Source organism: Candidatus Avelusimicrobium sp., from assembly GCF_051874775.1.
GTDB lineage: Bacteria > Elusimicrobiota > Elusimicrobia > Elusimicrobiales > Elusimicrobiaceae > Avelusimicrobium.
In genome coordinates this window covers 57,672-114,017 of sequence record NZ_JBJEGE010000027.1, presented here as the reverse complement: position 1 = coordinate 114,017, position 56,346 = coordinate 57,672, and the positions used below count along the sequence as shown (strand labels likewise).

Sequence of the window (56,346 nt, the reverse complement as noted above, 5' to 3'; positions counted from 1 at the left end):
TCGTTTGTCGGAACCGAACGACAAGCTGAATGCTATTTTGACCATTCACGCCGGAGCCGGCGGAACGGAATCGTGCGACTGGGCACAAATGTTGGTGCGTATGTATACGCGCTGGGCCGAACAGCACGGGTTTAAATTTTCAGTGTTAGACGCGCAAGCCGGCGATGAAGCGGGTATTAAAACTCTTTCGGCTATGATAGAGGGGCCGTTTGCATATGGGTATTTGAAAGGGGAAAACGGAGTCCACCGGTTAGTGCGCGTTTCTCCTTTTGATGCCAATGCCCGCCGTCATACCTCTTTTGCATCGTGCGATGTGCTGCCTGATATAGATGAGGATGTTAATATTGAAATTCCGGAAAAAGATATTCAGCTGGAAACTTCCCGCGCCGGCGGACACGGCGGCCAGAACGTCAACAAAGTGGAATCGGCCGTACGGCTTTTGCACATTCCCACGGGCATTGTGGTTTCCTGCCGCATTGAACGCAGCCAGCTGCAAAACCGCCAGACGGCGATGAAAATGCTCAAAGCCAAACTGTACGAAATGGAAATGGACAAGAAGCGCGGCGAAGCCGAAAAACGTTACGGGCAGAAAGGGGAAATCGCTTGGGGACACCAAATTCGTTCGTACGTATTTATGCCTTATCAACTGGTAAAGGATTTGCGCAGCGGATACGAAACCTCGCAAATCAACGCCGTGATGGATGGCGATTTGGATCCGTTTATTTTCGCATTTTTAAATCACGAAGCCGAACATAAAAAATAATGAAAACCGGTTTGTATCTTCATCTCCCGTTCTGCAAACAGAAGTGTAATTATTGTGATTTTGCTTCATTTGCGGGGCGGGAGTTTTTAATTGACGGTTATGTGGACGCTCTTTCTAAAGAAGCTGCCCTGTCGCCCGTGCGTGTATTTGAGACCCTGTATGTCGGCGGCGGGACACCGAGTATTCTGTCTGCCGTACAGCTTCAAAAATTGGCGCAAATTATTGAAAATCATTTTGGTCCCATATCCCGTTTTGAGGAAAGTACGTGCGAAGCCAATCCGGAAAGTTTGACAGCGGAAAAAGCTGTCGTGCTGAAAAAGACGGGATTCAACCGCCTGAGCTTGGGGCTGCAAAGTTTTAACGATGCGGAACTCAAAATGCTGGGGCGCGTTCACAGCACGATGGATTTTTTGCGTGCGTATGAAACGGCCCGTGCGTGCGGTTTTGAAAATATTAACGTAGACTTGATTGCCGGCCTGCCGGATCAGACTCTGGAAAGTTTTTTATGCAGTTTAGAGCGCGTAGTGTCCTTGCGTCCGGAGCATCTTTCAGTATACGGCCTGCAGATTGAAGAAGGTACTCCGTTTTTTGAGCGCGCAGTGGTGTGCGACCAACTTTTAATGCGCCGTATGTTAGAGGAAACACACGTACGTTTGAAACGTGCGGGGTATCATCATTACGAAATTTCCAATTTCGCTTTGTCTGGTTGGGAAGCCAAACACAATACGCATTATTGGAACGACGGTGACTATATTGGGCTGGGGAGTTCGGCCGCTTCGTTTTTTCGCGGGGTTCGGTATCAAAATACACCGGATGTATGGGAATATATCCGCCGCATAAATGCGGGGGAATCTCCGGTGGAGTTTATGGAAAAATTAGAAGGAAAAGCACGCGCGGGAGAACGGTTGATGCTGGCGCTGCGCCAACTGGACGGTGTGGAATTATCTGAACGGGACGAAGAAATGTTCGGGCGGGAAATGGAAAAACATATTAAAAGAGGGCTTCTCCTGCGGATGGGAAAAAAAGTAAAATTAAGTTTTGAGGGGCTTTTTTTGGCTAATGAAGTATTTTGCAGCTTTGTGGCTCCGTTTGAGGAAAAATGAAATTAACCGCTGTCCATACTGATATTTTTCACCCGCGCGAAAATTTGCCTGCGTTTATTGTGCGTCATCTTCCGTCCGTGCCGGAGAAAAGTATACTTGCGGTGGCTTCTAAGCTGCTTGCTCTTTGGAAAGGGGAGATTGTGCCGTATGAAAGCCCCGCGCAAAAGGAAGAGCTGATTCTGCGCGAAAGTACTGCCGCTTTAAAAACGCCGCTTGCGTGGCTGACCGTTAAAGACGGTATGGTAATGACCAATGCCGGCATTGACGAATCCAACGCGGACGGCAAACTTTTGCTTTTGCCGAAAAATGGTTATGTCGTTGCGGACGAGTTGCGCCAAACCTTGCGTGCGCGGTGGAACGTAACAAATTTGGGCGTGCTGATTACAGATAGTATGATTTTGCCGCTTCGTGCCGGAGTGACGGCGTCCGCCGTAGCGTATGCGGGGTTTCGGGGCGTAAAGGATTTACGCGGCACGCCGGACATTTTTGGCAAGAAGTTAGAGGTTACGCTCGTTAATGCGGCCGATTCTCTTGCATCGGCTGCGGCGCTGTGTATGGGAGAAGGAAACGAACAATCCCCGCTGTGTGTAATTGAAAATGCACCGGTCAAATTTTCAGATGTCATCAATGCGGCGGAAATTAAATATCCTGTAGAAAACGATTTGTATACCCCGCTTTTTAAAGCATCGGGTCTTATTAAAAAAGGAGAGTATAATGATTAAAAATATCGTTAACGAATTTAAAACATTCGTTATGCGCGGCAATGTAATTGATATGGCTGTCGGTATTATTATCGGCGGTGCGTTTACGAAAATCGTAAATTCTATGGTAGCCGATATTATGATGCCGCCTTTGGGCCTGTTGTTGGGAAAAGTGGATTTTTCCAACTGGTTTATCGTGCTGAAACAAGGCTCGCAAGAAGGACCATACGCCTCTTTGTCTGCGGCGCAGGCCGCCGGAGCGACGACGCTGAATGTCGGTACGTTTTTAAATGCCGTTATCAGCTTTATCATTGTGGCATTTTGTATTTTTTTATTGATTAAAGTAATCAATAAAGTAAATGCGCCCAAAAAGGAAGCAGCTCCTGCTACTCCTACGACGAAAAAGTGTCCGTTCTGCTGCAGCGAAATCGCACTGGAAGCTACGCGCTGTCCGCACTGCACATCTGAAATTAAATAAGTGTTTTTTGCTGTAATGAAAAGGACGCAATGATTTTTTTATTTGCGTCCTTTTTTGTAATAAACGGGGAGTATCAGAGATTCTTACAAATCCGCCGCAGATATTTGGCGGCGTTTTTTTGTGCATCTTTGGCATTCGCGGCAAAATCCGTCAAAACAGCGGTTTGCTGCGGTGCATATTTTTGTCCGCGCAAGGCTTGTTCGTCGCATTGTCCGCAAATAAATAATACGGGTTTTTTATATTTTTTCGCCAGTTTTAACACAGCCAACGGCGCTTTGCCGTAAAAGGTTTGTCGGTCCAGTTTCCCTTCGGTGGTAATGATCAAGTCCGCGTTCTGGAAATATTTTTCCAACCGTGCTTTTTGAAATAAAAAGCTGGACCCCAAAAGCAGTTCCGCACCAAAACAGCCTGTTAACCCCGCACCGATAGCTCCCGCTGCAGCGGTACACGGTGTATGGGCAATATCGCGCCCTGTCGCCTTTTTTATGGCACGTGCGAATGATGTCATTGCTTTGTCTAAAATTTTTACTTGTGCGGGGGAAGCGCCTTTTTGGGGGCCAAAAACTTTTGCGGAACTTTTAGGGCCTAAAAGCGGATTGGTTACGTCTGCCACGCCGAAAATTTTGATTCCTTTAAATGCTTTCCGGAGTACGGAAATATCGGCGTGATTTGCGTTTAATAACGCTTCTGCCCCCAACCCAAGGCGGTGCCCGCGTTTATCCAAAAATACAGCTCCGCACGCGGCCGCCATACCCGCACCGCCGTCGTTGCAGGCGACTCCTCCCAACCCTACATAAATGGTCTTGGCTCCGGCTTGTGCGGCGGCTGATAATATTTGTCCTACCCCGTAGGAAGAAGCTCCTAACGGATCTAATTCTTCTTTTTTTGCGCTGCCGAGGCCGCATACGCGTGCAGTTTCTATCACAGCGGTTTTCCCGTCGGAAAGCAATAAGAATTCCGTCCGTCTGTTTTTTAAAAAAGCGTTTTTAGCGTTAAGAGTTATTTTGCGTGCGGCGGGATCCAGTGTTTTAAAAAAATCAAGAAATCCGTCGCCGCCGTCAGACACGGGAATAGCGCAGACACGGTGCTTTTTTTCAAGCGCGCGCTTGAAAAGAAGCGCGGCTGTTGCCGCGCTTAAAGACCCTTTAAAAGCATTGGGTAAAACAAGAATGTTCATTAAAATTTCCAGCTTAGTTGTGCCTGAATGACAGTATTGGAGGAAGCGGAATCTTTTAAATCGTCCGCGCGCTTTGCAAATACCTGTCTTGCTTCAAGGCCGATCATTACGTCGTCCACCCACGTTTCCACTCCTAGCCCTGCGGATCCGGCAAAGCCGTTGGATTTAATGGACTGGCTGCTTACTTCTCCGCGGTAGTTAAGTGTCAGCATTTCGTATACGGCGGATCCTGTCAGATAAAAAGCGAATCGACTGTTTGGATTTAAATAGTAGTTGGCGGCGGCGCCGAAAGTTAACAACTGTCCGCTTGTTTTTACCGTGGGCGTTTCATCGGGATGTTGGCTTATCCATTCCGGGGTCTGTACAGCGGGGTCGCGGTCCTCAAACGAGTTGTTGGGAATGTTGCCTACTCCCACTATGGGACCGAGCCAAAAATTACTTTCTTTTATGCGCCATAAAAATTTGCCAGATACCTGGATACTTGTTCCTCCGACGTCGGCCGATCCTTCTTCGGTTTCATAACCCGGGCGTGCCGTATTGGCTAACTGTAAATCCAGTGCCATTGCGCCTGCTTGGACGGAGAAATATTTTGAAAAATCTTTTTCTTCCTGCTTCTTAGCGGGTTTCGGTTCGGATTTAGCGGTTTTTTGGGAATTCAGTTCCTGTTTGGCGGCGGAGGCGTATTCCTGCTGGGTAATGGCGCCGGATTTTACATTGCGTAGAAAAGCTTCTTCATCGGTCAGCGGTTTGGGTTGTACCGTCGGAGTATTTGCGGCGGGGGTAACCACGCTTCCGTTTACTACGGTGGCTTGTTTGGCTTCAAAAACTTGGTCAATGTCTGCATCAAACGTCAGTCCGCCCGCGGCCTCTACTTGACTCGTTTGTGCACGTTGGGCGGCCTGTGCTTGTGCGGCGGCTTGTTGTTCCTCGCGTCTAATTTGTTCTTCAACGATTTGTTGCTGGGCGGTGGCTCCGCGGTCATAATCGTATGTTTCAATATTGACGATTTGCGGTATATCGATATTAACGATGGTGCCGTCATCCGTTTGGAGTTTTAAATTAAATTCGTCCATATCCAGAATTACGCCAATGAGCTGTGTTCCTCCCTTTAAAATCAGGCGGTGTTTATCCGGTAAAATTTCTTCTATTTCGCGTTGGTTAAGCGTAATATTACCGTAAGAGGTAGCAAGGTTTAATGTATATTCGGTTTGGGATAAAATGGAGCCGGTAATTAAATTGCCGTTTTTCATTTTTAAAGTTTCGGCATTGACGGCGGCAGTACAGCAGAGAGCAGAAAGAAAAACGAAAAAATTTTTCATACGGACGGATGCTCCGGAATAGATTTGGGCAAAAAGCGGCGCGCACGGGGCGCGCCGCTTTTAAGTTATTTGGATTCGTGTTCTACGACGTTTTCAATATGGTTTTCGGCGTTTTCGTTCGTGCAGCAGCACGGGCTGACGGCTTTTTTAATTTTGCGCAGCACACCCAAAATTTTGGATATGGTCAAGAAGCCGATTGCGGCGCCCAAGTCGCTAATGACGTAGAACGCAAGCGTTGCCCACATCTCGGCCCCGCTAAGCGCTGGATGTCTTAAAATAGCGATAGCTTGGAATACGGCGTAAGCCAACGCCAAATAGAACATCGCGGTAAAAAATACGTATAACCCTTTCAGGCATAACCAGTTATGCGGCCACCATTTGCCGCATTTGCAACATTTAGACATAATTCACACTCCTTTGATATGGGGAAATTTTCCCTATATCTTAATTGTATCAAAAGAACCGACGCGTGGCGACAGTTCCTTTTCTTTTTCAGTTTATCCGCCAAAGCGTTTTACGGCAACCCCAAAAGAGAATTACTTTTCCGCCGTTTTTTGTTGGATCTTATGCAGGGTTCCCAATATATACCATATACACAATTCCGCTGCACCCGCCAATGCGGACGCTCCTGCGGCGTAGCCGTAAATTTGTTTGAGCGGCGCGGAACCAGCCTCCCATAGTTCGTTGGGAATTTGTAAGACCACAATCCAGTTATAAGCGGCATACAAGCCGAAAGCGAGCGTAGTGTAGAAAAATATAAGCCAAACCACGCGCAAGTCTTTTAAATCCAACCAGTTATGCGGAAAATAAGAATTAAACACGTTTGACCTCCTGCAAAAGTTCGCGGGCGTGGGTAAAGGCTGCAGAGTGTTTATCCGCATTTCCGCCCAGCATACGCGCGATTTCAGCGGTTAAGTTTTCTCCCGAAAGCGGTGTAATGGTTACGTTTGTATTGTTGTGGAAAGCCTTTTTTTCCACACGGAAATTTTGATCAGCTTGGGCAGCCACCTGCGCCAGATGCGTTACGCACAACACTTGGCGTCCGGCGGCGGCTTTATGAAGTTTTTCGCCTACCAGTCTACCTGTTTCTCCTCCGATACCTGCGTCTACTTCGTCAAACACCATTACGGGAACGGTGGGGGCCAAAACGGTTTTAAGCCCCAGCATTACGCGGGAAATTTCACCGCCGGACGCAATATTTTTTAATGGACGCAGCGATTGCCCCGGGTTGGGAGAAAATAAAAATTCCACTTTATCCGCCCCCGCCGGGCCGAGGTTTTCTTCATCCATTTCTACGGCGGCGGAAAAACGCACTTGGTTAAAGCCCAGCGGCCGGATTTGTTCCGTGATGAGCATAGAAAGTTTTTCGGCTGCGGTCATACGTTTTTCGTGCAGTTGGCGGGAAAGCTGCAAGAGTTTTTTGTGCGCTTTCTGTAATTCTTGTTCCAATTCCTGTTCGTGTTCTTCGGCGTGTTGTAAATGGCGGATTTTTGTTTTTAAATCTTCGGCGGTGGCCAGTACGTCTTGGATTTCGGGGCCGTATTTGGCTTTTAACCGTTTTAATTTTTCGTGGCGGCCAAGCATTTTATCCAAGGCATCCGGTTCCAAATTAATGTCGTCTTTATAAGCTGCCAGCGTGGAAGCCGTGTCTTCAAGCGTCAGTACTGCGGCGTTTAGTTCTTCCGCCAAGCGTGCTAAATTTTCATCTAGTTCCGCCATATTCTCCAAGGCGCGCGCGGCGCGCGAAGCGCGTGCGGCAGCGGAATCTTCCGCCCCGTAAAGCTCTTCGTAAGCGCCGGATGCTTCTTCCAACAGCCGTCCCGCGTGTTTCATTTTGGGAAGTGTTTGTTCAAGCTGTAAATCTTCGTCCGCCGACGGATTAACATCCTCAATTTCTTTTAGTTGATAATTGTACAAATCAAGCAGTCGTTCTTTTTCCTGTTCGTTAAGGCGCGCTGCGTTGAGTTTGGCACGTGCGTCTTGCATTGTTTCCCACGCGGTTTTGGTTTGGGCGAGCAGGTTTTCGTATTTAGCAAATTTGTCTAAGAGCGCCAGATGAACGGAAGAATGCATTAAACTTTGGTGTTCGTGCTGGCCGTGGAAATCGACCAAATGCCGTCCGATTTGCGCGAGCGCGGATACAGTAACGGCGCGCCCATCCACATACGCTTTTCCTTTGCCTTTTCGGTCCAGTTCACGGCGCAGGGTAAATGTATCGCCGGAAATTTGCTGTTCCCTGCAGATTCTTTCGGGCAGTACGGAGGAGCAAAACTCCGCCGATACGCGCATTTTATCCGCTCCGTCTTTGATGACGGATACGTCTCCCCGTGCACCGAGTACAAAGCCGAGGGCTTCAATAACGATAGATTTCCCTGCTCCCGTTTCACCGGAAAACACGTTAAGCCCGTTGGCAAAATCAAGCGTTAAATCCGAAATAATGGCGAAATTTTCCACGCGCATTTGTTTTAACATTAACGCGCCCCCCAGTTGAGTTTACGGTTTAAAACGGAGAAAAAATCCCGTTTTCCGGTAGCCAGCAGTTTTACTTTTAGCAGACTGCGCGTGAGTCTGACGCGTGCCCCGTCCGGCAGCGGCAGGTTGATTTGTCCGTCTACGCTGAGCATTGCTCCATCGTCTTTATTCTTAAAGGAAGGCGTCAGTTCCAATTCTCCGCTGGCGGGAAGAATAAGCGGTCGCTGGTGCAGCGAGTGCGGGCAGATGGGTGTAATAAGCAGTACGTCCACCTGAGGGTGTACAATCGGTCCGCCTGCGGCCAGCGAATAGGCTGTGGACCCCGTGGGCGTGGCGATAATGACTCCGTCGCCGAAATACGGCGGAATTTGTTTACCGTCAAAAGCAGCGTTTACGGTAAACGCGCGCGGCTGAAGTGCACGGAGTACGCAGTCGTTAAACGCCAAATATTCTTGCACAGAACCGTTTTGTGTTACTATTTGCGCGCACAGCATAAACCGTTCGTGTGCAGTGTATTTTCCATTAAGCAGTTGTTCCAAGCATTCTTTAAAATCGGAAATTTCACACGAGGCCAAAAAACCCAATGAGCCGCAATTTACGCCGAAAACTGCCGTTCCCAGCGGCGCGGCGGCGCGGGCACAGCGCAGCATTGCACCGTCTCCGCCCATACAAATTAACAAATCGAACGAGTGGTTCAGACCGTCCAATTCCGTAACGGTGCGTGCGCAAATGCCGCGATCCCCCAAAAAAGAACACGCTTCCTGTGCGAGCGTGCGGATATGCGGTTTATTTTCGTTAAAAAAGACGGCTGCATTCTTGAATATCATCTTTTCTATTTTAGCAAAAAAACACGGGCGGCCGGGGACTCCTGTGCGTCTAATCCTTTTTCGGGAAAGCGGGGAAAAATCAAAATGCTATAATTAAAATATAAAGAAGGGGGAAGTAACTATGTGGGATTATACCGATAAAGTAATGGACCATTTTAAAAATCCGCGTAATGTGGGAGTTATTCCCGATGCGGACGGTACGGGGCAGGTGGGCAGTTTGGTATGCGGGGATGCCTTAAAGCTGACAATTAAAGTAAATAAAGAAACTGAAGTGATTGAGGACGCCAAATTTGCCACTTTCGGCTGTGCCAGCGCGATTGCATCTTCTTCCATTTTAACGGAAATGATTAAAGGCAAAACGCTTGCCGAAGCGTCCACAATTACCAACCAAGACATTGCCGACGCGCTGGGGTCGCTGCCTTCTGAAAAAATGCACTGTTCCGTAATGGGAATGGAAGCGTTGGAAGCGGCCGTAAAAAGTTACCGACAAGGCGGTAAACCCGTGGTGTTTGAACAGGAAGAAGAAAAAATCGTCTGCCATTGCTTTAACGTGTCGGAAGAAGCCATTATCAAGGCCATTCGCACCAACCATTTGACTACAGTGGAGGACGTAACTCATTTTACCAAAGCCGGCGGTGCGTGCGGACGGTGCAAGGGAGATATTCAAAAAATTTTGGATAAAGTAAACGGCGCGTGTGAACTGCCGTCCCGTCCGGCGGAAAAAGTATTTTCGCAGATGACGCTGGTGGAAAAAATCAAAAAACTGGAAAGTGTTTTGGAAGAGGATGTCCGCCCGAAACTAAATATGGACGGAGGATCTGCCGAACTAGTGGATTTGGAAGGCACTGTCGTCAAAATTCGTTTGACGGGAATGTGCCACGGGTGTGCGGGGGCAGCCGGCACGCTTAAAAATTTTATAGAAAAAACACTAAAAGAGAAAGTAGATCCTTCCCTTAGCGTGGAGCAAGCGTAAGAATGAAAGTAATTTATTTGGACAATAATGCTACTACCCAGTGCGCGCCAGCAGTTGTGGAATCAATGCTGCCGTACTTTGCCGAAAAATACGGCAACGCTTCTAGTATGCACGCATTTGGCGGCACCAACCGCCACGCAATTGATTTGGCGCGTAAGCAGGTGGCTGCTCTTTTGAATGCACAGTATACGGATGAAATTATTTTTACATCCTGCGCTACGGAAAGCGATAATACGGCGATTTTCTCTGCAGTGCGCAGTTTTCCCAAGAAAAAACATATTATTACGTCAGCCGTGGAACATCCGGCCATTATGGCGCCGTACCAATATTTAGAAACGCAGGGTTACCGCGTGGATTTTATCGGCGTGGACGAATTCGGGCGTTTTGATTTGGCTCGTTTCAAAAACGTGATTGACGAAGATACCGCGCTGGTATCCGTGATGTGGGCCAACAGCGAAACGGGGACTATTTTCCCTGTTGCCGAAATCGCTCAAATCGCCCACGAACACGGGGCACTGTTTCACACGGATGCGGTGCAGGCTGTGGGAAAAATTCCGGTGGATGTGCAGAGAGCGGGAGTGGATATGCTGTCTCTTTCGGCGCATAAATTTCACGGCCCCAAAGGTGTCGGGGCGCTTTACGTTAAGCGCGGCACGCGTTTTATGCCGTTTATGATGGGCGGACATCAGGAAAAACACCGTCGTGCGGGCACCGAAAACGTGCCGCTTATCGTAGGCCTTGGCAAAGCCGCCGAACTGGCCCAAGCGCGTTTGGTTGACGGCGTTTCCACCCGCATTGCCGTGCTGCGCGATAAATTGGAACAAGGAATTTTGTCGGTTATTCCCGATGTGAAAGTGAATGGGGATCCTCAGCACCGCGTGCCCAACACCACCAATATCAGCTTCGGCTATATTGAAGGGGAATCTATTTTAATGTATTTGAACGATTTCGGTATTTGCGCGTCGTCGGGATCGGCGTGCACTTCCGGTTCGTTGGAGCCGTCTCACGTGCTGCGCGCAATGGGTGTGCCGTTCCAGTTTGCGCACGGGTCTATCCGGTTTTCGCTGTCCGACCAAACGACAGAAGCCGAAATTGACTTGGTTCTTAAAGAGCTACCGTTAATTGTTGATCGTCTTCGCAAGATTTCGCCGTTTTCGCGCTTGGCCGTTTAAACGGAAAAATTTAAAACGCCGCCCCCAAAGGAGGCGGCGTTTTTGTATGATAATAATATGCACAAAATTTTTTTAGGATTAGTTTTTGTTTTTTTTGCGTTTCCCGTTTTTGCTAAAACAGTAACACTTTATCACACGAGTGATACACACGGATTTTTTTATCCGCGTTCGGGACAAGGCGGCGCCGCGTCATTAGCAGCCGTGCTGGAAAGCGGGCCGAAAGAATATCTGTTGCTCGATTCGGGGGACTTTGCTGAAGGTACGCTGGAAACGCAGCGTTCCAAAGGGTTGAAAGCCGTGCGTCTGATGAATGCGCTTGGGTATCACGCGGCGACAGTGGGAAACCACGAATTTGCGTACGGGGACGAGGCTTTCTGCGCAATGCTTGCGACTGCCGAATTTTCTGTCTTAGCTGCCAATTTGACGTTGTCCGAAACGGGGAAGTATCCGTCCGGCATATTGCCGTATCAAATTTTTGAGGTGGACGGTGCAAAAATAGCGGTTATTGGATTGGCGAACCGCTATCCCAATAAAACGGTCCGCGCATATACGCTGGGACATCAGCTGGCGGCTTTAAAAGAAACGCTTCCTGCGGTGGAACAGCAAAACCCGTCTGCTGTGGTGGTGTTGGCACACGATTCGTTGAAAGATGACCGGAAAGGTTCCCCTAACTACATTGGTGATATCGCCCGCCAGCTGGGCGGACGCGTGCACGTGGTGTTGGGAGGGCACGCTCACGCCGTCTTCCAAAACGAGCGCCGCGGGGCCGTTTTGTTTGTGGAGAGCGGAAGTAACTTCCAAAACGTTAGCAAGATTACCGTTAAACTAGATGATAAGACGGGTAAATTTGTATCGGCGCGTTCTAAACTCATTCCCCTTGTGCTTAAAAAGACGGGAGAAGATGAAGCGGCGAAAACATTTGCAGATTCGCTGCGCGAAGCAGATGCGGACGTGGTGGTGGGGACCGCCTTATCCGCTTTGTCCAAACGTCCGTCCAAGCGGAAATCCGCTGACAGCGCCGTAGATGATTGGGTGGCCGATGCAATGTGCCGCTATGCTCCCGCAGATATATGTATTCACAATACGGGCGGGGGGCGCGTGGGGCTGCCCAAAGGAAATGTAACCCGCCGCGATTTGATTGAATTATATCCTTTTGATAATTCCGTTGTTTCCGCGCAGGTCAGCGGTGCGTTTTTGCGCAAACTGGTCCGTTCGGGGCTTACGCCGTGGAACCGTATGACGTACTCGGGATTGACGGTTTCTTTTAAAAAAACAAAAAACGGGGATGTCAAAAATTTAAAGATTTGGGTAAACGGCGAAACATTGCAGGACGATAAAGCGTATACTATTGTTACTAATTCTTACATCGGTTCCGGCCGCGGCGAAGGAAAACTTTTTAAAACGCTGCCACAAGGCACCGTCCGTCCGGCTGGCGATAAAACAATGCGCCGGATTCTGGAAGACGATTTTAAACGCGGTCCGCTTGCCCCGCCAAAAACAGGTCGTATCGTGCAGAAGTAAAATTTTACTCCGCCCGCCCTTGAGCGGGCGGGTCTTTTTTTGTTAGCATAAGAATATCTACAGAAGGAAAAGGGGCTGTTATGAAAAAAATATTCTTGTTGTTGTCCGCATTTTTGTTTCCTGCGTTCTTATTTGCCGGAACCGTTACGGTGTATCATACGAGCGACGTGCACGGTTTCTTTTATCCGCGTAACGGACGCGGCGGTTTTGGTGCGCTGGCTGCGGTGATTAATAAAGGACCGGACAATTATTTACTGCTTGATTCCGGTGATTTCGCCAACGGTACGGTAGAAACGCGTAACTCCAAAGGTTTAAAAGCTGTCCGTTTGATGAACAAGCTGGGCTATCACGCAGCTACTGTGGGTAATCACGAGTTTGATTTTAAAGACAAAGGTGTTGCTCCTATTTTAAACGAAGCGAAATTTCCTATTTTGGCTGCCAATTTTTATGATAAATCCACAGGGAAGTATCCGACGAATGTAGCTCCTTATAAAATTTTTGACGTAGACGGTGTAAAAGTGGCCGTAATCGGCCTTGCCAACCGCGAGCCCACCAATCCTGCCAAATCGTATTCGTACGGAAAGCCCTTAAAAGCGCTTGAAAAAGCCCTAAAAGAGGTGGAAACGCAAAAGGCGGATGTGGTGCTTGTTCTCGTGCACGATTCGTTAAAAGACGAAAAGCACGGAACGAAGTCTTACGTGGGTGATATCGGCCGCAAATTCGCGGGGCGCGTACACGTGGTAATGGGAGGACACGCACATCAGATTTTTCAGAACGAATACATTAACGGCGTACTGTTTGTAGAAAGCGGCTGCTATTTGGACAACGTCAGCAAAATTACCATTGAAACCGATGATGAAACGGGCAAGGCGGCAGCGGCTAAGTCAGAGTTGATTCCGCTTATTGTCGAAAAAACGGGCGAGGATGAAGAAATAAAGGCGTTTGCTGATTCGCTGCGCGAGCCAAATGTGGATGTTACTGTGGGAGAGGCCAAAGAAACTATTTCCAAAACGCCCGTCAAAACCGGCGTGCAGGACGCGCCGCTTAATGTATGGATTGCCGATTTGATTAAAAACTATTCCGGCGCGGCTATTGCCGTTCATAATAACGGCGGTACTCGCGTGGATATGCAAAAAGGCGCCGTAACCCGCCGCGATTTAATCGAAATTCACCCGTTTGACAATACCGTCACGCTGGTAATGGTAGACGGAAAGTTTTTGAAAAAATTTGTTAAAACCGGTTTTGCGCCGCGCAGTTTGTTTACCTATTCCGGCTTGGAAGTGACGTATAAGTTGAATAGAAAAGGAAAAGTTAAAAAAGTGGAAATTCTCGTAGACGGCGAGCCCGTGGAAAACCATAAACAATACCTTATTGCCACCAATACATATATTGCCGGCGGAGGAAGCGAGGGGTTTTTATTTAAAAAAATTCCGGCCGAAAACAAAAAACTCGCTGGAACGTCCACTATCCGCGACTTAATGGAAGAAGGACTTAAACAGGGTCCTTTATCTGCCCCTGAAACCGGCCGGATCCGCGAACGGTAATATGCGTTTGAAAGCTTTTGTTATTTGTTTGGCCGGTGTGTTGCTGTCCGGCGGATGTGTGCGGGAAGAGCTTAAGCACGTGGACGTGTTTTACACGGCTGACGCGGAAGGGTTCTACTGGTCCCGCCCCGAACCGCGCTTGGAAAACCGCGAAGCGGGGGGATACGCCGTACTCAAAAGTTTTTTGGACAAACAGCCACAAGGCTTTCTTTTGTTTGATGGGGGAAACTGGTTTGGTTCCGCGCCTGAAGGCTCTATGACTAAAGGCGCTTATGTAGCTGAGCTGGCGGGTACACTGCCGTATACGGCGGCGTCGGTCAGTGATAAGGATTTTGTTTATGGCTGGTCGTCTTTGCGCGCTGTCGTGCGGGAGCTGCCTTATCCGTTTGTCGTCTCTAACCTGACGCTTGAACATCAAATTCCGTGGCCGATGCACGATTACCAAATCCGCACGGTAGAAGGTGTAAAAATCGGCGTTTTTGGGCTCGTGTCCGCTGCTGCGATTAATAAGAATAAATCCCGTTTGGCTGGTTTTCAGGCACAGGATCCGGTGGAATGTGCGCAGAAAATGGTGACGCTCTTGAAAGAAAAGGGAGTGGACTATATTATTTTGTTAAGCTCGTTGGGGGATGCGGGAAAAACGGGCGACGCCGAATTGGCTGCGGAAGTGGACGGCATTGATTTAATTTTAAGCGCCAATAAAGATTTGGAAAACGCCGAAACAGACCAAGTGGGCAAAACCTTTATCGTTTACCCGGGTGCGCGGCTGGACAGCGTGGCGCACGTACGTCTTTTGTTTGACAAAAAAACAAACAGCCTGCGCAGCGTATCGTTTGAAGATATCCCGCTGTTAAAAGCATCGTTTGGAGAAGACGCGCAAATCGCTTCGCGCGCGCAGACACTTTTGGATGAAACGCGCAAGAAAATGAATGCGCGCGTGACGGAGCTGCCGCGTGCGGTAGAAACGTCGTTGTCGCGGGAATCGGAATTGGGAGCATTGTTAGCGCAATGTCTGCACCGTTGGGCCAAGTTGGACGGCGCCCTGTTAAATGCCGATTCCGTCCGCGCTGCTCTGCCCGCAGGGCGCGTCAGCGAGTACGATTTATATAAAACGTATCCATATGGGGATAACATCACTTTTTTGACGATGAAGGGAAAATCCTTTTTGCGTGCGTTGGAAGCGTCTGCTGCCGAAAAGGACAATTTTCCCCAAGTGGCCGGATTTACTGTAGAATATAATCCGCAAGCGCCCGCGGGAAACAAAATCAAACAGGTAACGCTTGAGAAAAACGGCCGCATTATCCGTCCGCACGAAACGTACCGCTTTGCGGTTACGGACCACGTTTTGGCCGGCGGATTTGGCCACGATAAATTTATTGATTCATTGGAATTTAAAAATACATTTGTGGAAGCGCGCCAGATTATGCGTTCGTGCTTGGCGCGGCAAAGAGAGCTGCCTGTTTTTAAACCACACTGGAAAGTTGCCAAATGACGTTTATCCATCCTTTAAAAATCGGATCCGTGACAATAAAAAATAATCTAATTCTCGCTCCTATGGCGGGCATTACCGATTCGCCGTTCCGTGTTCTTTGTCTGCGTGGCGGCGCAGGGTTGGTATGCGCGGAAATGGTGTCGGCGCACGCACTGCATTACGGTAACGCCAAAAGCGGGAAAATGCTTCAGGTAAATCCGAAAGAACATCCCGTGTCTATGCAGGTTTTCGGTTCGGATGAACAAACCATTGCCGAGGCCGTCAAAAACGCCGAATCCTGCGGCGCAGATATTGTGGATTTGAACGCCGGCTGTCCCGTAAAAAAAATCAATAAGGCGGGCGCGGGCTGTGTACTGATGAAGGACGAAGCCAAGTTAGCGCGGTTGTTGTCTGCCGCCGTCAAAAGCGTGGCAATTCCCGTTACGCTTAAAACACGTATTGCTCTTAATCATAAAGAATTTTTGGGGGCAAGATTAGCCAAACTAGCCGAGGATTGCGGAGCGGCGGCGGTTACCTTGCACGCGCGTGCGGCAGCGGACGTGCATAGCGGCGAACCCGATGTGGACGCCTTAGCCAAGGCGTGTGCGGCGGTAAAAATTCCCGTCATCGGCAATGGCGGAGTGCTTAATGCTTCGCGCGTGAAAGAATTTATGGAAGCAGGCTGCCAAGGCGTGATGATCGGCCGCGGCGCGGTAGGCAACCCGTTTATTTTTCAGGATATTTGCGACGAACTGGCGGGCAAAACGCCGACCTCGAAAGATCCCAAAAAACGCTTGGAAATTTATTTGAATTTAATTGAGGAAAATATTGCGTTCTACGGGGAGCGTATTGGTATCAACCGCAGCCGCAAAACGGCCGGATACTGGATAAAAGATTTTCCCAACGCTGCCCAGGTGCGCGGCGTATTTGTGCGCCTGGACGCGCTTTCTGATATTCGCAAGCTGTTTGCCCAAACGCTTGCCGGTTTGTAACAGCTGATATTTTCTGCAAAAAAATTCCGCATTTTGATATAATATATAGGAAACCACGAGTCATTAAGACAGCGGCCACCACTCCGCTGCGCATTAATTACAAAGGTAGAAACAAAAATATGACAAAAACTTTTTTGCCTTCCGTAAAGGAAGTTGAAACCACCCGCAAATGGCATCATATCGACGCCACGGGCCAAACCCTGGGCAGACTGGCTACCCAAATTGCCGTTCTTCTTATGGGCAAACACAAAAAAACCTATACGCCTAATATGGACTGCGGCGATTTCGTCGTTGTTACCAATGCCGGCAAGGTAAAACTTACCGGTAAAAAACTGGAACAGAAAGTTTATTTCTCCCACTCCGGTTACGCCAAAGGCGGTAAAGAAACGCCGGTTAAACGCGTGTTGGAAAACAACCCCACCAGAGTACTGGAACTGGCCGTTAAGAGAATGTTGGACGAAAACAAACTCCGCGCGTCCAGAATGAAACGCTTAAGACTGTTCGCCGGCGAAGAACATTCCTTCACCGAACGCTTTGGTAAATAAGAGGGATAGAAATTTATGAACAATACGAAAGAACTCAAAACCGGAAGAAGAAAAACCTCCGTCGCTACCGTGGCCTTGGCCAAAGGTAACGGGGTGATCACCGTCAACGCCAAATCTTTGGATGAATATTTCGGCAACCACGCCCGCTGCAAAGCCGCCGTTAAGGCTCCGCTCGTGGTTACCAACTTGGAAAAAGAATACGATGTCACCGCTAAAGTAGTGGGCGGCGGCGTGTCTTCCCAAGCCGGCGCTTTGCGCCACGCGATTGCGCGCTCTTTGGCCGTAATCAGCGAAGATATTAAAAAAGCCGTGAAAAAAGCCGGTTATCTTACCCGCGATCCCCGTATGGTGGAAAGAAAGAAACCCGGTCAGCCCGGCGCCCGCAAACGCTTCCAGTTCTCCAAACGTTAATCGTTGGTTGGAACTTTGCAGGAAATGTTTTACAAAACCCCGCTCTTTGGAGCGGGGTTTTTTGTTTTACTTTTTGGGTCGCCAAAAAGTCGTGCATGACTTTGGGGCATGTCTTAAACTGTGTGGCCCAGCTAATTAAAAGGGTGCGGATAAGGTGCCTGTCCCCGGCAAGGGGTTGACCCGTTTTTTTTTTTTGATAAATTGGTGATATGCACAAAATTTATCAAAAATCATTCTTCGGCAAGGAAAGAGCCGGATTTACGTTAATAGAGTTGTTAGTCGTCGTATTAATCATCGGTATTTTATCGGCTGTAGCCTTGCCGCAGTATACGCGCGCCGTCCAAAAAGCGCGCATAACGGAAGCTGTTACCCTGGTACGTTTTTTGCGCGATCAACAACGCTTATATTATTTGGCAAACGGCGTTTATGCGACGACTTTTGACGAATTGGGCGCGGAGGGTTTTGTTGGGACAGGTGATGTCGTAAAAAAAGATTTTGACTACGGTTTACGTGCCTACTACGGAAGTTCCGTGCAGGCTTTTTATAATAAAGGCCTCAATATATGGATTGAAGCCTATGCCAATGATGACCGTATTGTATGTACGGCAACCCGTACGGATGAAAAAGGTAACGCTTTTTGCCGGGCATATGGACCACAGGAAGAATGTTTGGACGGAGCGGCTTGGTGGTCGTATCGGATTCAATAATTATAAAAATCCCGGCCTTTTGAAAAGACCGGGATTTTTTCTTTCAGAAAAGTTTTATTTTGCTTCTTTCTGTTCTTCGTCAAACGCAGGTTTTACTTTGGGGCTTTCGGCCACCAGGTCTTTAATCGGTTTGATTACCTGCGCTTGTTTTTTCATGGTACACGGCCCGCCGATACAGCCGCCTTTGCAGCTCATTACTTCCAAGAGCTGGAAGTCGCCCGCGCCTTTGGCGTAAGCGTTGAGCATCAGCATGGCTTTTTTATCAAGGCCGTTAATCGCCAGTTTTTTGAAGGGCCGTTTGCCGTTGAGGGCGTTTTCTACCGCTTGGGCTACACCGCCCGTTACGCCGTAGTAGCGCGCTTCACCGGAGATGTTCGGGTCCAGCGGCATTTCTTCACATTCGGCGGGTTTAATGCCTTTGGCGTCCAGCATGGCGGCCAATTCTTCGTAGGTCATTACGTAGTCGATGTTCGGGTCTTCCATGCCTTCCACGCGTTTGGATACGCAGGGCCCGATGAACACGGTGGTAAAACCGTTTTTCTTTTCAATGTCGGCGGTGTACGAAGCCGGCGTTTTGGTGTGGGATACAAATTCTTTCAAAGCCGGCAGGTGTTTTTTGACGGCCTGAATCCACGCCGCGCAGCAGGAAGTGGTCATAAACCGCGCGCCGCCTTCCAAGCGTTCAATGAGTTCGCGCGCTTCGTTGGCGGTGGTGATGTCCGCGCCTTCGGCGACTTCGGTCACTTTGTCAAAGCCGGCTTTTTTGACGGCGGTCATCAGCTGCGGGAGCGTGCAGTCAAACTGGCCGACGATAGACGGCGCAATCATCGCGCACACTTTGCGGGTGCTTTTGATGGAGCTTAAAATGTCGATTAACTGGCTGCGTTCCATAATGGCGCCGAACGGGCAGGCTTCCATACAGTGGCCGCAGGAAATACATTTTTCGAAATCAATTTCCGCAAACCCGTTTTCGCCTTTGTGGATGGCGTTTACGGGGCAGGATTGTTCGCACGGAACGGGCACGTAGGTAATGGCGTTGTACGGGCAGGCTTCTTTGCACTGGCCGCAGTTTTTGCATTTGTCGGCGTCAATTTTGGAGCGTCCGTTTTCAAAAGAAATCGCACCGAATTTGCACGCCTGCTGGCACGGGCGGGCCAAACAGCCCTGGCACGCTTCGGTTACGATGTGGCGCGCTTTTACGCAGCCTTTGCAGGCGATGTCCATAACGGTCAGCGGCACTTCGGGCACGTCTTTGCGAAGTAACGCTTCCTTGGCGTAGTCGTTGAGCGAGGTGGCTTCGTCGTCTTTTTCCACGCTGCAGCCGAGTGCGGCCAGCGTGCGGGCGCGGAAGACCGCGCGTTCTTTGTAAATACAGCAGCGCACCGCGGATTTGGAATCCTGCGGAATTACGTCAAAAGGAATACGGTACGCTTTGGTTTCAAGCGTGCCTTCGTCAAAGGCTTTCACGACGCGTTTTAACGCTTCGCGTTTAAAGTATACGGCTTTGTTGTCTGATGTGTTCATAATTACTTATATTTTACCATATTTGGGGGTATTCTATTGGAGGATAAGGCGCGCCAAAAGGGGATTGTGGTCGGACGCGTCCGTACACCGCACCCCGGCAGCCAGGGTTTTTAGGCCGCGCGTGAATAAAAAGTCCACCGTGCGCCCCAAACAGCGGGTGCGCGTATCGGGCGAAAAAGGCACTTCCGTCAGGCGGGCGGAGCGGGCCAGGTCTTCCAGCAGGTTGCGGCGTTTTTGGTTCCAGGCGTTAAAGTCGCCGCCTAAAATGACGGGGCCGTCAAACCCCAGTAACAGTTCGGCCGCGCGCGAGAGGTTCTGTTCAAATAGTTTTAACCCCGTAAAATTAATGGCGTGTACGTTTACGGCAAGCAGTTTTTGCCCCGTTTCCAGCGGAAGAAGAACGGCGAGCGTCATTTTCGGCATTTTGAAAAACGGTTCCCGCGCGCCTTGTTTGAACCAAATTTGTTCCGGCACCGTTTTGGCCCCAGTGGCGACGCCGATGGGTTCCTGTTTTTTGAGCGAGAAAAAGCTAGCCGCGTGCGTCCAAGATAGCGTTGTTTGTTCCAGCTGCGTGGTAACGTGGGGAGTAAGGCGTACTTCCTGCGCCAAAAATAAATCCGCCGCATCTGCCAGCGCGTTAAATTCTTTCGGCCAGCCGGCGCGTTTGGATTTTTGCCAGTTCCACACGCAAACAGTCAACTCGCGCGGCAGCATCCTTTCCGGCGCGCAGCCGGATTGCGTAACAATTTCTTCAGGGCGGGGTTGTCGGTAAAGCATATCAATAGTACGGAGTCAGCAGCCTGAAGGCGTTGTCCATTATATGCCGCCAAAAAGGCGGGTGCAAATGGGACTCTAATTTTTCGCTGTGGGATCCAGTCTTTTTGCGGTCAATAATTTTTTCCACCTGTACTGCCAAGTTTTTATCCACACATTCCAAGTTGCACTCAAAATTTAATTTAAAACTGCGGACGTCCCAGTTGGCGGAACCGAAAAACAGCCACGCTCCGTCTACCAACAGTATTTTGCTGTGGTCAAACGGAGGTTTAGAACGGTAAATTTTTACGCCTTTTTTGAGCAGCCTCGCAAAGTTGGCACGCATTGCATAATCCATACCGAAGATGTTACTTTTAGACGGTAGAATAATTTCTACGTCGACCCCGCGCATAGCGGCTAATTCAAGCGCGGTGAGCATATTTCCCTCGGGCAGAAAGTACGGCGTAACGATTTTAACACTCTTTTGCGCGCAGGACAGCGCTCCGAGCACCATCATTTCAATTTTACCGAAATTGCTGTCCGGCCCGTCGGGAATAATGCGTGCGGGCATTTTTCCGATCAGGCGCCCCGTGGCTCTAAATGAAGCGGGAATAAAATGTTTCTTGCCGGAGAAAATCCAATCTTCTTCAAACACGCGTGACATTTGGTCAATCACCGGTCCTTCTACCAAAAACGTGACGTCTTGAATAGGGTCTTTGGGGTGTTGCCGTACCAAGTTGCCGGCGGCAATGTTCATTCCGCCGAAAACAGCTTTTTGCCCGTCTACGATAAGCATTTTGCGGTGGTTGCGTAAATTTAAAAACGGTAATGAGACGGGTTTTTTAGATGGTAAAAACACGGAGAATTCCACGCCTTCTAATTTTTTCAGTGCAGACGCAATCGTGGGTTTGGAATAATTGATTCCCACACCGTCTACTATAATTTTCACTTTTGCCCCGTTTTTGACGGCTTGCTTTAGCGCGGGGAGAAAAAGGCGGCCTGCATTATCGTTGTCAAAAATATAACTTTGCAGCAATACTTCTTTTTGTGCGCTTGCAATCAGCTTGCACATTTCGGGATAGGCTTCGTCTCCGTTTTCAAGCAGTCTGGCGGTATTTCCCAACGCAAAACGCTGGGGGTGTACTTTATATCCCAGCCGTATCAGCTGTAAAAACGGGGCGGGGATTTCTTGTTCAATTTCTTTTGGGCTTTTGCCCGTCAGCGTAAAAATATCCGGCCCTTTGTTGCGTAAGGCCAGCGCGCGGCGGCGGATGCGGTTAATGCCAAATAAAATATAAATGATGCTGCCCAATACGGGGGCAAGCCACACAAGGCCCATCCAGCCGATGGCACTTTTTACGTCGTCTTTTTTTAGCAGAATGTGCGTAGTAACGCAGATTTGCAGCGTTAGATAAAAAAGACCTGCCAAACCGAAAGAATGAAGATTGATGTCCATATTCATATTGCTATTGTAAACTCCGTATACAGTGCGGCCAAGCCTAAAAACGGGTTAGTTAAAACGGACTGACGGGCATAGGCGTTCCGGCGGGAACTTTGCTGGGCGTGGGCGGCGGAAATTTGGGATTATTTACGCGCGGCATATACATCTGGTCTTCCACCGTACCGCCGTAAGCAAGGGCTTTAATGGGTTGGCGGCGCGCGGCTTGACTTTGTTTTTGCTTTTCAAGCTGGGCGGCTTTGTCTTGCGCCTGTTTGTTTTGGGCGCGGAGTTTTTCGTTGGCTTCCGTTAATTTTTTTGTGTAATCGGCGTATGCTTTTTCCCCTGCCAGCGTTTGGGTCAGTTCGTCGCCGTCGAACACAAAATAGTAAGGGGCGGGGGTTTTGTGGTTTACGTCGGAATAAGTTTGTTTGTATACGGTATAGGTTTTCCCCGCGGCTTCGTCCGTCAGCGCGGAAGATTGGGCGGTCTGGCCGTATGTGTGCAGAAAATCTTTCAGGCTGACGCCCATGTTTACGCCGTATTTTAAATTGACGGCCAGCACGTCTTTTAAATTTGCCGCGCAGGCTACAAAAGTTTGCGGATCTTCGGCCTTAAATAAAAATTTCCGGTAGTCTCCGTCGTCCGTTCCGTAGCGCACAAACGCGTATTCTTTGCCGTTGGCCGCGCGGAGAATATCGTCTTTGGTGGATACATTTTCTACGGAATAAAGCACGAATGTCCGGTCCTTGCCGCGGAGCAAACGGGTCAGCTGCCGTGCGTTTTTATCCCACAGGGAGACGGTTTTTACGGGCGCGGTCTGCTCACCGTGCATTTCGATAACGATTTCCGGATCTTCCGCATAGTTTTGTGCTCCTGTCGCCGTACATCCTAATATAAGCGACAAGGCCGCTGCCATAAAGGATTTCATTTTTTTAGTGTATCATTTTGGCGACTGCCCGCCAAGGCCTTGCACCGTTTTTTTTTTTTGATACAGTAAGAATTATTCTTAATTACAAGGAGTAAATCGGATGAAAGGTTTTACGTTAATTGAGCTATTGGTGGTCGTGTTGATGATTGGAATACTGGCGGCCGTTGCGCTGCCGCAGTATGAAAAAGCGGTGAAAAAGAGTAAATTATCCAACATTATTTCTCTCATTAAGCCGTTTGGAGATGCAGAAGAATTATATTATATGGCTAATGGTCAATATACTCCTTCCGCAGAAGACTTGGACATTGATTTCCCTGCCGGAGGTGTCATAAATGAAAGTGATAAGGGCTATATTCGTTATCCAAACGGAACATTGGATTTATTGGCAAATGCGGCATATATTACGGGCGGTTTGTATGCGGCGATATATTTTAATGCAAGTAAAGATAAATTTGTAGTAGTTCATTTTTTACAACAATCTTCCTATCCAGGGAGATGGGTCTGTGTGGATCAGAATAACAGTAAATTTTGCAAATCGTTGGGAGGGGGTGCTTTTACATCAACGGTGTACGGCATACAGGGGGATGCTTATATTTTGCCAATGCCGTAAATGTTGGGAAAAAATAAACGCCCTCGTAGCAGTAGGGCGTTTATTTTTGTTGCGCGGCTGATTATTCAAATAAACCCGTACTCAAATACCGTTCTCCTCCGTCGGGCAGAAGCGTAACAATATTCTTCCCCGCATTTTGCGGTTTTTTAGCTTCCTGCAGGGCGGCCCACAACGCGGCCCCGCCTGAAATCCCTGCCAGTACGCCTTGCGTTTTAGCCAGTTCGCGCGCCGTTTTTACGGCGTTTTCATACGTAACGGGAACGATTTCGTCCAATACGGAGCGGTCCAGCAAGGACGGTACAAAGTTGGCTCCGATTCCTTGAATTTTATGCGGCCCCGCTTTTCCGCCCGATAATAAAGGCGAATCGGCCGGTTCCACCGCAATAATTTTTACATTCGGGTTTTGCTTTTTTAAGAAGCGGCCCACTCCGGTAACGGTTCCTCCGGTACCGACGCCGGCTACAAACGCGTCTACTTTACCGTTTAAATCGCGCCAGATTTCGGGGCCCGTGGTTTTTTCGTGCGCCAGAGCGTTGTTCGGATTGTCAAACTGGCTCGGCAGAAAGGAGTTGGGCGTGTTGCCCACGATTTCCAAGGCGGCGTCCACCGCGCCCTGCATACCTTTGGCGGCGGGGGTAAGCACAATTTGCGCTCCGAGTGCTTTAAGCAGTTTGACGCGTTCCGCACTCATACTTTCCGGCATAGTTAAAATACACTTGTACCCGCGCGCGGCGGCTAAAAAAGCAAGCCCGATGCCCGTGTTGCCGCTAGTGGGTTCCACAATCGTTCCTCCCGCGCTTAACCGTCCTTCCCGCTCCGCCGCATTTAACATAAACAGGGCGGCGCGGTCTTTTACGCTAAACGGGTTGCACATTTCCAGTTTAACCCATACTGTACCCGTTCCCGAATGGAGTCGGGTAATCGGAACCAGCGGCGTATTTCCGACGGCTTGTTCAAACGTACTTATTTTCATTTTTTGGCTCCCATCACCGAGTTTTGCGTTTTCCCCGCAAAAAACGATTCAATATTTTTGACGGTGGTATTTAAAATGCGGTGTACCGCGTCAATGGAGTTAAATCCGATATGCGGCGTGATAATCACACGTTTATGCTGCAGGAGCTTGTTGTTGGCGATGGTATTCATCGCAAAGTCCAGCCCGATATCTTGGTCTTTGATGATAATATCGTCGTGCAGCAGGAAATCTTCATTCTCCAGCACGTCCAACCCTGCTCCCGCCACTTTGCCCGACACAATGTGTTTGTATAGGCTTTCGGTATCAATTAAATCGCCGCGCGCGGTGTTAATGATAATCACTCCTTCTTTCATTTTAGCAAACGCGGCGTCGTTAAGTAAGTGGCGGTTGTCTTTGGTGGACGGCGCGTGCAGCGTGATAATGTCCGAACGGGCATACAGCTCGTCCAACGATACATAATGAATGTTGTAAATGCGCTGGAATTCCTCATTGGGATATAAGTCGTACGCCAACACGTGCATCCCAAATCCACGCGCCAGTTTGGCCACGTGGCGTCCTATGGCCCCCGTTCCGATAATGCCGATCGTGTGGTCATACAAATCAAACCCCAAATAATCGTTGATGTGGACGGAAGCGTTTTTCATATCGTTGCGGGCTTCGATGATTTTGCGCGATAAATTGAGCAGCAGACCAAACGTATATTCCGCCACGGTGGCTTCGCCGTATTTCGGCACATGGACGACCTCAATGTTACGTTTGCGGCAGTAGTCCAAATCAATATGGTCAATACCGGTGGAGCGTGTGGCGATGAGCTGTAAATTCGGATATTTGTCCAAGGTTTCGGCGTTCATTTTGGCCGCGGTGTGTACAAATACGGAAATGGCTTTGGCATCTTTAATGTTTTCGTATGTTTCCGCGTCCGTGTTTTCAATGCTGTTTTCCAGATAGATTACGTCGCAGTCGCACATTTTTTTATCGTGCAGATAGTCCCGAGTAAGGCGGTCCGTGTCAAAAAATACGATTTTCATAAAATACCCCCTGTTTAATCTATTTCAGTATAATTGGAGCGGTAATTTTGCCCCAATGGATTTTTGTATTAGTTTTCCTAATCATAAAAAATGCGTTGAGTAAAATAGAAAATTTTATACAATTTTGGAAAGTCGTTTATTTTTCCCAAGGGGGATATATAATGAAGCGTATATTTACATCTGCCGCTTTTTTTGCGTGCGGATTGTGTGTTTTTTTAGCAGCTTGCGGTAAAAAAACAGAGCAGGCTGCAATGCCTGCGCCTATCGTAAGCGCGGTAAAGGTTATCCAACGGGATTTGCCGTGGAACATTGAATACCCTGCACAGGTGGCGGGCTCTTTGGAAATTCAAATCCGCGCGCAAGTGGGCGGTATTTTGGAAGCCCGTTTGTATAACGAAGGCGAATACGTAACCGAAGGAACGCAGCTCTTTCAAATTAACGATAAAGAATATAAGGTGGCGCTCGAAAAAGCGCAGGGCGCGTTAGCGCAAGCCATTGCGGAAGAAAAGCGCACCCAACGCACCTACCAGCGCATCAAGAGCCTCCGTGCCGACAACGCCGTCAGCCAACAGGATTACGATAACGCCCTCTCTGCATACGAATCTGCTCAAGCCAATGTAAAAGTAGCCAAAGCCGGCGTGGGCGATGCGGAAATCAATTTGGGATATACAAAAGTTACCGCGCCCATTTCGGGTATTGCAAGCAAAGAAACGCAGTCCGTGGGCAGTTTGATTTCTCCTGCGGGAGAGTCCGGCTTGTTGACTACGATGGTGCAAATTAATCCGCTGTATGTGAATTTCGCTATGCCCAGCCGCCAGTTTGAAAAATTGGCCAGCGGCTTTTTGTCCGGCCAAATTACGCTTGGCGGGGAAGATCAACGGGAATTGCTCAAGGCCGAAAAATACCGCGCCGTCAGCGCGCAGGAAGCACCCGTCTATGTAGAAGCCGTTCTTGCCAACGGGAAAACGTATCCCGAGCGCGGCAAAATTATTTTCTTTGACAGCACGGAAAACTCCCAAACCTCCAGCTTGGCGATGAAAGCGGAATTTTCTAATCCCAAAAACAGCCGTGCTTTAATGCCCGGCCAGTTTGTGCGGATACATTTGGTGGGTGCTGTATATAAGAATGCGCTGCTGATCCCTTCCTCGGCGTTGCTCAATACGCAAAACGGTTTGTTGGCGTATGTGGTGGATGAAAACGATACGGTGGTTGCACGCTCCGTGCAGGCCGAACTTCAGGACAATATGTACATTGTTACCGACGGTTTAAAAGCGGGAGAACGCGTTATCAGCGAGGGGTTGATTAAAATCCGCGCCGGCGAAAAAGTGCAGGTACAGCTGAAAGAATTTGACGTAAAAGTACCGCAAAATACGTCCGGCACGCAAGACGGCGACTTAGGAGCAGGTTTAGGGGAAGCGTTGGTTCCCGCCGGTTCCGACCCTGCCCAAACCGCCGTTTCCGAAGCGCAAGCGGCCGCCGCGTCCGCTTCCGTGCCGCAGCCGGTACAAGACGGCACACAGCAGCCGCAAGCCAACACACAGCCCGCTGCGTCCGCCGAAACGGGGAAATAAATTATGTTTTCTAAATTTTTTATTAACCGTCCGATTTTTGCTACGGTCATCTCGCTTCTTATTTTGCTGGCGGGTATTGTATCTATTACAATGCTGCCTATTGAGCAGTATCCGGATTTGACACCACCCACCATTGCGGTAACAGCCAGCTACCCGGGGGCCAGCCCTGAAGTAATTGCCAACACGGTAGCCGCGCCTTTGGAGCAGCAGGTCAACGGGGTGGAGGATATGCTGTATATGAACTCCACGTCTTCGTCCAACGGCGATATGACGCTGACCGTTTCCTTTAAAGTGGGTACGGATCCGGACGAAGCAATGATTAACGTCAACAACCGCGTGCAGGGCGCGACGGCAACGCTGCCTGAGGACGTGCGCCGGTACGGGATTGAGGTTAACAAAAAATCTTCTTCCATTTTACAGTTAATCGCATTCTATTCACCAAGCGGACAGTCCAACACGACAACCATCGGTAACTATGCGCTTCTAAACATCGTGGACGATTTAAAACGTATTGACGGCGTGGGCGACGCAAAAGTTATGTCTGCCAACGACTATTCCATCCGTATCTGGATTAAGCCCGATGTATTATCTCAGCGCGGCCTCTCCGTCAGTGATTTGGTGTCCGCCGTGCAGGCGCAGAACGCTCAGCGCGCGGCAGGTAAAATCGGCCAGCCTCCGCTGCCTGTGAGTGTTGACCGCACTTATTCTATTATCGCTCCGGGGCGTTTGACAAAACCCGAAGAATTTGAAAACATTATTCTTCGCGCCAATGCCGACGGTACGACGCTGCTGCTAAAGGATGTGGCACGCGTGGAGCTCGGCAGCCAGACATACGAATTTAACGGCAGTTATAACGGTAAACCCGCCGTTCCGGTGGGGGTATATTTGTCCCCCGGGGCCAATGCTGTGGCAACTGCCAAAGCCGTTTCCGCACATCTAAAAACACTGTCGCAGAATTTTCCGGCGGATTTGGATATTGATTATACAGTGGCGTACGACACCACGCTGTTCGTGTCTGCATCTATTGAAGAAGTAATTCATACGCTTATTGAAGCGATGGTGCTGGTGTTTTTGGTGGTCTACTTGTTCTTAAAAGACTGGCGCGCCACGCTGATTCCCTGTTTGGCGGTGCCGGTATCTATTGTCGGTGCATTTGCGGGGATGTTACTGCTCGGTTTTTCCATTAATACGCTGACGCTGTTTGGCCTTGTACTGGCGATTGGTATGGTGGTGGACGATGCTATCGTGGTTATTGAAAACGTGGAACGCATTATGCACGAAGAAGGACTTGACGTCAAAGAAGCCACCATTAAAGCAATGGACGAAGTGTCCGGCCCCGTTGTGGCGATTGTACTCGTGCTTTGTTCCGTGTTCGTACCTGTGGCGTTTATGGGCGGGCTCACGGGCGTGATGTATCAGCAGTTTGCCATTACAATTGCGGTGTCTGTGGTTATTTCCGGCTTGGTGGCTTTGACGCTTACGCCCGCGTTGTGCGCGCTCCTTCTTAAAAAGCAGGAGCACCCCGCTAAGGGTTTTTTCTACCAGTTCGACCGATTCTTTGAAAAATTTACGGGTAAATATACGGGATGGGTGTCGTTTTTTATCCGGCGTATTCCTGTATCAGTCGTAATCATCGCGCTTGTTTTTGCAGGAGCGTTGGGGCTTTTTAAAATTGTTCCGACCAGTTTGCTGCCTGAAGAGGACCAAGGGATGTTAATGGTTGCGGCACAGCTTGATCCGTCCGCTTCGCTTTCCAGCAGCACGGACGTGGGCGAACAATTGGAAAAAATTATTTTAGCCCAGCCCGCCGTATCGCAGGAACTGACGTTTACCGGATTTGATTTGCTGAGCAACACGCAAAAAAACAACGGTGTTTCTTCTTTCGTTGCGCTTAAACCGTGGAAAGAACGCAAGGCAAAAGGAATGTCAGCCACGGACGTGGTGGCGAAGATTTACGGGGAATCTTTATATAAAATCCCCGCCGCCGTTGTGATGCCGTTTAACCCGCCGCCCATTATGGGGATGAGCACAACGGGCGGTTTGGAAGGTTATATCCAAAACCGCGGTTCCGGCGGAAGCGACGAATTGGAAAAACAAGTGCAAGCATTTCTTGAAGCCGCCAAAAAACGGCCGGAACTTTCTTCCGTCAGCACCACTTTTTCCGCGGCTGTGCCACAGTATACGATGACTGTGGACGAAATTAAAGCACAAGCGATGGGGGTGACTCTTTCGGAATTATATTCCACGCTGCAGGGTACGTTTGGCGTAACCTACGTGAATGACTTTACGTATTCCGGCCGCAGTTTTAAAGTAATGATGCAGGCTGACGGCAGTTACCGCGCTACGCCGGACCAGATTTCCGGCGTGTATGTGCGCTCGTCAAAAGGTGCGATGGTGCCGCTGTCTACGCTTGTTACGCTGACGCCCAGTTTGGGGCCGGATATGGTGGAACGGTTTAACGTGTTCCCCGCCGCGAAGATTATCGCCAACCCTGCCTCCGGTTACAGCTCCGGCGATGCTATTCGTGCTGTGGAGGAAACAGCTAAATCGGTGCTGGATTCCAACTTTACGCTGGCGTGGACAGGTACCACATATCAAGAGCAGCTGGCCGGCAGTTCTTCGTCCGATGCGCTCTTATTGGGTATGCTCGTGGTGTTCTTAATTTTAGCTGCGCAGTATGAAAAATGGAGCCTTCCCGTGGCCGTTTTGCTGGCGGTTCCGTTTGCCATTTTTGGTGCGCTTTTGGGTACGTGGGCGCGCGGTTTGTCTAATGATATTTATTTCCAAATCGCGCTTGTGGCATTGGTTGGTTTGGCGGCAAAGAACGCTATTTTGATTGTGGAATTTGCCGTGCTTCTTAAAGAACAGGGCTTATCCGCCGCCGAAGCTGCCGTACAGGCCGCCAAACTGCGTTTCCGTCCGATTGTGATGACTTCACTGGCGTTTATTTTAGGCTGCGTGCCGTTAGCTATCAGTTCCGGCGCAGGAGCCGCGAGCCGCCACGCCATCGGTACGGCCGTAGTGTTTGGGATGTTAGCGGCAACGTGTATCGCGCCGCTGTTTATTCCGCTTTTCTTCTGTTGGTTTTCGGGTAGCAAAAAAGCAGCGCAGCCCGAGGCTGCCCAACAGACGGAGCAGAAAGAGGAGAATGTATGAAAGTAACCCGTTTTACCGCACTGGCATCGTGTATGATGCTGCTTGCCGGATGTATGTTGGGGCCGAATTATAAACGGCCGGAGTTGGATTTGCCGACGGGAGAAGCCGCCGACCATTTCAGCATTTTTACGAATGTCAAATGGTGGGAGGTGTTTGAAGATCCCGTATTAAATCAACTGGAAGCCGACGCATTAGCGTATAATAAAGATTTGCAGGCCGCCGCCGCGCGTGTGGATCAAGCCCGCGCTGCTGTGGGGATTGCGAAGGCGGATCAGATGCCCAGCATTACCGCGGCTGCCGAATCGGGCCGTGCCGGTAATAACGAAGGGTCCGGCCAAACGCAGAGTACGGCAGGCCTGTCAGCTTCGTTTGAACTTGATTTGTGGGGGAAGTACCGTCGTTTGAGCGAAGCGGCCCGCGCACAGCTGCTCGCCAGCGAAAGCTCCCGTGATACGGTGCGTTTGACGTTGACCGCTGACGTAGCAAATAATTATTTTACGCTTTTAATGCTTGATGAACAGCTTTTAATTGCCCAACGTACGTTAAAAGCGCGGCAGGAAAACGTCCGCATTTACGAAAGCCGCTATAAAAACGGTTACAGCACGGAAGTAGATTTAAAACGTGTGGAAGCCAATATGTCCAGCGTGCAGGCGCAGGAACGCCAGATCCAGTTAAAAATCACTCAGACTGAAACGGCACTGTCTGTGTTGGTGGGGAAGTCTCCGCGCGAAATTGTGGAGAACAATGTCCCCCGCGGTAAAAATATTACCGAAGTGACGCTGATTCCCGATGTACCGGAAAATCTGCCTTCCGACCTTTTGGCTCGCCGTCCTGATGTGCGTTCCGCCGAAGGCCAACTGATCGCTGCCAATGCCAATATCGGTGCGGCGCGCGCCTCGTATTTCCCGTCTATTCCGCTGACGGCTTCGGCCGGATATGCCAGCGGGGCGCTGGACAGTTTGTTTATGGGGCCTTCCGGAGTATGGGCGCTGGGCGGGCAGGTGCTTGCTCCGATTTTTGAGGGCGGAAAAATCCGCGCGCAAAATAAAAAAGCTGAAGCTGAATATCAAGAAATGCTTGCTTCATACGAGAAAACGGTACAAGGTGCGTTTAAAGAAGCATATGATGCGTTGGCCGCCAACCGTTTGAGCCGCGAAATTTTTGAATCGTACAAACAGCAGACGGCCGCTATGCAGAGAAGCTACGACTTAACGAAAAAGCAAGAAGATGCGGGGCTTATCGGCGTGACGGATTTGTTAGACGTGGAAGAAAATTTGCTGTCAGCTGAAATGAACTTGGCTTCCGCCCGCAACGATGAATTGGCTGCTGTGGTTAATTTATCCAAAGCACTTGGCGGCGGGTGGAACGCGGAAGGCGGGTTTGGCCCGTATGAAGAGTTGGTAAAAAAACAGCAGGCTGAGTTGAAAAAATAACAACTGATATTACCTTGCGTTTTACACACAACGGATAAGAAGTTTCTTTCTTATCCGTTGTTTCTTTTGGGAACAATTGTTTTCCGCTTTTGGTTTTATTTGTGCTATTTGTCTATCGGTGTATTTGGCAATACTTTCTCGGGCAATTTGCGGTGTTAATAAGCCACAAAATTGAAAAATCAGCCCAAGCTATGCAAAGTTATTCTAATCGCAAGGTGCTTATTTTATTATTATTTCCGGACTTCTAGACGGGGATTTTCCGTTTATTTGTTTTTTATTTTAAATTTTGCAATATGCTGTATCGGTGTAAAAAGCTACAATATTACTATGTCACGTCTAAAAGGGTTTCTTTGTGGAGTGCTTACCTCCGCGACGTTTGGTCTTATTCCGCTTTTTACGCTGCCGCTGATGGCGGCGGGGATAAAAGTGCCGTCTGTATTGTGTTACCGTTTTTTGTTTTCTGCACTTATTTTGGGCCTTATTTTGGCGTCCGTGCGCGAGCGGTTTTCCGTTTCGCGCAAACAATTTTTCACACTCTTTTGGCTAAGCCTTTTATATACGGGGTCTGCTTTATTTTTGTTTTGGGGATATCATTATTTGCCCAGCGGGGTGGCTACCACTATCATTTTTTTGTACCCCGTTTTTGTCGCGATGCTAATGATGTTGTTTTTCGGGGAAAAGCCTTCTGCGTTTACGTTTGCGGCTATTGTACTGTCCTTCATAGGGGTGGCGCTTTTGTCCGGCGCCGGTTCCGCGCAGGGCGTGCAGCTTAAAGGCGTGCTGATTGAGGTATTGTCTGCCTTGGCTTATGCACTTTATATTGTGGGGGTAAACCAGTCTTGCGTCAAAAATATGGGCGCTTGGAAACTTACTTTTTACGTGTTTTTGTTTGACGCGCTGACTTTCTTCTTTTTTGCCTTGTTTACGGGCGGCTTACAGCCCGTTCCAAATACGGCGGCGGGCCTTAATTTATTGCTTTTGGCGTTGATTCCCACAGTAGTTTCCAACTGGTCGCTTGTTTATGCGATTAAAAGCATTGGGTCCACTTTTTCTGCGGTGCTTGGTGCGTTTGAGCCGGTTACGGCAATGTGGGTGGGCGTGTTAGTTTTTGCCGAGCCGTTTACCTCTTCTCTGTTTTGGGGAATGGCACTTATTTTGTGTGCGGTGGGATTTGTGGTTCTGTCTCCCGTGTTGAAGAAAACATACCGGCGGGGAAAGCTGGTCTATTTAACGCGCGTACGCCGAATTCATTCGGGTTTATTCCCTTATCATTAATTCCTTTTGCTACAATATAAAAAATATTTTAAGGAGACATTATGCTTCTTTCCAAACGCGGTTCTATGCATACATTGATGTTTGTTTTAATTGTTTTTTTCGGTTTCGGTCTTGCGTTAGGACTGCCTCAATACCGGAAATATAAAAATATTACCGAGGGCCGCCGCGCGCTTAATCGCGGCGGGGCGTTGGCTTTTACGTTGTCCGGCTACAAACAGCGTTACGGGGGGTATACACAGGATTTTTCTCGGTTGGTTCTGCCGGAGGAACTGGCCGAATGTGCGCTGGAGGAGGGCGGTAAGGTGCTCTTATGCGGGGAGTACCGGTTTTCGCAGGAAGGGGGGATGTTGAAAGCTGTTCACGTGCGCTTCCCAAAATGGTTCGAGTTTGACTTGGACGGCGGGACTGTAAACTGTTTCCACGCGGGCGATTCGGACGTTGGCCGCCATCTTTGCGAAGGAATTAACGCTTCGTTTCCTATTAAAATTTGATAAGATAAAATAAATTCTTAATTAGGAGTTATCACTATGAAAAAAGCATTAGCAGGATTGCTTGTCTTGCCTTTTTTGTTTGCATGTTCTCCGAGTGTTCAACGCGTGGAAACCAATCTGGTAAAAGACGTGGGCGGCGGATGGAACGATACCGATGCGCAAATGGTGGCGCAGGAAATGATTACGGACTGTCTGCAAAGCGGCTGGTATTCTAAATTTACTACTCGTTACGGCAAAGAGCCTACGGTTATCGTCGGTACGGTTGTAAACAATACGATGGAGCATATTAACACAGCCGTATTTATCGAAGAAATACAGCGTGCTCTTATTAATTCTGCCAAGGTGGATTTTGTGGCCTCGTCGGCTGAGCGCGGTGAAATTCGCACCGAACGGTTGGAACAGGATGAATTTGCTTCCGAAGCTACGCGTAAAGCGTTTGGCAAAGAAGTGGGCGCGGATTATATGTTAAGCGGCGTGCTTAATTCGGTGGTGGACCAAGCCGGTTCTAAGTCGCTTGTATTTTATCAGGTCAACTTGAAGCTGATTAACATTGAGACAAACCAAATTGTTTGGAACGGACAAAAGCAGATTAAAAAATACGTTAAAAGAAGCAAAGTGACTTGGTAGGTTTTTTATGAAGAAGGCGCGTATATGTTTGTTGGGGCTAGTTCTTTTTTGCTCTGCGTGTGCGGCGCCTTCTTTGCGTTATAAAAAAGAAATGAGCAGTCTTATAGCCGCCGAAAAATACCAGGAGGCGGAGGAACTATTGGTTTCCAAAAAAAACAAACTGTATTCCCGTAAAGACGCTTCTCTTTTTTATTTGGACCGCGCTATTGTGTCCTTTGACGCGGGCGATACTGCCAAAACTGACCAATTTCTTTCAGGTGCACAAATGATGATAGAGTCCTCCGCCCGAAGCGTTTCGGGAGAGACGGGCCGTCTTTTCATTAATGATTTAACGACGCCCTATTATGCGCCCGCATATGAGCAGGCCCTTACTTATTATTACAGGGCGATGAATTTTTTGCGTACGGGTAATGTATCTGCTGCTGCCGTGGAAGCGCGCCGCGCTGTGTTTTTTTTGGATCATTTGCGCGGCCAAAAGAAAACAGGATATAACGATGATCCTTTTGTACAATATTTCTCCAGTTTGGTGTTTGAGTCAGTTGGACAAGGTTCGGACGCACGCATTGCCCGCGCTAACGCATTAAACGCATACCAGCGGTTAGGGGCAAAGTTAAATGTTACCGCGCCGGATTTTCCGGTTCCGTCCAATGCCGCTGAATTAGGGGAAATTATTTTTATTCATTCTAACGGGCTGATGCCGCTTAAAAGGAATGCCACTTTCCAAGTGGCGTGGCACAGAGCGCTTGTTCTTGCGTCGTCTGCGGCGGAGGGAGATTCCGTTTCTCCCGAGGTTCAAAATGCAATCAATGCGGGGCTTTCCGGAGGCTCGGTAACGCTTTCTTTTCCCGAGTTTGTTAATCTGCCTTACCGCGTAAAAGATTCGTGGCTGGAAATCGGCGGACGGAAATTTTATACCCAAAAAGTAGCCGATTTGGCTGCTTCGGCTAAACTGGATTTGGATGAAAAAATGCCATCTATTTTGATGCGTACGGCTACGCGTGCCGTTTCCAAAGCGGTGGCAAGTAAAGCGGTTCGGGAACTTGTAGCGCAATCGTCGAAGGATGATTCTTTGGGGGATTTCGCCGAAATGCTTGCCAACGTGTTCGGCGCAGCGGTGGAAAAAGCCGATACGCGCCAGTGGTTTACGCTTCCCGCCGAGATTCGTATGGTGCGCGCATTTGTGCCGCAGGGAAAGTATAATATTCGGCTCTTACTACGCGACGGATATGGTAATATAGTAGGAGAGCGTGTATTTGAAGATGTACGCGTACAACGCGGCAGGCGGATATTTTTACATTTCCGTACCGCTTATTAAAGTGAGGTGTTATGAAAAAATTAACGATGCTTGCTTGGGCGATTGTGGGGTTATGCGCTTGTTCGGGACTTAATAAAAATACAGTCTCTTATCAAACGGCTAAGTATGATACTGCCGAATACTATGTGGTGGCCGGCGAAGGAATGACGAAGGAAGAAGCCTCCCAAAACGCTTTGGATAATATGCGGCGGGAGATGATTCAAAACGCACCGGATGCAGCTAATCAGGGCGTGTTGCCGGATTTGATGGCTAACGCGTCAGTAGACAAAGTATGGCGTGACGCGGACGTTTCAGCCAAACATTATTATGCGTTGGCCGTATTGCTGCGTGCCAATGCGCGTAACACATTGGAACCGCTTTTAAAACAAGTTGATTTAAAATTGGCCGGACTGGCCGCGCAGTTTACTTCTCCAACGGATCCGCTTGCCGATTTAAGAATTGCCTATAAAATGCAGCCGCTCGTGCTGCGCCGTCAGGCACTTGACGATTTATACCAATTCTTATCTGCCGACCGCGAAAGCTTTGAACCGGACTCTTTTTTGCCTTATAAAAATGCGTTAAAAGAGAAACTTTCTGCTGTATTGGTAGCAGTGGATGTGGAAGGCGTACAGAGCGAGGTTTTCGTAACGTACGTAGTGGACGCGTTGAACCAGATGGGTTTGGGCGTTGCGGACCTAACTGATCCGGATAAAGTGATTTTGGTAAAAGTAGTGACAGAGGCGGACGAATACGGATCCAAAAAGGTGGACGGGTTAATGTGGTGCTCCAGCAGTGCTTCCGTCAGTCTGATGGATGCACAGCGCGGGGTAACATTTGCGCGGTTTAACGTACACGAACGGGCGGGAACTTCCCGTCTGGCTGACTCTATGCGCCGCAGTATGCAAAGCGCGGGGGAAGAGGCCTCCGCCCAAATTACCAAACGATTAGAAGCGTATTTAAAAATGAGATAGGAGATTATATGAAAAAATTAATTTTATTAACTGCCCTTTTCATGCCGCTGTCGGTTTGCGCACAGGATGCTGCCGCGTCGGCGGAGGACTTGGCCGAACGTAATAAAATGTTGTATTCGCTGGGTTTTTTGTTGGGAGATAACTTAAAACGCCAGCTGGTGCTGGACAATGAGGATGATTTCAAAGCCTTGTCACAAGGGATGCGCGACAGTCTGTTAAACAAAAAACCACAGACGGATGTGGAAAAGTATAAACCGCAGATTATCGAAAAATACGAGCGCGACGCACAGTTGATTTCCGCTAAACGCGCAGCGCAGCAGCAGGAATATCTGGAAAATTTTAAGAAAGAAAAAGGCGTAAAAGAATTGGATAACGGCGCGCTGATTCAGCTTTCCCGCGCCGGAAAAGGCAAAACGCCTAAAGCAGACGATACAATTAAAGTACATTACACGGGCACGCTTATAGATGGTACTAAGTTTGACAGCTCTATCGACCGCGGAGAAGCATTCCAAACCAAGCTGACCGATGTTATCCCGTGCTGGACTAAAGCAATGCAGCAGATGAAAAAAGGTGCCCGCGCCAAAGTGGTCTGCCCGCCTGAAACGGCGTACGGAAACCGCCCTGTGGGCCAGATTCCGGCGAACTCCGTTTTGGTGTTTGACGTGGAAATGATTGAAATGGGGCTGTAATGTCCAAACTCAGTTATGTTTTAATTGGTATTATTGCGGCCGCGCTCATTTTTATGGGCGCGGTTCGCGGTTATCAACTTTATGAACGCAAAACGGCCGAATGGGAAGAACAGCGCCAAAGCGAAGAGGGTGCATTTTCTTTTCAAAACGTGCCTTTGTCGCTTGCACCGCCGCAGGCAGAACCGATTTCTTATCCCGTTTTATTTGAACCGTCCTCTACGAAAGACGTATTTTTGGAGGAGCCTCCTTTGTCCGCGGAGCAGGAAATCCAACAGGCAAGGGATACGATTTCTTCTATTTTGGAGGATTATAAAACGGATGCTAATCTCCAATCTTTCAATCAGGATTTGGCTGCTGCCAGTCACGGTAAAGCGATGGATTTGAGCGCTCTTTCTGGCGGAGATTTAAAACAGGTATTGGCGGATAATCCCGAGATCAGTGCCGTCGTATCCAAGCACTTGCAAAATCCTGATTTTGCCAAAACTGTACAGCAAATTTTAACCAATCCGCAGTTTGTAAAAAGCGTGCAGGATTTGCAACAGTACGAAGCGGGTGGAACGGCCGCTGCGAAAAAAACTGAATAATTTAGGAAAAATATTGTATTCTATAGAATATCAGGAGGCTAAACTGTGCTTAAGATTTTACTCAAAGCCGTAATTTTAGTTTTTATCATTTTAAGTATTTATTTTATTGTCCATCCGGCGGCATGTTCCAACTTAATGTTAGGCCGTGTGACTAATTTGCCCGATAAAGAAATTATCCTTGAACACGCAGCGGACGTCCACAGCGAGATGTTTGTTCCCGCGGGAGACCGCGCGCAAAAGGCTGATTCCGCCACGCAGCAAGGCGTATTTGATACCAATACGTTTAATAATGATATGTCGCCTGTGCCCACATATTCACAGGAAGATATTGATTACGCTGTTGCCAGCCGCTATGTGGAATTGGAAAACAATTACGCTAAGGAGAACAAAAAAGGCAAAGACGCGGCGAAAGAAATTTCTTATATCGTGATGGATGATTTTGAACTCACTCAACAGGAATGGGAAGATTTCTTACAGCGCGCGACGCAGAGCAATCTGTTTAACAAGGTCCGCAGTGATATGAAAGTTGCACAATAGTATTATTTTGAACGGTTGAAAACGGCCCTCCAGACAGAGGGCCGTTTTTTACGTTAAAAACTAATTTGCTGTTTTTCCAATCAGACGCAAAAACTCTTCTTCGGTTAATATGGGTATGCCCAGTTCATTGGCTTTTTTTAGTTTGCTTCCGGCCGCTTCCCCCGCCACTACATAGGACGTTTTCTTTGAAACGCTGCCGCTTGCTTTTCCGCCGTATTCTTTGGCCAACAGTTCTGCCTCAGTACGCGTCATTGTTTTCAACTCTCCGGTAAACACAAGTGTTTTTCCGTCTAGAATGTTGCCTGATAATTCTTTTTTTGGCTGTGTAAAATTAAGCCCCGCCGCACGCAGCCGTTCAATTTGCTCAAGCGCGCGCGGACTGCGGAAAAAATCGTAAATACTTTGAGAAACTTTTTCTCCCACTTCACGTACGCTTTGCAGTTCTTCAAGAGGAGCATTTTTTAGTGCGTCTAATGTCCGAAAACGGTCCGCTAAAATTTCGGCCGTCTTTTCGCCTACAAATGCAATCCCGAGTGCAAACAGCAGCTTGGAAAGCGGCTTCTGCTTGCTGGCCTCAAGGGAGTCCAAGAGATTTTGCGCTTTTTTGTCTTTAAAATTTTCTAAATGGAGCAAGTGTAAGAACGTCAAGCCGTAGAGGTCCGCGAAGTCGGCCACATATTTGTTTTCCAACAGTTGGTCCATCACTACGTCTCCCAAGCCGTCCACGTCCATTGCATCGCGGGAAACAAAATGCAACAGCCGTGCGCGCAGCTGCGCGGGACAGGCGGGATTAATGCAGTAGTACCCCACTTCGTCTTGTTCTTTATAAACCGTTTCCCCGCAGGACGGACACGAAACGGGCGGCCGCACGCTTTTGGCACCTTTATGTTGCGCCACTTTGACGATTTTGGGAATCACTTCGCCTGCGCGTTCGATAATTACCGTATCGCCCACGCGCACGCCCAAGCGGTTGATTTCGTCAAAATTATGTAACGTGGCATTAGAAATAATTACGCCCGCACACGGGACAGGTTCCAATTCTGCCACCGGTGTAATAATACCGCTGCGTCCGACGGAAAAAATAATATTATTGATCGTTGTCGTCGCTTGAGGGGCGGGGTATTTAAACGCAATGGCCCAGCGCGGACTTCTGGCGGTCACGCCTAAAATGCGCTGGTATTCAAAACGGTCTACTTTGACGACAAGGCCGTCCACGTCAAAAGGTAAATTGTGGCGGGACGCATCAAACTGGTTGTAGAAGCGGATCACTTCGCCAATAAGTGTTGTTTGGGTGCGTGCCGGACAGATAGCAAAGCCCCACGCTTTGCATTGGGAAATAAAAGCGCTGAAACTATCCGCCGTAATATTTCCCGCGCCAAAAGAGTGTGCAAAAAATTTAAGCGGTCGAGCAGCCGTAATATCCGGATCCTTTTGGCGTAAAGAGCCGGCCGCCGCGTTGCGTGTGTTAGCAAAAATGTTTTCCCCTTTGGTAATTTGCTGTGCATTTAATTTTTCTAAATCTTTTTTATCCAAATACACTTCGCCGCGGATCTCCAAAATGCCGTTTGGAGCCTCCGGCAGTTCGTGCGGAATGTTTTGAATGGTTCGGACGTTGGCGGTAATGTCCTCGCCTGTTTTGCCGTCGCCGCGGCTGGCGGCCTGAACCAGTTTTCCGTCCAGATAGGTGAGAGAGCAGGACACGCCGTCAATTTTCGCTTCCACCACCATTTCAAAATCATCGCGCTGCAGTATCTTGGCGGTGCGGGCGTACCATTCGCGGATTTCGTCGGGCGAATAGGAGTTGTCGAGAGACATCATCGCCGCCGCGTGTTTGACAGGGGTAAATAACCCCGCCGCTTTGCCGCCTACGCGCTGGGTGGGCGAATTTTTGGTGCGGTATTGGGGGTACTGGTCCTCTAAATCTTTGAGTTGTTTGTAGAGTTCGTCGTACTGCGTGTCGGACAAGATAGGATTGTCCAGATTGTAGTAAAGGTTGTTGTGGTAATTGATCAGCTTTTTCAGCCGCTCAATTTCTTCTTTCGGGTACATAGCGTTGTGGGTTATTTGCGTTCTTTTTTCAGCTGATCCAATAGACCGTTAATAAACTTGCTGGAGTTTTCGGTCGAATACTTTTTGGCAAGCTCAATGGCTTCATCGATAATAGCCGGAACGGGGGTTCGTTCGGGGCTGAATATCATTTCGTAAGTGGCCATACGCAAGATAGAGCGGTCCACTGCCGACATACGCGATACCGTCCAGTTCTTGGCGTAAGCCGATACCAATTTATCAATTTCCGGCAAGTTTTTGGCGGTGCCCGTTACGAGTTGCTCACAAAACGGAAAGCAGTCTCCCAATTCTTTTTTAAAATCCGCTGCATAATCGGCCAAACGTAATGCGTCGGAGGTCTTAGCGCTGTCGGCATAATAAAGCGATTGGAGAGCGCATTCTCGTGCCATTCTTCTGTTGCTCATAATTATCCTCTTGCCGTGATAATAAAGTTATATTCATTCTAGCAAATTTAAGACGTTCTTGCTTGTCTGTCCGTGCGGCGTAGTTAGTATTGGTGTCAGGATGTTAAGACATCTTGCGCACAGTACCGCGTTGACACCGCATAAAGCAAGTTTGTATAATAGAAAAGTCCTAAAAGAGGACTATTTTTTTGAAAGAATAATTAAATGGCCAGATTTGATAACAGAAGAACGTACAAAAAAGATTTGTACACTAGAAACCAAAACATCCGCGCTGCGGAAGTGCGTGTGATTGATTCCGACGGAACTATGATTGGCGTTAAGCCGATTGCTCAGGCAATCGCGTTGGCCAAAGAACAGGATTTGGACTTGGTGGAAATTTCCCCCAACGCGGTTCCTCCTGTCTGCAAAATACTGGACTATAACCGGTATGTGTATGAGCAAGGTAAAAAAGCCGCGGAAGCCAAAAAGAAACAAGCAAAAGTAACGATGAAGGAGCTGCGCATTAAATCGCGCATTGCTCCGCACGATTTGGACGTTAAAATTCGCCAAATTGAAGAGTTTTTGCGCAAAAAAGATATGGTGCGCTTTGTCGTGGTGTTCCACGGGCGCGAAAACCAGCACAAAGACATCGGTATGCAAATTTTAAACGATACGGCCAAACGCTTGGAAGCGCTTGCCAATGTGGACGGCGGTCTCCAACAGATGGGCAACCGTATGTCGATGACGTTTGTGCCTAAAAATTAACCGATTTTTCAGGTTCTTTTTGTAGTGAACGGGTTCGGGGCTTGACCGGCTCCCGACACGGGTTGGGTAAAAAGAACCATTTTACATAAAGGATAATACAATGCCTAAATTAAAAAACCATAGCGGCGGGAAAAAACGCTTCAGAAAAACCGCCACGGGTAAATTCACCCACAGAAAAGCCGGCAGAAAACACTTGTTAACGCCTGTTTCTGCCTCCATTAAACACGGTATGAGAAAGACCGGCGTCATTACGCCCGAGTCTAACAAAGGGAAGATCTTGGAAAAGTATCTCCCTATGGCCAAATAAGAGGGTAGAGACAATGAGAATTAAATTCAGCGTTCCTAGACACGCAAGAAAGAAAAAAGTATTGAAAAGAGCCAGCGGCTATTACGGAGACAAATCCCGCCGCTTGCGTATGGCCACGCAGCAGCTGGATAAATCCGGCGTACACGCTTACGTGGACCGCAAAGACAAAAAAACCACCTACCGCCAGTTGTGGATTACCCGCATCAATGCCGCGGTAAGAGAGGAAGGTTTGTCTTACTCCAAGTTCATCAGCGGGCTTACCAAAGCCAACATTACGCTTAACCGCAAAATGTTGTCCGAAATGGCAATTAAAGATCCGGCTTCTTTTAAGAAGTTGGTCGATGCCGCAAAAGCCGCCGCGAACTAAGTTAACATTTGTTTGCAGGAACCCCCCACTTCGTAAGAAGCGGGGGGTTTTATATGCTAAACCTTGGGTATGCAGGGGATATTTATTTTTATCCGCCAAAATAAAGGTTGCATCATTCTGTAGTATTGGGCGGGTGCAATATTACGGGATTGAGTCTCTTGTCTAAAAACGGTAGATGCTAAATGCTGCAGGCGGTCAATTTGTCAGAAAAAGCTTTAAAAGGAAAGCTCTAATCCGCTGCTTTTTGAAAGGCGTTTACCCGTTTGAAAAAAGCGTTCCACTCGGGTGAATTCTCATATAGCCGGCGGTTGAATTGTTTTTTGTGTTTTTCAAATACTTCCGCCAGTTTTTTGGATGTGTTTCTATCTGTTTTTTCTTGCCGTTGGAAGTATTCTTGGGCAGTTTTGCTTTTGCGTGCGTTGGTTAGACTGTCTTTTTCGTCTTGGGTTAGAATATATATAATTTCTTTTTTAACTTCTTCCCCAAACAGCGCCCCCGTTTCATCGGCTAAAAGAGTATTATCCTTTTGTTTTTGAAGCAAAAACGCTTCCACTTGTGCTGCGCCTTCTTTTCCCAAGCTTGTATTTTTTATGGGAGGACGCAACTCCTCGATCGTTATCTGCATAAATGCATTACCGGAATCTTTTGGCAACGGCAGGGTTTCATCGGCAGGGGTAACAAGTTTTACAAGCTTTTCTTTTGGAAACAACCTTTTAAAACGTTGGAGTGTGGAGACATGGTGATGCGGCGTGGGGATGAGTGTTTGTTGTTTGAACGGCAGTTGTAATACGCGTCCGCTCGCGGGATATAGAGCAGCTTCTTTCATCATTGGCAGTATACCACTTAGTGTTTTGGCAATAAATTGCAACGATACTCCTAACAAAATCAAACCCAAAATAAAGCGCAAGCGCATCATCCGTTCCTTAAGCTATAATGGCGTATTTATTTTTTTCAATTTTTTGATATGTCCACGATTTTGCGTCATCAGTTGGGTGATATCTTTCTCTTGTTTAGCAAGCAGTTCTTGCTGCCGCGCAAAATAAGAGGCAAAATCCGTAGCATTTTTTGCTTCTTGTTTGAGTTGTTTTTCGGTGTTGGTCGTAATGATGAAAGCTTTAGTTTTGACCTGTTCCCCAAAAGCAGTACCAATATCCTCCACTGTTTTTTGGTTGACAGCTTGTACCGCGTTCCAAGCGCGTTTCATTCGCACGCGGTCTTGGAAGGGCGCCTTGCCATTCAATGCGTCCGTTTCCATTGTTACGTCAATAAGCTGCGGTTGAGGCGCCATTTCTTGGCGCGGTGTGACTTCTTGACGTGGGGCTTGTGCAGCTGGGAGCATCGTTGTAGTGGGCATACGGCGTGTGGTGTCAGAAGGGGTCCTGCCCGATTTTTTCATCATTAGATTAGTATATTGCTGCAGCCAGAACAGTCTAATTTGCTGGTCCTGCTCCGGCGAAGTACAGCCGGCAGTAAGCAGCGCGGCGGCGATAAAAATAAAAAATGACTGTTTTTTCATAAAGTATCCTCTTACAGCACTATAACAAATTTATTTCACTCCGTACAGCTCCCGCGCATTTTTTGTGGTGATGTGTGCCATCTTTTCTAGCGGAATATTTAAATAATCGGCTGTGAACTGGGCAATCAGCGGGATATTGGAAGGATCATTTCTGGTACCGCGTTTCCCTTGCGGGGCTAAATAGGGACAGTCCGTTTCAAAGATAATTTTATCTGCGCCCGCTTTTTTGACGGCTTCGCGGATATATTCGTTTTTTTTGTACGTAAAACAGCCGTTGATTCCCAACAAAAGACCGTGGTCCAGCGCCTTTTTGGCTTCTTCGTACCGCGCGCAGAAACAGTGTAATACTCCCGCGTGCGGACGGCCGGAAACGGGGGTCCAATTTTGTTTTAATGCGGAAAAAGTATCATCATACGCCGCATAATCTTCCCCTTCGCGCCGTACGTGTAATACTATGGGCAGATGTGTCTTGCTGGCGAGCCCCAGCATTTGGGTAAAAACATCGTGTTGGATGTCTTTGCCGGCTGTCTCCAAGCAGGTATAATCTAATCCGATTTCTCCCACGGCCGTGTTGTAAGGGCTGCGGAGTAAAGTTTCTAGCTCTTTTAGCCCCTCTTTTGTCAATTTCGGGGCGTATTCGGGGTGGACTCCCAGTACGGCACGGATAATTGCCGGATATCGGGCGGATAAATCCAAAGCAGGCTGCCATTCTTCGGGGGCACAGCCAATTTCCACACTAAGCGTAACGCCTGCTTGCGGCAGGCGGACGATAATTTCCCCGCGGTCGGGGTCAAAGGCAGGATCGTTTAAATGGGCGTGTGAATCAATAAATTTCATATTTATATTGTAACTTTTTAGCAAGAGCTACGGCAAAACTAATACAAAAACCTACATTGCGTAAAACTGTGCCGTACCTATTATAATTAACAGGGACAAATTATAATTAACGGGGACAAATGTTCTTTGATAAGAGCTGTTCAAAATTAGCAGTCTAAAATAGGGGTTGACAAAAATAAAATAATTGCTTATAATTTTAGCAGAGGGTTTGAAAGAGTGCTAAAATAAAAGCACTTTCCTAAGGAGCCTCGGGACACAGTATGAGAATTCTGAAACCGGAAATCGCAAAAGCACGTAAAGAAAAAATTTTGAGGTGGGTTGTTCAACAATTTGTGGAAACCCGCCGCCCCGTGGGCTCGCAGATGATTGTATCGTCCGCATTGCAGGATGTGTCCAGCGCCACCGTACGCAACATTATGAAAGAGTTGGAAGAAGAAGGGTATCTCTATCAACCGCACACCTCCGGCGGACGTATTCCTACGGATAAAGCTTACCGCTATTACGTGGATTACCTTGCCAATGTGCAAAAAATGGCCGCGCAGGAACGCCAACGTATTGAAGAACAGTACGACGCCCGCGTAAACGAAGTAGACAATATACTTGTGCAGACGTCGCGTTTACTGGCTATGCTATCCGGTGCGGCGGGGTTTGTATATACTTCCAATGTGCAAGACCAACGGGTTCAGCGGCTTGATTTTATTCCGCTTGCGCCCGGGATGATTTTGGCGGTACTGGTTACCCAGTCCGGTGCGGTGCGTCATTGGCCGGTACGTACGGGATATATTATTGAACCTTCCCGTTTACGGGTGCTCAGCCGTTTTATTAACGAGGCAATTTCCGGTCTTACATTAGCTGAGGCGCGCCGCATTTTGTGGCAGCACGTTCAGTCTGGACATCGCGACCTGGCCGGCGTGGCGGATCTTGCCGCACAGGTGCTTAAAGATATCGAACGCCCGCAAACGGGGGACGAATTATACGTGGAAGGTATCGGTCGCTTACTGGAAAACACGACCGAGGACGATTACGAAGATTTGAAACAGATGATGCGCGTAGTGGAAGAGCGCGAACGGTTTTCTTCGCTGTTGAGCGAAAAAATGACAGATATGGAAAAATCCAACCAAAAATTAAGCGTAAGCATCGGTAGCGAGAACGAACTTAAAGAACTTAAGAATTTAAGTATCGTAACTACTGCCTGCCGCGTGGGGGATAAAACGGTTGGTATGTTGGGCATTATAGGACCTAAACATATGGAATATACGCGGGTAATGTCTTTGGTGAATTTCATCGGGGACTTGCTGGAAGCGTCTATGCAAAACTGGTCTGTACTGCCCACTGGGGGAGATGAAGATTATGAGTAAGAAACACAAACACGATAAGTCCGCCGAGCAGGAAATGGACGAACGGGATTTGCCGGAAACCGCCGCACCGGAAACTGAAGTAAAACCGCAAGACGAACCGGCTAAAGAAGAAAAGCCCGATTATTACGCCCAGCTTGTACGGCTCAGCGCGGATTTTGACAACTTCCGCAAACGCACCGAACGCGAAAAAGCTTCTTTTTTGGCTTACGGAAAAAAACAACTGGCCGAAAAACTGCTTCCTTCTTATGAAGTGCTTTTAAGACAGGCTGAGAAAATGGAAAAAGAAAAAATTTCCGATGAGTGTGCTGCCGAACTTAAAGGCTTAAAAGACGGAATAAAAATGGTCCTTGCCGAAATGGAAAAAGCATTCCGCTCCGAAGGCATAGAACGAATGGACGTATTGGATAAACCCTACGACCCGCAAACCCAGGAAGTAGTGGCAATGATTCCTTCGTCTGAAGAGCAGGACGGTTTCGTGCTGCAGGAAGTGCAGATGGGATTTTTAATGGACGGCAAAGTCCTGCGCCCCGCGCGGGTCATTGTCGGACAGCACGCGGAAGGTTAAAAACTAATTTTTCGCTTAGATGTGGGGTAAAAAAGTTTTAATCAAAAGGAGATAAAAAAGTATGGCTAAAATTATTGGTATTGACTTGGGCACCTCCAACACCGCCGCGGCGGTAATGGAAGGCGGCAGAGGAACGATCGTTCCGTCCGCCGAAGGCAGCTCTATCGGCGGGAAAGCGTTCCCGTCTTATGTCGCGTTTACGAAGGACGGCCAACGCCTTGTGGGTGAACCGGCCCGCCGTCAGGCGATTGCCAACCCCGAAGGCACCGTTACCGCCTTCAAACGCAAAATGGGGGAAAACTATAAATTTAACTTGCGCGGGCAGGAATTTACGCCCCAGCAGTTGTCCGCTTTCGTTTTGCAGAAAGTGAAAAAAGACGCCGAAGCCTTTTTGGGCGAACCCGTGGAAAAAGCGGTTATCACCGTTCCGGCGTATTTTAACGACAACCAACGCCAAGCCACCAAAGACGCGGGCCGCATCGCGGGCTTGGAAGTGGTGCGCCTTGTAAACGAACCGACCGCGGCCGCGTTGGCCTTCGGTATCGACAAAGCGGGCAAAGAACAAAAAGTGCTCGTGTTCGACTTGGGCGGCGGTACGCTTGATGTTACCATTATGGAAATGGGTAAAGAAGGTACGTTCGAAGTAATCGCCACGTCCGGCGATACGCAGTTGGGCGGTACGGATATGGATAACGCCATCATCGCTTGGATGGTGGACGAATTCCGCAAACAGACGGGTATCGATTTGTCCAAAGACAAACAAGCCCAACAGCGCTTGAAAGACGCTGCCGAAAAGGCTAAAATCGAACTGTCCACCACGATGGAAACGGATATTAACCTGCCGTTTATTTCCGCCGGTGCGGACGGCCCGAAACACCTTGAACTGAAATTGTCCCGCGCCAAACTGGAAAGCTTGGTGGACGATATCGTTAAACGCTGCGCCAAGTCTGTCAATCAGGCCTTGGCCGACGCCAAACTTTCTCCCAGCCAGATTGACCGCATTATTTTGGTTGGCGGCCCGACCCGTATGCCGATTGTGCAGAAATTCGTGGAAGACCTCGTGGGCAAAAAAATCGAACGCGGTATTGACCCGATGGAATGTGTGGCGATCGGCGCGAGCGTACAGGCCGGTATTTTGACCGGAGACGTCAAAGATGTGCTGCTCCTCGACGTCACTCCGCTTTCCTTGGGCCTCGAAACCTTGGGCGGCGTGTGCACGCGCTTAATCGAACGCAACACCACGATTCCTACGCGCAAATCGCAGGTATTCTCTACGGCGGCCGATAATCAGCCGGCGGTAACCATTAATGTCTTGCAGGGCGAACGCCCGATGGCCAAAGACAACGTGCCGCTCGGTAAATTCGACCTCGACGGTATTCCGCCCGCTCCGCGCGGCGTGCCGCAAATCGAAGTTACTTTCGACATCGACGCCAACGGTATTTTGAATGTGTCCGCCAAAGACTTAGGCACCAATAAAGAACAGCACATTACAATTACTTCTTCCAGCAAGCTCAGCGACGTGGAAGTTGAAAAATTCGTAAAAGACGCCGAAAAATTCGCCGAAGAAGATAAGAAACATAAAGAACTTATCGAAGCGAAAAACCAAGGCGACAGTGTGCTGTACCAGACCGAAAAATCGCTGAAAGAATACGGCGACAAAGTGTCTCAGGACGACCGCTTGGCCATTGAACGCGCCTTGGGCGACCTGAAAGATGCCTTGAAAGGCGACGATGCGGCCAGAATAAAATCCGCCACCGACGCAGCGATGCAAGCCAGCCAGAAACTGGGCGAAGCGATGTATAAAGCCCAGCAGGCAAATGCCCAAGCCGGCGCGCAGGCGCAAGCCGGAGCCCAAGCAGGCCCCGAAGCTGCGGGTGCTCAAGCCGGAGCCGCCGGAAACGACGGTAAAGACGATGTGGTGGAAGCCGAAGTGGTCGACAAATAAGTATTATCAGGTGGGTAAATCAGAAAGTAGAAAGGGGAACCGAAAGGTTCCCCTTTTTAATTGCTCTTCCTTAAATATTTTCTCCTTACTTTTTGCGTCGGCAAAAAGTAAGCAAAAAATCTTCTTCCTTCTTTTTCTGGCAGCAGAAAAAGAATCAAAAAGACTGCCCGCCCTGGTCCTATAAAAAGCAGTCCGAAACGGGGCGTTTTACAACTCGCTACGCTCAAACAAATAAAACGCCTTTTCCGTTTCGGACGCTTTTTATAAGCAGGACGAAGGGCGGGTATGAAATAAGGAAACGGATTTTTTGGGGGAACACGGAGGGGTTGTTTTGTTTTTTTTTTTTTGATACCATGGAGATAAATAAGGCTTGGCGACTTTGCCTTTTCAGTGCGTCATTCCGTATAGTTTTAGTACGGAATCTGTCGTTACGCAACAACGAGATTCCCGATAGAACCATTCGGGAATGACGTAAGTAAAGTAAGCTGCCAAACCGTAATAAGGGGGGATGTATCCTATGTATCAAAGAGGCGGGTTTACTTTAATCGAATTATTGGTCGTCATATTAATCATCGGTATATTAGCCGCCGTCGCTTTGCCGCAGTATGAATTAGCAGTATACAAGTCGCGGTTTACCAGAATACAGCCCTTGGTAAACAGTTTGGTTTCGGCGCAGGAAATTTACTATATGGCAAACGGGCAATATTCCAAGGATTTGACCGAATTGGATATAGAATATCCGTCTTCTTGTAAATATAACCAAACCTATCAGACAAACGGTTGGGCCTATGATGTGCTGGATTGCCCTGATGTCCTTTTACATTTGCGTATAGACTACGGGGGTATTGGTGCTTTTGTGAAGAAATGCCCAGTTGGGGGTGGTATTTGTGCTGAATATCAAGTTCCTTATCAGGTTCATCATCCTTTATTGGGAAAAGGCCCCAACTGCCTGCCGTATACAGGGGCTGGGGAAAAAGTACGTGCTTTTGGGGAGAGGGTTTGCCTGTCTTTAGGTGGGAAAAAAGAAACAAATAATTGGGGTGATTTTTATTACTTGTAGTATGGTTCAAAACCCGCGTATTTAAGCGTGGGTTTTTCTTTTGTACGGAAAAAGTTACAATATCTATTATGCCCCAGTATTTTGCAGATATTAAAGAAACCGAATTTTTTCTGATGGACGCAGAAGCCCATCACGCTTCCGCCGTCGCCCGCCACGAAGAGGGCGATGAAGTGTTGGTGTTTGACGGCTCCGGCCGCCAGTTCGTCGGGCGGATTGACCGTATTCAAAAAAAATTTGTGCGCGGCACTCTGTTAAAACCGCGCGAAACGCGCCGCCCCGCGCTTGAGCTGGAACTTTGTTTTGCGCCTAATTCCCGCACGGGGCTCGAGGATGTGCTTGACAAAGGCACGCAGCTGGGCGTATCGGCGTTCCGTCCTATCATTACGGAACGCAGCGAATATGATGTGCTGAAAAAATGGGACGGCAAGAGCGACCGCTGGCGGCAGATTATGATTTCCGCCTGCAAACAATGCGATACTCCGTTTGTTCCCGCCATTCTGCCGCCGCTTAAATTTCCGCAGGCCATTTCGGAAGGGCTTCCGTCGCTTATCGCGTATGAGGCCGAAGAATCCCACACGCTGTTTTGGGGATTGGAAAAACTGGGCAATCCCAAACGCCTGCGCGTATTTGTCGGCCCCGCGGGAGGGTGGACGGACGAAGAAATCGTGGTGGCGGCGCAGTATAACGTATTGCCCGTTACGCTGGGCGTAAACATTTTACGGGCCGAAACGGCGTGTATCGCCGTAGCCGCCAAACTTTTATAATATGGGCAAACGGAAACGATTTAACAACCGCAAACACGCACAGCCCGCCGCCGTCTCCCTGCCGCAGGGCAAATCGGCGTATTGGCTCGTTTTACTCCGTTGTTTTTTATGTTGGGCGGCGATAGGGTTTTTCCTGCCGTGGCTTGGAGGCGGATGCTCTCTTGTAAAGGGAAAATTGTTTCCCAAGGAAAATACGGCCGCTCAAGCCTCCGTCCAAACGGAGCCGGAAACCCCGGAAACGGCGGAAGCGGAATTTGAACGGCTGGAAAAATTCTTGGAGAAAATCGCCCCGCTGGAACGTGCGGCGGAAGATTGGTATTTTGCAAATTCTCCCGCGGCCGTCAGTTTTTTGGGCAGGGACGTTCTTCCGCAGCGGGCAGAAGACGCGTTGGGCTGTTCCGTGAGCGGTATTGGGCCGGATGAAGATTTCTTTGTTTGCTCGGAGGAGTTTTTCTCCTTTTACGATTTTTACTGTGATAAGTCCGGCTGCGGCTGGTTGTTGTGCCGCAAGGATTTTTCCGACGGGTGCCTTTATTCCGTTCGCGGCGGTTGGCCCGGCTCCGGCCGGTGGGATTATTCCGCCCGTGTAGAGGCCAAATCGCGCAAATTGGGTAAAAAACTGTACGAACGGAAAGGGTGGCGTATCACCGCGTGGTAATTCTATGATAAAACGATTTTTTTACAAATTGTGGAATGCTGATTATCCTGTAGGTTTCCGCGCTGTGCAGGCGGCCGGAGCCGCCGGGTTGGTGTTGGGCGGGCTGTTGGGGGTGCACTCTTTTTTGTGGCTCACGCGCAAACCGGCCGCCCCGGCGGAACCCGCTGCGCAGACTGCGGTGCAGGTATCGTCTGTGGAGTCGGAAAAAGAACTCATGTCCCGTTTTTTGGACGGACTGCCGGAATTGGAACGCGCGTTGGACACTTGGTTTACGCTGTATGCCAAACAAACGGAAGGGTCGGTTTGGTTTTTGTCGGATAAAGCGTCTCCTGCGTTAAATCCTTCCGTTTCGCATTTTATCGGCTGTGAGTTGGAAAACCCTTCCGCCGAATACCCCAAATGCAGGGGCAACGTGTATGATTTTTATGACGTGCAATGCGATTATCAGTCCTGCTCGTGGACGTTATGCCGGAATAACGAAAAGCCGTATTCCTGCACCTATTCCATGAACGGATACCGGGATTCGGCGGGCCGTTGGGAAAATAATTGTAATGTTCTGTTGCCGCAGGGCCGTGCGTTTTGTGAATACTTGCGGGACGAAAAAGGTTTTATTTTAAATGACATCTCCTAAAACATTTTTTATCAAGACATTCGGCTGCCGCGTCAACCAGGTGGAAAGCCAGGCCGTTTTGGAACAGTTTTTGCGTGCCGGCTATAAACCCGCGGATTCTTTTGAAACGGCGGATATTTGCGTGCTCAATACGTGTACCGTCACTCATCAGGCCGATAAAGATGTGGAAAAACAAATCCGCCAGATTCTGCGCCGCAATCCGTCCGCGCGCCTCGTGCTGACAGGGTGCTATGCCATGGCGCATAAGGCCGAAGTACAACAGAAATTCCCGCAGGCCGAAATTGTCGGCAAGTACGAGCTGGGCCGCGTTCTTTTTGACGAAGAGGACGTCTGCTGGACCGTGTCCGGCCACGAGGGGCACAGCCGTGCGTTTATCAAAATTCAAGACGGGTGCGATGCTTACTGTTCCTATTGTATCGTTCCGTTTGCCCGAAATGAGAAGCGTTCCAAACCATTGGCGGACGTGCTCTGTGAAATCAAAACATTGGAAGAAAAAGGGTTTTCCGAAATCGTGCTGACGGGCATTAACATCGGCAATTACCGTTGTCCGCAGACGGGGGCGGATTTGGCAGAACTGTGCCAATATATCGCGCGCCAGACGGGTTCATTTCGTATACGGTTTTCCTCTATTGAACTGCAGACGGTAACGGGCGGTGTAATTGCGGCGATGGCTGCGCGGCCGGACCGTTTTTGCAATTATTTTCATCTCCCGTTACAAGCTGGATGCGACAAAGTGCTTAAGGATATGAACCGCCATTACGATACCGCTGCTTATCGCGCGCGCGTGGCGGATTTGCGCTCTAAAGTGCCGCAAATCGGTATTTTTGCCGATGTTATCGCCGGTTATCCTACCGAAACGGAGCAGGATTTTGAGGATACCGTCCGCTTTATCCGCGAAGTAAACCTGGCCGGACTTCACGTATTTAGCTATTCGCCCCGCCCCGGGACGAAAGCTGCCCTCTTAAAGCAGCTTCCGCCACAGGAAATTAAACGCCGTGCCGAGGTTTTGCGCACACTCGATAAAGAACTGCGCGACGCGTTTGCCGCGTCGCTCGTCGGCACAGAACAGGTGGTGTTTATAGAAGAACATAAGGGCGGATTGCCTCACGGAATCACGTCTAACTTCCAGCAGGTAGTGCTGGAGGGGGAGAATCTTCCGCGCCGCGGGTTGGTGCGCGTCAAAATTGTCCGCGCGGAAGGGGCGCTGTGTTATGGGGCAGTGGTTTCATAACAAATGATGTTAACTTTCATAAGGCGCACGAAACGCAAAGAGATTTTCTTTGCGTTTCGTTGCTTTTAAGGGCCAACAATTTGCTAAATCAGAATCCTTACTTTTTGTACCGACAAAAAGTAAGCAAAAAACTCGCCGCCCGTGCTCCATAAAAAGCAGTTCTCTGCGGGAAATTTTATAACTCGCTGTGCTCAAACAATAAAATTTCTTATCCGCAGGGAACGTTTTTTATAAGCGGAGCAAAGGGCGGCACAACAACAAACATACAATATGGTTCTATTATATAGGGTCATTCTGAAATGTTTCTGTTCAGAATCTCCCTTTGTTAAAAATAAAGTAGATCCCGTGCAGCAACATCACGGGATGACTGATTATATACAAACAAAAAACGTCATCCCCGAGCGTTGGCGGCCCGCAGTGTCTCAGAAGCTACCGATTTTTGTCGTCATCCTGAACTGACGCTTTTTCCTCTTGGCGTCACCCCGTAAGGTTGTAATACGGGGTCTAGTTATAGGGTTTCAGGATCCAGTTTTCTTAATATCTACCGATCCCCTTGCCGTCATTCCCGCAGGGTGCGGCGCGCGTTGTTCGGGAATCTAAGGACATTCCCCTTCCTCTTTTTAAAATGCTAAAATATACATAATGCCCGGGCCTAAGGCAGGAGGTATCAAAATCCGCCGCTTGGCCGGTTTGTAAGATTTTGGTATAATATTTATATAATTTGTTTTTGAACAAGTTAGATTCTTTTTAGGCAAGAGTTAAACAAAATGGTAGCCAAAAAAAATCTGTGCGTACTCATTCTGGCGGCCGGCAAAGGCACGCGGATGAAATCCCCTCTTCCCAAACCGCTTCATACTGTTTGCGGAATCCCGATAATTGCCCATATTCTAAAAGCGGCGCAGGCGCTTGGCCCTGCGGCGATAGGCATTGTCGTCGGCCACGGCGCGGACGAAGTAATTAATACCGTAAAAAATAATTTAGCTGCGTGGGGCGTTAGTGCGCCCGTTGTGTTTGCGCACCAAACCGATTTATCCGGCTCCGCTTCGGCGGTTAAAGCTGCGCTTCCTTTAATTGAAAAATTTGAAACCGTAATGGTGCTTAACGGCGATACACCGCTGTTGCGTGTTCAAACGCTGGAACAGATGTTTGACGTTTATGAAGCCAATGGCTGCGGCGCGTTAGTGCTGGGGGTAACGGTTCCTAATCCGGCAGGATATGGGCGTATCGTGCGCGCCGTAGACGGACATTTTGAAAACATTACTGAGGACGCCGATGCGGATGAAGAAACGAAAAAAATCGCTGAAATCAACAGCGGGATGTATGTTTTTAATTCCAAACTGCTGCAAAACGCGCTTACTCAGCTTACGCCGCAAGGCCCTAAGCACGAATTTTATTTGACCGATACGCTTGCGCTCATCAAGCAGATGAATGCGTCCGTTCTTGTATTCGGTAGCGACGATTACGAGCAGGCCTTAGGTATAAATAGCAAAGCACAGCTGGCCGAAGCGGAACAAATTTTGCGCGACCGCGTCGCTAAACGGTTAATGGACGAAGGCGTGACGCTTGTGCGTCCAAAAGAGGTTTTTATTGATTCCGAGGTGAAAATCGGCGTGGATACGTGGATTTGCCCGGGTTGCTATATCAGCGGCAAAACAGTCATTGGCAAGAACTGCTATATTGAAGGCAACTGCTATATCAAAGATTCCGTCATTGGCGATAACGTAACTTTAAAAATGGGGACGTATATCGAAGAGTCGGAGGTGGAAGCAAACTGTCAGCTGGGACCGTATGCACACTTACGTCCGAAATCAGTGCTGAAACAAGGCGCGAAAGTAGGCAATTTTTCCGAAATAAAAAAATCCGTCATTGGGGAAGGTTCCAAAGTCAACCACTTGAGCTACATCGGGGATACCATTATGGGGGCCGGCGTGAACGTGGGGGCGGGGGCTATTACCTGCAATTATGACGGTAAAAACAAACACCAAACCGTATTGGAAGATCACGTGTTTGTAGGGTCTAACGTCAATTTTGTGGCGCCGGTAACGGTGCACGAATATGCAAAAATCGGCGCGGGGTCAACAATTACCAAAGAGGTTCCGGCGGAAGCTCTGGCAATTGCCCGTACGCGTCAGGTTGTTTTGGAAAAGAAAGGTGTGAAAAAAAATGACTAAAAGCGTAAACGGTGATTTAAGAATTTTCTCCGGCAATGCCAATATTGCTCTGTCGCAGAAAATTTGCGAACACTTGAATATGGACTTGGGCAAACTGCGTGTGGAACGGTTTGCCGACGGAGAAATTGACGTGCAAATCCTGGAAAGCGTACGCGCACACGATTGTTATATCATCCAGCCCACCTGCCCTCCTGTCAACGAAAATTTGATGGAACTTTTAATTATGATTGACGCGTTTAAACGCGCCAGTGCGGGCAGAATCACGGCCGTGATGCCGTATTTTGGCTACGCCCGTGCGGACCGCAAAGCGTCCCCGCGTGTGCCGATTACCGCCAAACTTGCCAGCAACCTGATTACCGAAGCGGGCGCGGACCGTATTATGACAGTAGACCTGCACGCCGGCCAGATACAGGGGTTTTTTGATATTCCCGTAGACCATTTGCGCGCGCGCAAAGTGTTCTTGGATTATTTTAAAGATTTTGACCGCAACGATCTTGTGGTTATTTCGCCGGACGTTGGAGGCGTGGAACGCGCCCGCAAATTCGCCGCGCGTATGGACGCAGGGCTTGTTATTATTGATAAACGCCGCCCCAAAGCCAACGAAGCCGTGGTGTACAACGTCATCGGCGACGTGAAAGATAAAGTAGCGATTATTTTTGACGACATCGTAGACACGGCCGGTACGCTTACCACCGTGGCGCAAAAGATTAAAGAACGCGGCGCGCGCGAAATTTACGCGGCGTGTACGCACGGTCTTTTGTCGCGTAACGCAATGGATAAAATCAACAAGTCCGATATCAAAAAGTTAATCATTTCTGATTCGCTTCCGATTCGCGACTTGGGGCCGAAAGTGGACGTGCTGTCTGTTTCGTATTTGCTGGCGGACGCTATTAAGCGAAACCATGACGGACGGTCCATCAGCGATATGTTTAATTAAAATAAATTTTTTAACGAAAAATACTTGGAGGATACAATGGAAAAAGTTAGCATCTCTGCCGTTACCCGCGAAGGGATCGGCGTGAAAGGAGCTCTCTCCCAAATCAGAGCGGAGAAGAAAGTTCCGGCCGTGGTGTACGGCGGCCATAAAGAACCCGTCAGCGTTACCGTGAGCGTAAAAGATTTGGAAAAAATCGTCAAAGCCGGTAAAAACACCATCGTGGAAATCGCTTTGAACGGCGAAAAAGAACTCGCGCTTGTCAAAGAAATCCAATACCACGCCGTGACCGACAATCCAATCCATGCCGACTTTCAGCGCGTAAGCATGAAAGATAAAATGGACGTCGTCGTTCCGCTTAAACTTGAAGGTACCCCCGCCGACGTTACCGCATACGGCGCTATCGTGGAACACATCTTGCGCGAACTCGAAGTGCGCGCGTTGGTCAGCGCCATTCCGCACGAAATCGTGTTGGATATCACTCCGATGACGATTAACAAAGGTATCTTGGCCGGAGAAGTAAAACTGCCCGAAGGCGTGGAACTCGTAACCGACAAAGAAGCCCCCGTCGTGCACTTGATGGTTCCGAAAGAGGAAGAAGAAGCTCCTGCCGCGCCTGCCGCCGATGCCGCCGCGCAGCCGGAAAGCTCTTCCACCAAAGGCAAAAAAGACGAAGAAGGCAATTTGGCCAAAAAATAACTTATGCAATATCTCTTGGCAGGGCTG

Annotated in this window: 57 protein-coding genes (2 of these 57 running past the window's edge); 40 read left to right on the top strand and 17 right to left on the bottom strand. The window is 48.8% G+C overall.

Annotation, left to right across the window (positions count from 1 at the left end; translation table 11 throughout):
• The 4 genes in view from prfB to mscL are tightly spaced (at most 4 nt apart) and all read left to right on the top strand, a layout consistent with a single transcriptional unit that may run on beyond the window.
• Positions 1 to 763, top strand: partial view of a peptide chain release factor 2 gene (prfB, locus tag ACI351_RS05730; protein WP_439734289.1) — the 3' portion only. 356 nt of this gene lie to the left of the window's left edge; 763 of the gene's 1,119 nt are visible here — the last part of the coding sequence; its start codon lies off the left edge, out of view; its stop codon occupies positions 761 to 763.
• Positions 763 to 1,866 carry a radical SAM family heme chaperone HemW gene (gene hemW, locus ACI351_RS05725; RefSeq protein ID WP_439734288.1) on the top strand — a complete coding sequence of 368 codons (1,104 nt, stop codon included), beginning with the start codon at positions 763 to 765 and terminating at the stop codon, positions 1,864 to 1,866. Before prfB ends, hemW begins: the two co-directional genes overlap by 1 nt.
• Entirely contained in the window at positions 1,863 to 2,588 is a 726-nt protein-coding gene (locus tag ACI351_RS05720; RefSeq protein ID WP_439734287.1) for a coenzyme F420-0:L-glutamate ligase, read from the top strand. Before hemW ends, ACI351_RS05720 begins: the two co-directional genes overlap by 4 nt.
• Positions 2,589 to 2,592: 4 nt before the next feature.
• Positions 2,593 to 3,045: a large-conductance mechanosensitive channel protein MscL gene (gene mscL, locus ACI351_RS05715; protein ID WP_439734291.1), complete on the top strand. Its 453-nt coding sequence runs from the start codon at positions 2,593 to 2,595 to the stop codon at positions 3,043 to 3,045.
• A 73-nt stretch (positions 3,046 to 3,118) separates the two neighbouring features.
• On the opposite strand, the gene ACI351_RS05710 is transcribed toward mscL, so the two are convergent.
• From ACI351_RS05710 to ACI351_RS05685, 6 genes are all read right to left on the bottom strand, one after another.
• Positions 3,119 to 4,222: a glycerate kinase family protein gene (locus ACI351_RS05710; RefSeq protein WP_439734286.1), complete on the bottom strand. Its 1,104-nt coding sequence runs from the start codon at positions 4,220 to 4,222 to the stop codon at positions 3,119 to 3,121.
• Complete coding sequence (locus tag ACI351_RS05705) at positions 4,222 to 5,541, bottom strand: outer membrane beta-barrel protein (RefSeq protein ID WP_439734285.1); 1,320 nt, start codon at positions 5,539 to 5,541, stop codon at positions 4,222 to 4,224. Before ACI351_RS05705 ends, ACI351_RS05710 begins: the two co-directional genes overlap by 1 nt.
• A 65-nt stretch (positions 5,542 to 5,606) precedes the next feature.
• Positions 5,607 to 5,945 (bottom strand): hypothetical protein, encoded by a 339-nt coding sequence (locus ACI351_RS05700; protein ID WP_439734284.1) that lies wholly within the window; start codon positions 5,943 to 5,945, stop codon positions 5,607 to 5,609.
• A 132-nt stretch (positions 5,946 to 6,077) separates the two neighbouring features.
• Positions 6,078 to 6,362, bottom strand: coding sequence for a hypothetical protein (locus tag ACI351_RS05695; RefSeq protein ID WP_439734283.1), 285 nt, complete (start codon positions 6,360 to 6,362; stop codon positions 6,078 to 6,080).
• Positions 6,355 to 8,013, bottom strand: a complete 1,659-nt coding sequence (gene recN / locus ACI351_RS05690; protein WP_439734282.1) for a DNA repair protein RecN — start codon at positions 8,011 to 8,013, stop codon at positions 6,355 to 6,357. Before recN ends, ACI351_RS05695 begins: the two co-directional genes overlap by 8 nt.
• A complete protein-coding gene (locus ACI351_RS05685; RefSeq protein WP_439734281.1) occupies positions 8,013 to 8,840 on the bottom strand; it encodes an NAD(+)/NADH kinase in 828 nt (275 codons plus the stop codon). The genes recN and ACI351_RS05685 overlap by 1 nt, the downstream gene beginning before the upstream one ends.
• Before the next feature lie 121 nt (positions 8,841 to 8,961).
• Between ACI351_RS05685 and nifU the strand changes: the two genes are divergently transcribed.
• The 9 genes from nifU (at position 8,962) to ACI351_RS05640 (ending at position 18,176) form a co-directional block, all read left to right on the top strand.
• Positions 8,962 to 9,813 (top strand): Fe-S cluster assembly protein NifU, encoded by an 852-nt coding sequence (nifU, locus tag ACI351_RS05680; protein WP_439734280.1) that lies wholly within the window; start codon positions 8,962 to 8,964, stop codon positions 9,811 to 9,813.
• A 2-nt stretch (positions 9,814 to 9,815) separates the two neighbouring features.
• On the top strand, positions 9,816 to 10,985 hold the full coding sequence (gene nifS / locus ACI351_RS05675; RefSeq protein ID WP_439734279.1) for a cysteine desulfurase NifS: 1,170 nt from the start codon (positions 9,816 to 9,818) through the stop codon (positions 10,983 to 10,985).
• A 57-nt stretch (positions 10,986 to 11,042) separates the two neighbouring features.
• A complete protein-coding gene (locus ACI351_RS05670) occupies positions 11,043 to 12,506 on the top strand; it encodes a bifunctional metallophosphatase/5'-nucleotidase (protein ID WP_439734278.1) in 1,464 nt (487 codons plus the stop codon).
• Between the two features lie 80 nt (positions 12,507 to 12,586).
• Entirely contained in the window at positions 12,587 to 14,050 is a 1,464-nt protein-coding gene (locus tag ACI351_RS05665) for a bifunctional metallophosphatase/5'-nucleotidase (RefSeq protein WP_439734277.1), read from the top strand.
• A 1-nt stretch (position 14,051) separates the two neighbouring features.
• Positions 14,052 to 15,542 carry a bifunctional metallophosphatase/5'-nucleotidase gene (locus tag ACI351_RS05660; RefSeq protein WP_439734276.1) on the top strand — a complete coding sequence of 497 codons (1,491 nt, stop codon included), beginning with the start codon at positions 14,052 to 14,054 and terminating at the stop codon, positions 15,540 to 15,542.
• Entirely contained in the window at positions 15,539 to 16,513 is a 975-nt protein-coding gene (gene dusB / locus ACI351_RS05655) for a tRNA dihydrouridine synthase DusB (RefSeq protein WP_439734275.1), read from the top strand. Before ACI351_RS05660 ends, dusB begins: the two co-directional genes overlap by 4 nt.
• A 119-nt stretch (positions 16,514 to 16,632) precedes the next feature.
• Positions 16,633 to 17,058 carry a 50S ribosomal protein L13 gene (rplM, locus tag ACI351_RS05650; protein WP_439734274.1) on the top strand — a complete coding sequence of 142 codons (426 nt, stop codon included), beginning with the start codon at positions 16,633 to 16,635 and terminating at the stop codon, positions 17,056 to 17,058.
• A gap of 15 nt (positions 17,059 to 17,073) precedes the next feature.
• Positions 17,074 to 17,469, top strand: a complete 396-nt coding sequence (gene rpsI / locus ACI351_RS05645; RefSeq protein ID WP_439734273.1) for a 30S ribosomal protein S9 — start codon at positions 17,074 to 17,076, stop codon at positions 17,467 to 17,469.
• A 209-nt stretch (positions 17,470 to 17,678) separates the two neighbouring features.
• Positions 17,679 to 18,176, top strand: a complete 498-nt coding sequence (locus ACI351_RS05640) for a type IV pilin protein (protein ID WP_439734272.1) — start codon at positions 17,679 to 17,681, stop codon at positions 18,174 to 18,176.
• A 54-nt stretch (positions 18,177 to 18,230) separates the two neighbouring features.
• Here ACI351_RS05640 and ACI351_RS05635 read toward each other — a convergent pair whose 3' ends face one another.
• The 4 genes from ACI351_RS05635 to ACI351_RS05620 are packed head-to-tail and all read right to left on the bottom strand — an operon-like array spanning position 18,231 to position 22,822.
• A complete protein-coding gene (locus ACI351_RS05635; protein ID WP_439734271.1) occupies positions 18,231 to 19,700 on the bottom strand; it encodes a monomeric [FeFe] hydrogenase in 1,470 nt (489 codons plus the stop codon).
• A 33-nt stretch (positions 19,701 to 19,733) separates the two neighbouring features.
• Positions 19,734 to 20,477, bottom strand: coding sequence for an endonuclease/exonuclease/phosphatase family protein (locus ACI351_RS05630; protein ID WP_439734270.1), 744 nt, complete (start codon positions 20,475 to 20,477; stop codon positions 19,734 to 19,736).
• Position 20,478: 1 nt separating this feature from the next.
• Complete coding sequence (locus ACI351_RS05625; RefSeq protein WP_439734269.1) at positions 20,479 to 21,915, bottom strand: phospholipase D-like domain-containing protein; 1,437 nt, start codon at positions 21,913 to 21,915, stop codon at positions 20,479 to 20,481.
• A gap of 52 nt (positions 21,916 to 21,967) precedes the next feature.
• Entirely contained in the window at positions 21,968 to 22,822 is an 855-nt protein-coding gene (locus ACI351_RS05620; protein WP_439734268.1) for a hypothetical protein, read from the bottom strand.
• A 100-nt stretch (positions 22,823 to 22,922) separates the two neighbouring features.
• On the opposite strand from ACI351_RS05620, the gene ACI351_RS05615 reads away from it, so the two are divergent.
• Positions 22,923 to 23,432, top strand: a complete 510-nt coding sequence (locus tag ACI351_RS05615) for a type IV pilin protein (protein ID WP_439734267.1) — start codon at positions 22,923 to 22,925, stop codon at positions 23,430 to 23,432.
• A gap of 61 nt (positions 23,433 to 23,493) precedes the next feature.
• Here ACI351_RS05615 and cysK read toward each other — a convergent pair whose 3' ends face one another.
• Both cysK and ACI351_RS05605 read right to left on the bottom strand, forming a co-directional pair.
• Positions 23,494 to 24,405, bottom strand: a complete 912-nt coding sequence (cysK, locus tag ACI351_RS05610; RefSeq protein ID WP_439734266.1) for a cysteine synthase A — start codon at positions 24,403 to 24,405, stop codon at positions 23,494 to 23,496.
• The gene (locus tag ACI351_RS05605) at positions 24,402 to 25,433 is read right to left on the bottom strand and encodes an NAD(P)-dependent oxidoreductase (RefSeq protein ID WP_439734265.1); all 1,032 of its coding nucleotides are present in this window, start codon (positions 25,431 to 25,433) and stop codon (positions 24,402 to 24,404) included. The genes cysK and ACI351_RS05605 overlap by 4 nt, the downstream gene beginning before the upstream one ends.
• A gap of 161 nt (positions 25,434 to 25,594) precedes the next feature.
• On the opposite strand from ACI351_RS05605, the gene ACI351_RS05600 reads away from it, so the two are divergent.
• From ACI351_RS05600 to ACI351_RS05550, 11 genes are all read left to right on the top strand, one after another.
• The gene (locus ACI351_RS05600) at positions 25,595 to 27,004 is read left to right on the top strand and encodes an efflux RND transporter periplasmic adaptor subunit (RefSeq protein ID WP_439734264.1); all 1,410 of its coding nucleotides are present in this window, start codon (positions 25,595 to 25,597) and stop codon (positions 27,002 to 27,004) included.
• A 3-nt stretch (positions 27,005 to 27,007) separates the two neighbouring features.
• The gene (locus ACI351_RS05595; RefSeq protein WP_439734262.1) at positions 27,008 to 30,160 is read left to right on the top strand and encodes an efflux RND transporter permease subunit; all 3,153 of its coding nucleotides are present in this window, start codon (positions 27,008 to 27,010) and stop codon (positions 30,158 to 30,160) included.
• Entirely contained in the window at positions 30,157 to 31,593 is a 1,437-nt protein-coding gene (locus ACI351_RS05590; protein WP_439734261.1) for an efflux transporter outer membrane subunit, read from the top strand. Before ACI351_RS05595 ends, ACI351_RS05590 begins: the two co-directional genes overlap by 4 nt.
• A 327-nt stretch (positions 31,594 to 31,920) precedes the next feature.
• Entirely contained in the window at positions 31,921 to 32,868 is a 948-nt protein-coding gene (locus ACI351_RS05585; protein ID WP_439734260.1) for a DMT family transporter, read from the top strand.
• Positions 32,869 to 32,909: 41 nt separating this feature from the next.
• Positions 32,910 to 33,359: a hypothetical protein gene (locus ACI351_RS05580; RefSeq protein WP_439734259.1), complete on the top strand. Its 450-nt coding sequence runs from the start codon at positions 32,910 to 32,912 to the stop codon at positions 33,357 to 33,359.
• 36 nt (positions 33,360 to 33,395) lie between these two features.
• Complete coding sequence (gene lpoB, locus ACI351_RS05575; RefSeq protein WP_439734258.1) at positions 33,396 to 33,986, top strand: penicillin-binding protein activator LpoB; 591 nt, start codon at positions 33,396 to 33,398, stop codon at positions 33,984 to 33,986.
• A gap of 91 nt (positions 33,987 to 34,077) precedes the next feature.
• Entirely contained in the window at positions 34,078 to 35,301 is a 1,224-nt protein-coding gene (locus ACI351_RS05570) for a hypothetical protein (protein ID WP_439734257.1), read from the top strand.
• 11 nt (positions 35,302 to 35,312) lie between these two features.
• Positions 35,313 to 36,251, top strand: coding sequence for a hypothetical protein (locus ACI351_RS05565; RefSeq protein WP_439734256.1), 939 nt, complete (start codon positions 35,313 to 35,315; stop codon positions 36,249 to 36,251).
• Between the two features lie 8 nt (positions 36,252 to 36,259).
• On the top strand, positions 36,260 to 36,940 hold the full coding sequence (locus ACI351_RS05560; protein WP_439734255.1) for an FKBP-type peptidyl-prolyl cis-trans isomerase: 681 nt from the start codon (positions 36,260 to 36,262) through the stop codon (positions 36,938 to 36,940).
• A complete protein-coding gene (locus ACI351_RS05555) occupies positions 36,940 to 37,524 on the top strand; it encodes a hypothetical protein (protein ID WP_439734254.1) in 585 nt (194 codons plus the stop codon). The genes ACI351_RS05560 and ACI351_RS05555 overlap by 1 nt, the downstream gene beginning before the upstream one ends.
• A 45-nt stretch (positions 37,525 to 37,569) precedes the next feature.
• On the top strand, positions 37,570 to 38,061 hold the full coding sequence (locus ACI351_RS05550) for a hypothetical protein (RefSeq protein ID WP_439734253.1): 492 nt from the start codon (positions 37,570 to 37,572) through the stop codon (positions 38,059 to 38,061).
• Positions 38,062 to 38,121: 60 nt separating this feature from the next.
• On the opposite strand, the gene ligA is transcribed toward ACI351_RS05550, so the two are convergent.
• Together ligA and nusB are read right to left on the bottom strand one after the other, a co-directional pair.
• Positions 38,122 to 40,110, bottom strand: coding sequence for an NAD-dependent DNA ligase LigA (gene ligA, locus ACI351_RS05545; protein WP_439734252.1), 1,989 nt, complete (start codon positions 40,108 to 40,110; stop codon positions 38,122 to 38,124).
• An 11-nt stretch (positions 40,111 to 40,121) separates the two neighbouring features.
• Positions 40,122 to 40,532 carry a transcription antitermination factor NusB gene (nusB, locus tag ACI351_RS05540; protein WP_439734251.1) on the bottom strand — a complete coding sequence of 137 codons (411 nt, stop codon included), beginning with the start codon at positions 40,530 to 40,532 and terminating at the stop codon, positions 40,122 to 40,124.
• Between the two features lie 204 nt (positions 40,533 to 40,736).
• On the opposite strand from nusB, the gene infC reads away from it, so the two are divergent.
• The 3 genes from infC to rplT all read left to right on the top strand — a co-directional run bounded on the left by infC (position 40,737) and on the right by rplT (position 41,950).
• Positions 40,737 to 41,276 (top strand): translation initiation factor IF-3, encoded by a 540-nt coding sequence (infC, locus tag ACI351_RS05535; RefSeq protein WP_439734250.1) that lies wholly within the window; start codon positions 40,737 to 40,739, stop codon positions 41,274 to 41,276.
• A 100-nt stretch (positions 41,277 to 41,376) separates the two neighbouring features.
• The gene (locus tag ACI351_RS05530; RefSeq protein ID WP_439726864.1) at positions 41,377 to 41,583 is read left to right on the top strand and encodes a large ribosomal subunit protein bL35; all 207 of its coding nucleotides are present in this window, start codon (positions 41,377 to 41,379) and stop codon (positions 41,581 to 41,583) included.
• A gap of 13 nt (positions 41,584 to 41,596) precedes the next feature.
• Complete coding sequence (rplT, locus tag ACI351_RS05525; RefSeq protein ID WP_439734249.1) at positions 41,597 to 41,950, top strand: 50S ribosomal protein L20; 354 nt, start codon at positions 41,597 to 41,599, stop codon at positions 41,948 to 41,950.
• 229 nt (positions 41,951 to 42,179) lie between these two features.
• Here rplT and ACI351_RS05520 read toward each other — a convergent pair whose 3' ends face one another.
• Genes ACI351_RS05520 through ACI351_RS05510 form a run of 3 tightly spaced genes read right to left on the bottom strand, consistent with a single transcriptional unit; the run spans position 42,180 to position 44,303 of the window.
• Positions 42,180 to 42,866, bottom strand: coding sequence for a hypothetical protein (locus tag ACI351_RS05520; protein WP_439734248.1), 687 nt, complete (start codon positions 42,864 to 42,866; stop codon positions 42,180 to 42,182).
• Positions 42,867 to 42,878: 12 nt separating this feature from the next.
• Positions 42,879 to 43,466 carry a hypothetical protein gene (locus ACI351_RS05515; RefSeq protein ID WP_439734247.1) on the bottom strand — a complete coding sequence of 196 codons (588 nt, stop codon included), beginning with the start codon at positions 43,464 to 43,466 and terminating at the stop codon, positions 42,879 to 42,881.
• Positions 43,467 to 43,496: 30 nt separating this feature from the next.
• Entirely contained in the window at positions 43,497 to 44,303 is an 807-nt protein-coding gene (locus ACI351_RS05510) for a TatD family hydrolase (RefSeq protein WP_439734246.1), read from the bottom strand.
• Positions 44,304 to 44,563: 260 nt separating this feature from the next.
• Between ACI351_RS05510 and hrcA the strand changes: the two genes are divergently transcribed.
• From hrcA to pth, 12 genes are all read left to right on the top strand, one after another.
• Positions 44,564 to 45,661: a heat-inducible transcriptional repressor HrcA gene (gene hrcA / locus ACI351_RS05505; protein WP_439734245.1), complete on the top strand. Its 1,098-nt coding sequence runs from the start codon at positions 44,564 to 44,566 to the stop codon at positions 45,659 to 45,661.
• Entirely contained in the window at positions 45,654 to 46,226 is a 573-nt protein-coding gene (locus tag ACI351_RS05500) for a nucleotide exchange factor GrpE (RefSeq protein WP_439734244.1), read from the top strand. Before hrcA ends, ACI351_RS05500 begins: the two co-directional genes overlap by 8 nt.
• Before the next feature lie 61 nt (positions 46,227 to 46,287).
• Positions 46,288 to 48,171, top strand: a complete 1,884-nt coding sequence (dnaK, locus tag ACI351_RS05495) for a molecular chaperone DnaK (protein WP_439734243.1) — start codon at positions 46,288 to 46,290, stop codon at positions 48,169 to 48,171.
• Between the two features lie 517 nt (positions 48,172 to 48,688).
• A complete protein-coding gene (locus ACI351_RS05490) occupies positions 48,689 to 49,231 on the top strand; it encodes a type IV pilin protein (protein ID WP_439734242.1) in 543 nt (180 codons plus the stop codon).
• 68 nt (positions 49,232 to 49,299) lie between these two features.
• Positions 49,300 to 49,995 (top strand): RsmE family RNA methyltransferase, encoded by a 696-nt coding sequence (locus ACI351_RS05485; protein ID WP_439734241.1) that lies wholly within the window; start codon positions 49,300 to 49,302, stop codon positions 49,993 to 49,995.
• A gap of 1 nt (position 49,996) precedes the next feature.
• Positions 49,997 to 50,653 carry a hypothetical protein gene (locus ACI351_RS05480; RefSeq protein WP_439734240.1) on the top strand — a complete coding sequence of 219 codons (657 nt, stop codon included), beginning with the start codon at positions 49,997 to 49,999 and terminating at the stop codon, positions 50,651 to 50,653.
• 4 nt (positions 50,654 to 50,657) lie between these two features.
• Positions 50,658 to 51,284, top strand: coding sequence for a hypothetical protein (locus tag ACI351_RS05475; RefSeq protein ID WP_439734239.1), 627 nt, complete (start codon positions 50,658 to 50,660; stop codon positions 51,282 to 51,284).
• Entirely contained in the window at positions 51,271 to 52,515 is a 1,245-nt protein-coding gene (mtaB, locus tag ACI351_RS05470) for a tRNA (N(6)-L-threonylcarbamoyladenosine(37)-C(2))-methylthiotransferase MtaB (protein WP_439734238.1), read from the top strand. The genes ACI351_RS05475 and mtaB overlap by 14 nt, the downstream gene beginning before the upstream one ends.
• A gap of 767 nt (positions 52,516 to 53,282) precedes the next feature.
• On the top strand, positions 53,283 to 54,686 hold the full coding sequence (glmU, locus tag ACI351_RS05465; protein WP_439734237.1) for a bifunctional UDP-N-acetylglucosamine diphosphorylase/glucosamine-1-phosphate N-acetyltransferase GlmU: 1,404 nt from the start codon (positions 53,283 to 53,285) through the stop codon (positions 54,684 to 54,686).
• The gene (locus ACI351_RS05460) at positions 54,679 to 55,623 is read left to right on the top strand and encodes a ribose-phosphate diphosphokinase (protein WP_439734236.1); all 945 of its coding nucleotides are present in this window, start codon (positions 54,679 to 54,681) and stop codon (positions 55,621 to 55,623) included. The genes glmU and ACI351_RS05460 overlap by 8 nt, the downstream gene beginning before the upstream one ends.
• A 36-nt stretch (positions 55,624 to 55,659) precedes the next feature.
• On the top strand, positions 55,660 to 56,319 hold the full coding sequence (locus ACI351_RS05455; protein ID WP_439734235.1) for a 50S ribosomal protein L25: 660 nt from the start codon (positions 55,660 to 55,662) through the stop codon (positions 56,317 to 56,319).
• A 3-nt stretch (positions 56,320 to 56,322) separates the two neighbouring features.
• Positions 56,323 to 56,346, top strand: partial view of an aminoacyl-tRNA hydrolase gene (gene pth / locus ACI351_RS05450; protein ID WP_439734234.1) — the beginning only. 537 nt of this gene lie beyond the right edge of the window; the window shows 24 of its 561 coding nt (coding positions 1-24); it begins with the start codon at positions 56,323 to 56,325; its stop codon lies beyond the right edge, outside the window.

Excerpts from the sequence above, each read along its gene's own strand:
- hemW (WP_439734288.1), top strand. The coding sequence starts at position 763 with ATGAAAACCGGTTTGTATCTTCATCTCCCGTTCTGCAAACAGAAGTGT.
- ACI351_RS05720 (WP_439734287.1), top strand. The coding sequence starts at position 1,863 with ATGAAATTAACCGCTGTCCATACTGATATTTTTCACCCGCGCGAAAAT.
- ACI351_RS05710 (WP_439734286.1), bottom strand. The coding sequence starts at position 4,222 with ATGAACATTCTTGTTTTACCCAATGCTTTTAAAGGGTCTTTAAGCGCG.
- ACI351_RS05705 (WP_439734285.1), bottom strand. The coding sequence starts at position 5,541 with ATGAAAAATTTTTTCGTTTTTCTTTCTGCTCTCTGCTGTACTGCCGCC.
- ACI351_RS05700 (WP_439734284.1), bottom strand. The coding sequence starts at position 5,945 with ATGTCTAAATGTTGCAAATGCGGCAAATGGTGGCCGCATAACTGGTTA.
- recN (WP_439734282.1), bottom strand. The coding sequence starts at position 8,013 with ATGTTAAAACAAATGCGCGTGGAAAATTTCGCCATTATTTCGGATTTA.
- ACI351_RS05685 (WP_439734281.1), bottom strand. The coding sequence starts at position 8,840 with ATGATATTCAAGAATGCAGCCGTCTTTTTTAACGAAAATAAACCGCAT.
- nifU (WP_439734280.1), top strand. The coding sequence starts at position 8,962 with ATGTGGGATTATACCGATAAAGTAATGGACCATTTTAAAAATCCGCGT.
- nifS (WP_439734279.1), top strand. The coding sequence starts at position 9,816 with ATGAAAGTAATTTATTTGGACAATAATGCTACTACCCAGTGCGCGCCA.
- ACI351_RS05670 (WP_439734278.1), top strand. The coding sequence starts at position 11,043 with ATGCACAAAATTTTTTTAGGATTAGTTTTTGTTTTTTTTGCGTTTCCC.
- ACI351_RS05665 (WP_439734277.1), top strand. The coding sequence starts at position 12,587 with ATGAAAAAAATATTCTTGTTGTTGTCCGCATTTTTGTTTCCTGCGTTC.
- ACI351_RS05660 (WP_439734276.1), top strand. The coding sequence starts at position 14,052 with ATGCGTTTGAAAGCTTTTGTTATTTGTTTGGCCGGTGTGTTGCTGTCC.
- dusB (WP_439734275.1), top strand. The coding sequence starts at position 15,539 with ATGACGTTTATCCATCCTTTAAAAATCGGATCCGTGACAATAAAAAAT.
- rplM (WP_439734274.1), top strand. The coding sequence starts at position 16,633 with ATGACAAAAACTTTTTTGCCTTCCGTAAAGGAAGTTGAAACCACCCGC.
- rpsI (WP_439734273.1), top strand. The coding sequence starts at position 17,074 with ATGAACAATACGAAAGAACTCAAAACCGGAAGAAGAAAAACCTCCGTC.
- ACI351_RS05640 (WP_439734272.1), top strand. The coding sequence starts at position 17,679 with ATGCACAAAATTTATCAAAAATCATTCTTCGGCAAGGAAAGAGCCGGA.
- ACI351_RS05635 (WP_439734271.1), bottom strand. The coding sequence starts at position 19,700 with ATGAACACATCAGACAACAAAGCCGTATACTTTAAACGCGAAGCGTTA.
- ACI351_RS05630 (WP_439734270.1), bottom strand. The coding sequence starts at position 20,477 with ATGCTTTACCGACAACCCCGCCCTGAAGAAATTGTTACGCAATCCGGC.
- ACI351_RS05625 (WP_439734269.1), bottom strand. The coding sequence starts at position 21,915 with ATGAATATGGACATCAATCTTCATTCTTTCGGTTTGGCAGGTCTTTTT.
- ACI351_RS05620 (WP_439734268.1), bottom strand. The coding sequence starts at position 22,822 with ATGAAATCCTTTATGGCAGCGGCCTTGTCGCTTATATTAGGATGTACG.
- ACI351_RS05615 (WP_439734267.1), top strand. The coding sequence starts at position 22,923 with ATGAAAGGTTTTACGTTAATTGAGCTATTGGTGGTCGTGTTGATGATT.
- cysK (WP_439734266.1), bottom strand. The coding sequence starts at position 24,405 with ATGAAAATAAGTACGTTTGAACAAGCCGTCGGAAATACGCCGCTGGTT.
- ACI351_RS05605 (WP_439734265.1), bottom strand. The coding sequence starts at position 25,433 with ATGAAAATCGTATTTTTTGACACGGACCGCCTTACTCGGGACTATCTG.
- ACI351_RS05600 (WP_439734264.1), top strand. The coding sequence starts at position 25,595 with ATGAAGCGTATATTTACATCTGCCGCTTTTTTTGCGTGCGGATTGTGT.
- ACI351_RS05595 (WP_439734262.1), top strand. The coding sequence starts at position 27,008 with ATGTTTTCTAAATTTTTTATTAACCGTCCGATTTTTGCTACGGTCATC.
- ACI351_RS05590 (WP_439734261.1), top strand. The coding sequence starts at position 30,157 with ATGAAAGTAACCCGTTTTACCGCACTGGCATCGTGTATGATGCTGCTT.
- ACI351_RS05585 (WP_439734260.1), top strand. The coding sequence starts at position 31,921 with ATGTCACGTCTAAAAGGGTTTCTTTGTGGAGTGCTTACCTCCGCGACG.
- ACI351_RS05580 (WP_439734259.1), top strand. The coding sequence starts at position 32,910 with ATGCTTCTTTCCAAACGCGGTTCTATGCATACATTGATGTTTGTTTTA.
- lpoB (WP_439734258.1), top strand. The coding sequence starts at position 33,396 with ATGAAAAAAGCATTAGCAGGATTGCTTGTCTTGCCTTTTTTGTTTGCA.
- ACI351_RS05570 (WP_439734257.1), top strand. The coding sequence starts at position 34,078 with ATGAGCAGTCTTATAGCCGCCGAAAAATACCAGGAGGCGGAGGAACTA.
- ACI351_RS05565 (WP_439734256.1), top strand. The coding sequence starts at position 35,313 with ATGAAAAAATTAACGATGCTTGCTTGGGCGATTGTGGGGTTATGCGCT.
- ACI351_RS05560 (WP_439734255.1), top strand. The coding sequence starts at position 36,260 with ATGAAAAAATTAATTTTATTAACTGCCCTTTTCATGCCGCTGTCGGTT.
- ACI351_RS05555 (WP_439734254.1), top strand. The coding sequence starts at position 36,940 with ATGTCCAAACTCAGTTATGTTTTAATTGGTATTATTGCGGCCGCGCTC.
- ligA (WP_439734252.1), bottom strand. The coding sequence starts at position 40,110 with ATGTACCCGAAAGAAGAAATTGAGCGGCTGAAAAAGCTGATCAATTAC.
- nusB (WP_439734251.1), bottom strand. The coding sequence starts at position 40,532 with ATGAGCAACAGAAGAATGGCACGAGAATGCGCTCTCCAATCGCTTTAT.
- infC (WP_439734250.1), top strand. The coding sequence starts at position 40,737 with ATGGCCAGATTTGATAACAGAAGAACGTACAAAAAAGATTTGTACACT.
- ACI351_RS05530 (WP_439726864.1), top strand. The coding sequence starts at position 41,377 with ATGCCTAAATTAAAAAACCATAGCGGCGGGAAAAAACGCTTCAGAAAA.
- rplT (WP_439734249.1), top strand. The coding sequence starts at position 41,597 with ATGAGAATTAAATTCAGCGTTCCTAGACACGCAAGAAAGAAAAAAGTA.
- ACI351_RS05520 (WP_439734248.1), bottom strand. The coding sequence starts at position 42,866 with ATGATGCGCTTGCGCTTTATTTTGGGTTTGATTTTGTTAGGAGTATCG.
- ACI351_RS05515 (WP_439734247.1), bottom strand. The coding sequence starts at position 43,466 with ATGAAAAAACAGTCATTTTTTATTTTTATCGCCGCCGCGCTGCTTACT.
- ACI351_RS05510 (WP_439734246.1), bottom strand. The coding sequence starts at position 44,303 with ATGAAATTTATTGATTCACACGCCCATTTAAACGATCCTGCCTTTGAC.
- hrcA (WP_439734245.1), top strand. The coding sequence starts at position 44,564 with ATGAGAATTCTGAAACCGGAAATCGCAAAAGCACGTAAAGAAAAAATT.
- ACI351_RS05500 (WP_439734244.1), top strand. The coding sequence starts at position 45,654 with ATGAGTAAGAAACACAAACACGATAAGTCCGCCGAGCAGGAAATGGAC.
- dnaK (WP_439734243.1), top strand. The coding sequence starts at position 46,288 with ATGGCTAAAATTATTGGTATTGACTTGGGCACCTCCAACACCGCCGCG.
- ACI351_RS05490 (WP_439734242.1), top strand. The coding sequence starts at position 48,689 with ATGTATCAAAGAGGCGGGTTTACTTTAATCGAATTATTGGTCGTCATA.
- ACI351_RS05485 (WP_439734241.1), top strand. The coding sequence starts at position 49,300 with ATGCCCCAGTATTTTGCAGATATTAAAGAAACCGAATTTTTTCTGATG.
- ACI351_RS05480 (WP_439734240.1), top strand. The coding sequence starts at position 49,997 with ATGGGCAAACGGAAACGATTTAACAACCGCAAACACGCACAGCCCGCC.
- ACI351_RS05475 (WP_439734239.1), top strand. The coding sequence starts at position 50,658 with ATGATAAAACGATTTTTTTACAAATTGTGGAATGCTGATTATCCTGTA.
- mtaB (WP_439734238.1), top strand. The coding sequence starts at position 51,271 with ATGACATCTCCTAAAACATTTTTTATCAAGACATTCGGCTGCCGCGTC.
- glmU (WP_439734237.1), top strand. The coding sequence starts at position 53,283 with ATGGTAGCCAAAAAAAATCTGTGCGTACTCATTCTGGCGGCCGGCAAA.
- ACI351_RS05460 (WP_439734236.1), top strand. The coding sequence starts at position 54,679 with ATGACTAAAAGCGTAAACGGTGATTTAAGAATTTTCTCCGGCAATGCC.
- ACI351_RS05455 (WP_439734235.1), top strand. The coding sequence starts at position 55,660 with ATGGAAAAAGTTAGCATCTCTGCCGTTACCCGCGAAGGGATCGGCGTG.